The sequence below is a fragment of the Gimibacter soli genome, from assembly GCF_028463845.1.
GTDB classification, from domain to species: Bacteria; Pseudomonadota; Alphaproteobacteria; order Sphingomonadales; family Kordiimonadaceae; genus Gimibacter; species Gimibacter soli.
In genome coordinates, this window is sequence record NZ_CP116805.1 from 2,844,615 (window position 1) to 2,902,285 (window position 57,671).

The window sequence follows — 57,671 nt, forward strand, 5'->3', positions numbered from 1 at the left end:
CACTTCCAAGCTGGCACTCCCTCACGAAAGCCTGGCAGTCTCCAAAATACTTTCTTCGGATAAAGACAAGTTCGGCCTGATCTTTTGCAGGCCCAAAAACAAAACGTGCATCAAACTTCTCTCCTGGATTCAATGTGACATCATACTGAAATGCCGCAAACGGCAGTTCATAGTCAGCCACTTCATTTCCAAGCGCTTCAGCCATAACCCCATCCGGGCGGTGCATACCTCCTTCGCCCTCGAAGGCAGAAAGGCGAGCACACCAAGCGTCAGGCTTGATTTCTGCCATAAGAAAGCTCTTGTCCCGAAAATGTTGGTGCTTGAAGTAATCTGCAACGCGCTGGTAGGGGGTTACGAAATTAGCAATCAGCGCCTGAAGTTCACAATCATATGTGCTTCCCTGGTTCATCCATGAAAGAAACCCAAAAGTGAAAGCTGGATATATAGACAGGCATCTTGGACGATCATCGACATTCTTCACACGCAACGACCAGAGCTCCGCAATTCCCGCTTTGGGCAGCCGCAACTCGATATAGATTTCAATACCCTGGCGGACTATCGACCACTTCAGCGCATCAGTGGCTGCCACAAATTCGAATGTATCAACCGCTGCCCGAACGGGTTCATACGGTGCAGAAAAAAGCTCGCCATTCTGGCGATCCTTCACATAGAAAAAACGACCGCTATGATGTGAATAGTATGGGTGCTCCGGCTGCATAAATGTGGTCGCTTCAAGCACAGGCCCCTTAGAATATTTTGTCGGCTCTGGCTGCATGTACTGCGCGGTTGCATATCCTCGGCAAGTCATTTGGACCATCATTTCAGGATTCCAAAGAAAGCTACCTGCTTGTGGCATTGCCAAAGGGTCTGTCAGCACGACGTCAGATCCTTGCCGGTGCACAACCGCATCAGAGCCTGCCCGCATTTTCTTACTCCTTACCGATTACCGCTCGCTGGGAGGCGAGGTCTAGATTGATAGTTTCAACAGATTGCTCATCAAGCGGGTAGATGCGGACCAGCAGCACGGAAAGGCCCGCAAAGACGGCGGGAATGATTGTCATTAGCATGACAATCCCTGCCTCAGATGTACTGGTCTGAACCTGATTTGCGGCATAGCCGAGTGCCCCTAAAAGCCAGCCTATAAGTGCTGCAGCTAGTGCACCACCAAGCTTCTGGGAGAAAGCAGCGGCCGCAAACACCATAGCCGTCGCACGCCTACCAGTATGCCATTCGGAATAATCTGCTGTGTCCGCATACATGGAGAACACAAGCGGAGACTTCGGCCCGAGACAAATACCGATCAGTGCCTGCATCACAAACATCAGCAATACTTGGTCGCGGGGAATGAAATAAAATGCGGCGGACAAAATCGTTACAGCACACATGAGGATAAGCATCAATTGCTTCTTACCCATAAACTTCGTAAGAAGTGGCGTTATTGCCGCGCCCATCATCAACGCCAGCATATAGGTCATGCTGAACGCGCCAATCAGATCTGGCCGATCAACATAATATTTAAGATAAAAGGTACCTGTACTGGCACGCAGCGTGATTGTAATCATTATCACCAACGCCAAAGAGAACAGCACTAGCCACGGCTTGTTCCTGCCAAGGTCCTTTATGTCTACCCACAGAGAAGCCTGCTCTCGCGAGATAGGCGAAACTCTCTCTCGGACTGACAGAAAAGTAATCAGAAAAAGCAGCGCAGCCACCAGACCATACAATGCCATGGTCATTTGCCATCCCCTGACTTCGTCGCCCTGCCCTAACAATGCAACTAACTCTGGCGTAAGGTAGGCCACGATACTTCCGCCTGTGAAAGCACCGATGAACCGAAAGCTGGTTAGAACCGTCCGATCATGACTGTCACTCGTCATGACGCCTATCAGCGCACCATACGGAACATTGATAAAGGTATAGGAAAGCATCATGAAAACGTAAGTTGCGTAAGCCCACAGCAGCTTACCATCAACGTCCAAGTCAGGTGTCGTGAACGTCAAAACACCAGCAAAGACGAGTGGAACTATGCCCCATAAGAGATATGGGCGGAACTTACCGAAACGACTTCTTGTGCGATCAGCCAATCCCCCCATCAAAGGATCGGTTAGCGCGTCGATAATTCGGGCGACAAGCATCATCGTGCCAACCGCTGCCGCCGGCAATCCAAAAACATCCGTATAGAATATCAGCAAGAACAAGTCGAAGATGCGCCAATAGAAGTTTGAAGCAACATCTCCGAGCGCATACCCCACCTTTTCCCGAAGGCTCAGCTTTGTCATTCTCCACTCCCCCGGATTTGTGACCGGTCACATTTATCGAAGAACACCGCCCAAGTCAAAATCAAATTGGATTTTTGGCGTAAGTTAGATGCTTGAATATGTTAGACAGCGTGGCAGTTAACCAAAAAAACTGATATTGACAAATCCTCACGACCGACTACCGGTCTACTCATTGCATCGCAGTGAGTAGACTTTGCGCCGATCGATCCTAACGCACAAATCACATAACCGGAAACGTTTCCAGAAATAATCTGTAGAAGCTATGGCAACAAAGAAAAAATCCAACGTGACGATCGCTGATGTCGCGCGCTTTGCCGGCGTATCTGTCACGACGGTTTCCAGAATTCTGAACGGCGAAAAATATGTTCGAGAGGACAAAAAAAAAGCCGTAACGGCTGCCGTCGAAAAGCTGGGCTATCGCCCAAGCCTTTACGCGAGAAGTCTGGCCGGACACCGATCATATGTTATCGGTTTGCTATTGGATGATCCTCAGGGGGATTATCTCTCCGGTATTCAGCGCGGCCTTTTACGCGCTTCGAAAATCGGCGGGCTTCATGTTCTGGTAGAATTATTTGACAACGATACCACCTTCGAACAGGTCGATTCCTTCCTATCGAGTCTCAGTCTATCTGGTGCAATCCTTACCCCGCCAATTTGCGACAATCAGGTAGTTTTGGCGGCACTCGCAAAGAGAAAAATACCAACCGTCAGAATCGCCCCAGGACGCCCTTTCGGGGAAATGACAGATATTAAAATCGATAATTTTAAAGCGGCATACCGCATGACTGAGCACCTTATCGAGTTGGGACATAAGGATATTGCCTTCATTACAGGCGATGCCCAGCATGCCGATGCCAGAGAACGCGTTCAAGGCTTCAAAAGCGCCATGAACGACCACGGCTTACGTATAAATCCTGAATATATATGCGAAGGCACATATGTGTTCAGCTCTGGCGTTGCCGCAGCGAAACGCTTGCTTAACCACGAGAAAAGACCATCGGCGATCTTTGCCTCCAATGATGAAATGGCCGCCGCTGTTCTCATGGTTGCCCACGAAGCCGATTTGAATGTTCCTCAAGATCTATCGGTCGCAGGGTTTGACGATTTGGCCCTCGCTTCATTTGTCACCCCTCCCCTTACGACCATCAGACAACCCATCGAAGAGATGGCTACAGCTGCAGCCGCACGGCTTCTTGATATCCACCTGAATCGAAATGGCGCGCCTGAGCCTGCCCCGATCATTCTGGACTTCTCCTTTGTGAAACGTGAGTCCACGACAAAATTCCGCCCCTAAAATTGCGCCCCCTTGCTAGGATAAATGTCCCCCAACATTTTATGGAAGCGATTCCATAAAATGTTGGACTCATCCGACAGAGACCGCTAAGGAGGTTCCCGAAGACTTGGCACGCTACTGCCTGGTCGATGCATATATCGTTACCTAATGTGCGAGTTGACTGTTCCTGAGACCGCAAACACTCAGGAGCTTCTGAGGGGAAGGGAAACTTGGGCCATGCGCAATTCAATGCGAAAAAAACTGGCTTATTTACTTACATTGTCTTTGGCAATTCTCAGCGGCTGTAATGAGAACACTAATCGCAGCGAGGACAAGGGCAAGGCGTCCGGAGCAGAACAACCGAACATTTGGCCGCGAGCACAGAAAATTCGCGGATTGACCCCCGATCAGGAATCTAGAATCGAAGAGATTCTGGCAAGAATGACGCTAGCAGAGAAGGTGGGGCAAGTCATCCAGGCTGACTCGGACTCGGTTAGTCCCGAAGACGTGAGGCGATACAATCTCGGCTCAGTACTCAGTGGCGGCAACTCCGCACCCGGCAGTTTACCATATGCAACAGCAGAGGCCTGGATTGAGGCCGCGGATGCCTACTATGAGGCCTCTGTTGATACAACTGATGGTGGAGTTGGTATACCTATTATCTGGGGTATTGACGCCGTCCATGGTCATAACAATGTCATTGGCGGAACCATCTTTCCTCATAACATTGCGCTTGGAGCGGTGAACGACCCTGCCCTTGTCGCTGAGATTGCCGCAATTACAGCGCAAGAGTTGCGCGTAACGGGCCATGATTGGACATTTGCCCCCACCCTTGCTGTGCCACAGGATGACCGGTGGGGTCGAACCTATGAAGGCTTCAGCGAACTCCCCGCAATCACACAAAAATATGCCAGTGCAATTGTCCTCGGCCTGCAGGGTGATCCAGACTCAAATACTTTCATGCAAGGCGAAAAAATTATCGCATCTGCCAAGCATTTCGTCGCTGATGGCGGAACCATAGGCGGCCAGGATCAAGGCAACTCGGAAGCGTCGGAGCGTGAACTCTATGACACACATGGAGCCGCCTACATTGAGGCAATAGAAGCTGGCGCCCAGGTCATAATGGCTTCTTTCTCGAGCTGGCACGGTCGAAAAATTCACGGCGACAAATATCTTTTGACTGATGTCCTTAAAGCCCAAATCGGCTTCGAAGGCTTTGTTGTCGGCGACTGGAACGCTCACGGTCAAGTAGACGGCTGCTCCAATGAAAACTGTCCTACGGCGATCAATGCCGGCCTTGATATGTATATGGCCCCGGACAGCTGGAAAGGGCTCTATGAGAACCTTCTTTCACAGACCTCCGATGGCACAATTTCACCAGCCAGATTGGATGATGCGGTAAGACGTATTCTAAGAGTAAAAATGCGCGCTGGACTGTTTGATCTTGTGAAGCCCTCGGCTCGCCCTCTAGCAGGTGACTCAACAATTCTCGGATCACCTCGCCATAGATCTGTTGCCCGCGAGGCAGTGCGACGGTCTCTCGTCCTGTTGAAGAACAATGACAATGTATTGCCAGTAAAGCCTGGCCTCAAGGTTCTTGTTATCGGATCTAGCGCAAACAGCATTTCCGACGCATCAGGGGGCTGGACTCTGACGTGGCAAGGTGGCGGCCTTCCTAACAGTGCGTTCCCGAACGGGCAAAGTATCCTGTCCGGTCTTCAGGATGCCATAACAGATGCAGGGGGCAGCATCGAATATAGCGAAGACGGTAGTTACTCCCAAAAGCCTGATATCGTAATTGCTGTATATGGCGAGAAGCCATATGCGGAATTCCAGGGTGACGTCCCAACTCTGCTCTACGCGAATCCGGATATACTCGAAAAATTGAGGGAGCTAAAAGCCGCAGAGGTCAAGACTGTCAGCCTTTTCCTGTCAGGCCGCCCAATGTGGGTCAATCCGTTGCTCAACGCCTCAGACGCCTTTGTTGCAGTTTGGTGGCCAGGAACCGAGGGGGGCGGAATTTCTGACGTCCTCGTAGCCAACCCCGATGGGACGACTAAACATGATTTCGAAGGCACGCTTTCTTTCTCATGGCCAAAGCATGCCGATCAAAGCCAATTGAACCCCGGCGATCATAATTACGACCCACTGTTCAAATATGGTTTTGGGCTGAAGTACGCCACACGGAGCACGCTTGGCGTATTGTCTGAAGATGTAGGCTCAGCAACGACCGGTCTCAATAAATATATATACTTCACACAAGGCAGGCCCCAAGCCCCGTGGCGGATCAAGGCTCAGAATTCCCAAGCATCTGGTACTGACTTTGATGCACAGGAAGATGCCCTTTCCATAATTTTCGACGCAACAACTGGCGGGTCCGTCTCAATCTACGGCGAAGTTCCTATCGACCTCTTTAGAGAAATGAATGGCGCAATGGAGCTGGCTTTCACATATCGACTCGACGAACAAAACAGCGAGCCAATCCTCTTGACGCTTGGCTGTACTAGCGAGCCGTCTTGCCAGGGTCAGATTGATATCTCAAAGGCAATTTCGCAATCCACCAAAGGTGAATGGAGCGATATGCGCGTTAGCCTTTCATGCTTTGCAGCCGTGGGAGCTGACGTGAATGCCGTCGACCTCCCCTTTGAATTGAGAGGAAGCCGAAATGCGGCGCTGAGTATTGCCAACGTGAGACTGATAGAAGACGCTGACGGCAAGGAAAGTTGCCCAAGGTGACTGCAGCAGCGTCGTCAACCAGTGTCCTCCCGTTTTTGGAAGGACAATCCTCACCAGATCTAATTTGCATTTCAAAGTACGCGCACTGCTGCTGCCATTCCCGCGCGCGGATCTCAATACCTCCCAATGTCCTTCACCCAACTCTGGCCATGTGAAGGACAATGGCGCCTTGGCTTAAATAGATGCTTTGCATTGCCTCCCAGCCAACGCGCAACTCAGGACACGTCCTGCCCCCTCCAACTCAGGACGTGTCCATTTTTTTGTGTTCGGGGGCGTACGTCTGCTTAGCAATTTGTGAGAGATACAAGTCCTAAACTTCAGCCCGACTCTCCCAAGCGCACCCACCAGTTGCGGATTTCAGCCAGTGCAATATTGCATTAGCTCAACGGGTGCACCGTCAACTTCAATGAAAGCAACCATCAATCCCGGAGAAGGGCTGTTCGGTTCAATAAGGACCTTTTGGGTGGCTATGGCTTTCATGAGATCATCAACCTCAAACGCCACATGCGGAACGGTTTTCACCAGATCTGGATATGGCGCGTCGTCGTCAAAACGCATCCATTGGATGCCAAATTGATTCGCTTCATGGTCGCTGACCGTCATCTTCAGGTGCGGCAAATAAATCTCGCCTTGGAACCGATCGGTGGTCGGAATTCCTAAATGACTGAACTTCATAAATTTCCCCCTGTGCGTCGTCACAAGACCACAACTTACCTCATTTCTGACCTGCAATGCGGTCTACAACCCATATGCGCCGGGCCTTAATGTTGGTACTATGTCTCTCGATAATTCTTAGATTTCGGGACCATTGAGATCAGCGTTGCAACGCGATCTATCATAGGCAAGCTTCGCGAGGATATCCCTAACCTGATCATCGGGCCCTAAATGTCCATCAACAAAAATTACACTCTCATCTTCGGTTGGCCGTTCAAAAATTTCGAGCTGACTATCGAGCATTTTCTCAGACATAAAATGCCCTTTGCGGCGCATGAGGCGTTCTCTCAGGACACTTTCCTCGAGTTCTGCCAAAACAAACACCACTGATTCATCATGTAGCCTCAAAAGGTTCCTGTATTTTTTCTTCAATGCTGAGCAAGAAACAACAACACCGGCCTTCTTATGTTCAGACAAAACAAAACCGACATTGCTCAGGAATCCGAACCTGTCTTCATCATTAAGTGGTTGTCCGGACGACATTTTCTCGAGATTTGACTGGGGATGCAGGTCATCACCCTCCACGAAATTCAACCGCAGAGCCCGAGCCAATCCCTTGCCGAGAGTCGATTTGCCGGAACCGCAAACTCCTATCACCACCACAGAAACCGCCATTACGCATACCTTTTGCCCGTCCCCAAAAAATGAAGACCGAAATTTGCCAAGTCAGAGAGAGAGGTCAAGGAAACAGGGCCACGTAAATGGCCATCAAGAATGATTGATGCTCAAAAAGAACCGCCCCTTACTCTCACACCGAAATGAATATCATAAATCAAAACAAGAGACTAACATCTGGTTGCTATAGGCCGATCTATTGTAATTTGATCACTCCGCGTGCCTGACGCCGTGAAGCTTCGCGCCACAAGCAACCCCTTTGACACCGAGCTTCCAGCGCCGCTGCCCCGGCACCGAAGGCGGGCTCATCAGAACCGCTTACACCCTCGATGGCGTAAATCTGGCGCAGTCAGAAAAAGTGGGGTTTTGGGGCAGGAAAGAACAGTGAAAAGGGGCCGGCAATCCGCAGCCGGCCCCTTTCCTTCTGACGTCAGTGCGGCGCCAGATCGCGCCGGACGTCCGCAGCATAAAGGTCTTCCACCATCCTTCGAATGACCCTCAAATCCCGGCCCTTCCCGTAGGTTCCTGCGAGCGCATCCATCACGCTATCCGGGAGCGGCTCGAAGAAGCGCGGATCGACGCCGATGTCTGCCGCGACGCCCGCGGCGATCGCCGGGATCAGGCGATAGAGATCATCGGGCTCCGGGCCGTTCCACTCAATCACCCGCAAGCGCGACCGCAAGGGCGCTTCAATGCTGTCTTCGCTGTTGGCAATCAGCACCCAGTTCAAGTTTGTCAGGTCGATTACGCCTTGCAGGCACTCATCATAATAGTTTCGGGCGCTCTCGGGCTCGAGGAAGGAGAGGAGCGTATTTTGCACCGATCCGTTGCGACTTGACCGCGAGGCCTTTTCGACTTCATCGATGACCAGCAGGCCATTGGCGACTTTCTCAGCTGCCATGAATTTGGCGGGGAGCGAGGGCACAGCGCTCGACCAGCCCGCCGCGGTCCCGGCGAGCGTCCGGTTATCGCTATTGCCGCCCACCCCATGAAGCACGGACGGCACACCGGCGAGCTCTGCCAACCGCCGGGCGAAGCGGGTCTTGCCGACCCCGGGCGGACCGACCAGCAACAGGGGTGGCAAGCGAAAGGCGGCCTGCCCATGTGCGGCCCTCAGAAGCAAGGCATCAACCACAGTTTTGATGGCCGACCTAGCGTAGAAGAACTCGGTTTCAAGGGCCGCCTGCAAGCCCGCGAGATCAGGGGTTTGTTTCAGTTCGAGCGGCTGCACCAATGACTGGCACCAAGTATAATCAGCGTCCCGACTTTTGGGCGGGTTGATGGTTTGGGCGACCTGGACAGCTTGGATGCCGGAGGCGATTGGGGCTTTGGGGGCGGTTTCGAACCGAGCCCAGAAAGACAGGTCCTCGTAGGTGTCGAGCGGTTGATCGAGCAGATATCCCGCCGGCTGCACCGCTTCCCAGGCGGTCAGCGCCTGATCAACACGGCCGAAAGCAAGCTTAGCTTTCGGACTTACCTCAGCCCATTCTTCCAGCCGGTCCCGGACTGCCATTCGGCGCGTGAGGCTTGCTCCCTCCGCTGCGAACGCCCCTTCGAGAGCATCGATCAACCGGTTCGTGGCCGCTTCACAGCCCAAGCTAGCCGCGAGCGCGATCAGCAGCATCTGATGATCAGAACTGACGTCGCAAGCCCGGTCAAAAGACGTTGCCAATCTGAAGAGAGCATCAGGTGAGGTCTTGAAAAAGCGCGCGGACCAGGCACTCACCGCATCAGTACACATGGTCAAATAATAATAGATAGCCTGCTCGCGGGCCGCCAATTGCCGGGCGCTCAGGCGCCACCACCATTCAGGCGTTGATGAAATTCTATCGTTCATAAAGATCACTCCCTGCCCCGGCGGCCAGAGGCACCATGGGCATCCAAAAAAATTGAGGGGGGGGGTGGGAGAGATGCGGCATCGCTGCCGGGAACTTCTGAGGCCTATGCGGCCGCACCCTCCGCCGGTTTGGGGCGGTGGGTCATATAAGGTTGGGGAGTTGGGGAACGGTCGCGCGTGCCGCGCCGACCGTTTGGGTCGGACGTTGGTTTTTTTGGGACTGGTGCTTCGCTAGGGTCATGTGGGGACTTTGAGGGATGTTTGGGGCAAAATCGGGATGAGGTGTTGGGGCCTTTGGCCCGTCAGGCTATTCGGTGACATGTCTGATCATAAAAACGCTTCATCACCGCACCCAATCAGGCAAAGGGCAGCGTGAAGGGAAGCGACATGTTCGGCGACATGCTGAGGAGCCAAGCGAGGATCATCAACATGGAATTCGAGAGCAGGTGGTCGCGCATCGACATTCGATATCTCCGTAAGTCATTGATCGATATACATAATATACATTTAAACGAGTATTTGATCAACTTAATAATGTAAATTAACCGCCTGAATATAAAGAAATTTGGGGCTGCGCCCGCGCTCCGTTCCACCCCGTTGGTGCCCGCCCCTCGGTCGGTGGGATGGAGATGTTGGTTGCCCGCTGGCGCGGGCGGCGGTTGGGTTTTGGCGCAGGGCCACCCTCGTGGCGCCCCGATCCCCATGGGATCGGGGGACAAGGGCCTTTGGCCCGCAGCCCGAAGACAAAAGTCAAGGCGCCCGGGACCCAAGCCGCGTGCCCGCACGCGACTTGGGAGGCGCCGAACCGCCAACACGGGCGGGCCGAACAAAAATCAGCCTTCCCGTGCTGGTCACCGATCAATCCGTCAGGTCGGACATGATGCTCCGCCTTATCCCGAAACGACGCCGCAGTGCAGAAAGATCGGTGCTCAGCGCATTCACCCGCTGCTCGCTCTCATCCAGTCTGCGGAGAATGGCCTGGTTCGTATTGTTCATCTCCCTGACCGCGTCGATCAGCTCGCGCTCCAAGGGTGTCATGATGGGCCCGGGCCGGGTCTTGCCGGTGTCCGGGATTTCTCTTTTCTCTTTCATGTCTCAGCCTTTCGTTTTCTTTGGTCCAGGTTTGGCGATAAAGGGCAGCCACGCCTTCATCGTCGGTGATCAGTTCAATGTGCATTTGGGCAAGGGCGACAGCCGCATGCCGTTGAAACTCGGCGCCGCCTCTCAGGCGAACGGCCGACCAACCTTTTGCCCTCGCGAGCGCCGCCATCAGCAGGGCGGCGTCTTCCGTCACCTGAGACGTCGTCAGGCGCTCCCCTTCATCCCTGATGTGAACGACCCCCTTGGGGGCGGCGGGGTCAATCAAGGTAATCCTCGATGGCACGGCCCAGAGGACACGATCGTAGAGCCTTTTTGGGATGAGCGGTCGGACGCTTGTCGACAACCGGATACAACGCAACATCTCGTCGCTGCCGGTCATCGGATCGTTAAGGTCATTCCCGACATTCCGGACGACACATTCCATTGACGCGGCATGATCGCGCGGGACTGTCGGCAGGGATCGGCCGGCATTCCAGGCTGCAACCTCTTCGACGCTCGGGGCGACCAATGGCTCAAACTCGACCGGTCGTCCCCTGCCCTCCTTCAGCCGAGCAGCTCGATACTTTTTGACGATGCCGTCCCGCCAATCCGCATAGGCCGCGTCATATTCCGCCGCGGCTTGCTCTGCCGTTTTGCGCGACTTGCTCTTCTTCAGCGACAGCAACGCTTCCCGGGAGGTAAAGGCTGCCGAAAACAACAGACCTTTCAAGCGGTGCTTTTCACCCGCCTCATCAACCAGGGTGAAATAGTCCTCTCCGATCCGGTTGACCCGCCAACCCGCCTGCAGGAACCAGTCGATCACGTCCGCCCGGCAAGTAAACCGCCCTTCCAGAAACTCACGCTCTGCCGACAACATGAGATCAAGTTTGACATTGCGGTATTCCTTTCCAAACCGCTTCGCCTCAGCCGATTGCTTGAGGATATGATCCGGCGCCTTCACATTGCGACGCCGCGCGGGATCTCGCGGGTCGGCCCATCCCATCTCAAAGTTCCACTTGTCCTCGAACGTATTCCAGAGCTTGCGTGATTTGGGCCCTGGGGGATGGGGATTGAAGGACCGCACTTCGCCATTCGCAAATACGATCATATTTGGGCAAAGAAAGTTGAGTTCCAATCGCCCGGTATGCCAGTGGGCAACCCACAAAAAGGGCGGCCATTCCTCTCTTGGAACTCCGGCAAATGCGGTCTCTGGAAACTCGCCCATGAAACGGTTGATCACCGCCCAAGAGGCCCTGTCTCGCGCCAGAACTTCATCCACCGGAATATCATCCCGGTGGAACGAAGCTACAGCACTGAAATAGCTTTGCGCATAAGGGGTGGCCGCGATCGCAGCCGCGACCACTCGTGGATCCCCCCACAACACCTCGGGCGGCGGGTCTCGCTCGATCCATTCACCATCTTTCAGGACCTCCAGCGCCTTAAGATAGGCGAGCGCCGCCGTACCATTCGGGTCAGTTACCGACCGATCCTTTTTATCCGGCAGCACCATCATGGCAGCAACAACCCCAGCTTGCGGTGCACGAGGAGGAGGAGAAGTGCAACGTCAGCCCGGCTGACATCCGCATCCCCCAACACTGCTTGCGACTTGGTGATCGATTGCAGAGCCTCAGTGAGGGCACCAATTTTGTAGACAACGTCACGTTGTGCAGCGCTCTCTGTGACCGAGGCGCCGGCCAGAAGCCTCCGCGCATATTCCGACACGATGAGGCCAGCGGCGGCGGCACAGGCCTCGAGCCTGGCATATTCCTCCTCTGCCATCTTCACCGTGAACGGCCGGGTCAGTCTCGACTTCCGGCGCGTCCATTTTCCATCTTCTCTGACGTCTGACATTCTTTGCTCCTTTCGTAATGACCGAGCCAAGGGGGTTTCAGAAGGGGGACTCCCCCCCTCGCCTGCTCAGGGGCTGACACGCATGCGTGTCTGACACTGAGGACTCTTGCTCAAACCGAAAGGTAGCAGCCCAAACTGAAAATCACGTCACGCCGGACAGAAAAACTTATTTTTCCTCAATATGTTGTGCGGAACATATCCACCACACGACACCTGTTAAAAATGCCCCGGATTATTAACCAATCGCTGATTTGTTAACTGTTCACACGTCGGCGCCACACGACCCGCGCGTTTCCTCATCTTTTGTCGTGCGCTCACTCTAAAAGGGCCGATATGGCGGTTGTTAACTGCTCACTTCCAGACGCGCTGATTGGACGACCGATGAGGCGCACCCGATCGGCATGCGCCGAGGTAGCCAAGCATGCTCAAAAGCTCCCACGCAGGACGCATTTCGTATGGTGTTTACGCTGGCCTTATCCTTACGGACCGATTGGGCGAGCAAGCCTCAGGCTGCCTCAACAAAGTTATTCCTGCACTTTCAGGGACCCCTGGGGTGTTGGAAAAATGGCAGAAAAGCTCGATTTGCCGATGAACCCTCATAAGATGTGTCGTGTATAATATATATTACACACAATGGTTGCTTGACATTCCTTAAAATCTATCTTAAATAGCGCTTGACTGCCAAATTTTTGCCTGACAGGCTATGCCCACGAAACACCGTGAGGCATCAATTTGGCACGACCATACCCCAAAAACCAAAACCATCGATCTTGCAGCTATGTGAATCGCGAGGCGTCGAACGCACCTGGCGATCCAATCAGCCACAATACCTCCACTGGTAGATTAACGGCACGTGCGCAATCGCACTTTTTCCACCCCCTCAAGGCAGCCCCGAGCTCCCTCGCACCCTCCCCCAGGAGGTCAACATGCCGTCCCTGACAAACGAAAATATCGAGCGAGCCGCAGCCACTGACCTGACAAAGACGCTAAGGTTACTCGGCGCGAAGCGACATCCTGATGAGCCCAAACGGTACGACCTGACCACCCTGCAAGGCAAAGAGGTCAGCGAGTATCGGTTTAGGCTCGAGGCAAACCAGTACTGGAACGAGGAGCTACGTGACCTCCGTGGCTTTGGCGCCATCACGGCTGCACAGCTCATACTCGGCACCTCCTTACAGGAAGTGGTCGATTTCCTAACGCTGGCAGCGACCTGGAGGGACGAGCTCAATGACGCCCATATCGAGGAAAAAAGGAGCACCGAACAGTCCTTTTTCTCCTTGATCTCAAGACGAGATGATGGCCTCCGGAACGAAGGGATGTCTTGGCTTCAAGAAGTATGGGGTATCGACCCATTCATCCTGCACGACCTTCGCAAAAGTGGCAAACTTCTCACCCACAAACACGCCCTAGGTTCGGCCGTCTGCTTCATGCAGTCGGACCCCACACCGCGTCTGCTTAACCCAGGTGAGAATTTCGTTTTCAGGCCCAGAGATCCAAGAGTGACGCAATTCCTCAGCGGCACTTTGGGCAAGGAAAAAGCCTTCTTCATTAATGAAACAAGCAAAGGCCCGCTGGTCCTCACACTCGATGCCATTGAAGCGATATCTTTCTATCAAAAGCATCGAAAGCTTGAAAATTTCACGGTGGTCTCCCTGGCAAACCACAAGGTGGACTGGAATTGGCTACCTAAAGACAGGCCAATCTTCGTTGCCTACCCCGCCACACCTGAAGGCGACCTAGCCACCCAATTAATACTCGAGAAGTACCCTAAAGCCATGCGCGTCCGTCCCAGCAACGGCGCTTGCTGGAATGTCGACCTTTAAACGCAGGATCAATTCTGCCCTCAGATAACACACTGGAGACACCTCGATGACAAAAACAATCTCGATCGATGACCTCGAAGAACTCGCCTCAGAAGCCCTCTTGGTCAAGACCTGGGCCAACCCGCCAGAAGAATTCATTGAGTACCAAAGATCCTGCTTCGACGAGGAGAAGCCGCAGCATCCTAAAGTCATATTAATCAACAAACTAATCGGTGATGGATTTATTATGATTGCCCAGAAGGAGGTCGACCTTCTGCCAGAGGGCCCCCAGTTCACCCCTTGGGAAAAGGCAATCATCGCGGCAGATCCCGACAACGCCATGATCCAAGATCTTCAGTTCGATGTGTTTGACGAAGACCGCGGAAGAAACCTGAGAGGCCAGGAGATTGAAGAAATCATCGCCACATACAGCAAGGTGTGGGATTTCCAACTCTCGATGCTAAAAAACGAACCTGATGAAAACGGCCCCTATTACATTGACTTCGGCGCCAGATGGTATCGAGATTGATTTCCAATGCCGACCCATCGATATTCAGGACTATTATCTTCGGACCTCCAACCGATGCAGAGCTGATCTTCCCCCAATAGGCGGTCGAGGCTCAGTGTTTGTGCGTTGATGTTTCTACTACCAGTTCGACGCGCGGGGGGGGGCTTCGGGCTAGTGCCGAAAAAAGCCGAGCCGGTGCCGACGGGGCGCCGAAGTGGTGCCGAAGTGCTTGTCAAACATCGCGTTTTCCGATGGGCAAACGTAGGTAGGGCACGATAAAAGACGGAAAAAATAGGAAAAAATATAAAAACACTTATTGACAGAACAGGCTGAAAGAACATAAATGGCGATGTGGACACGATGTAGCTACAAGAAGGTGGCGCACGTGAATCACGACAAAAATAGGAGAGAGCCATGAACGCAGACGCAGTGGTGCGGGCGCGTATTCCTTCGGAGATGAAGGACCGAGCGACCGCCGCGCTGAATGCTATGGGACTGTCTGTTTCCGATGCAATCCGCCTAATGTTGCGCCGGGTTGCCGATGAACAAAAAATTCCGTTCTCGATTGAAGTGCCGAATGCCGAGACTCGGGCAGCAATTGATGAGCTTGATGCTGGAAAGGGCACTTTTGTTTCGTCTGTTGACGAACTTTGGGCGGAAGTCGATAAGGACTAGACCCCTGAAATAAAAGGAAAAAGCGCCACCTAAACAAGGTCGGCGCTTTTTTTATGCCCGACACTTTACAAAAATCGGAATATGTGGTACCATTGTAGCTACAATGCCACGAAAATGCGTGGCTGCGATAAAACTCGGGCAAGTATTTTTTTGAGGGATTTTTTGATGCTTAGGATACAGCTGGCCACTGCTTGCAAGCGCGATTTGAGGCGCTTGGATAAGCAGGGTAAGGACAAGTCGAAATTCAGTGAGGTGGTAGCACTTCTGCAGGCGGGGGAGACTCTGCCAAAGCGTTATCAAGACCATGTCCTGCAAGGGGAATGGCGCGGATATAGGGACCTGCATATCGAACCGAATTGGGTGCTGATCTACAAGATCAGTGGTGGGGATCTGCACTTGGCACGAACAGGCAGTCACCCAGAGGTATTCGGTTAAATCTTGATCGCTTAAGCGGCCATTTTCCTTGAATGGCGCGACACTATCGTCACCTTATTGAGGGGGGGGGCAGGTAAGCGTTTTTTTATCTATTTTCGGCCCATCAACCCATGCGGGATTGATCATCTACCAATCGGTGGCCCGTGTTCAATGTTGTTACATTGATGCTTCTCCCGCAAGATCGGAGTAGCGGTGGTGCAGAGTGGAACCGGGGGATCGAACTGGCATTGGCCTTTTCGTTTCCAGTGTCGGCGGCCTCTAGCCAAGACTACCATGAGGGCGTTTGGAATTGAAGTACCGCCGCCACGCTTCAGACTTATCTGAGAAAATTCAACGTAACCTTCCGCGTGTCAATGTCTCTTGATAAGCGGGCAGATTTTCCATGAAGTCACTGATATCAAATATGTGCTTAATCATAGCGCCAGAAGTTCTCTTGATCTTTCGCACAGGGTGATCATAGATCAGCTCGACAATATCTGGGTAATTCAGCCTGAACAAGATTGCGCCTAATGCATGCGGCTTTGTGCCAAACAGACCAACCTTGATCTTTCTTTGGGGAAATTCCTTAAGAAGTTCCACCAAACACCTGTAAGCAGAAAAGGGACAACTGGCTGACGCATATCTTATATTCTTCCATGCTTGATATTTTGAATGCATCAAGGGAATCACGTTGCCTTCAAAGCTATAGAATGGATACTCTGGCTTATAGCCTGGGACCCCAATTATCGGAAAAACGGTATCTCGTTCCGGCTCAAGTTGTTCCAATGCGTGAAAAAGCCTAGGCCCTTCAAAGCCGACAAATGCTGCAAAAATATATCGCTCATCATCATCACCGGAAAAGCTTGCAAATCCAGGTATCGGCGCGATCCCGCGTGTTTTTTCACTTAGATCGTACAGTAGACCGGCCGCTGGGTTGTCGCTCTTTTTATAGTCTTTGGGCTCTACGTAGATAATTGATATTTTCTTCCGCAATGATAGAGAGACCTTCAGAAGCGGGGCCCAAACTGAATGACACAGGCCGGTAACATCCAGAAAAATTCTGTCTTTCTCAATGCCAAGTATGAAATTCCGCATTGCCCCAATATTGGATTTTGGGAATGAGGTGACTCCGGAAATATTTAATGTTTCATTAACCTCTTCGATAACTTCAAAGAAACTAACCTTAGAGAATGCCCTATCTTGGGTGCTGAAGTGGTTACTGCGCTCTTCGAAGTTTCCATAAATAAAGGCGCACGAGCCCAATGGATATGATGCCAATGGACCTTCGCAAATCTCAGAAACAAAAAAGTCAAAATCTTCAATCATTGAAGAATTCTTCAAAAAGCTTTAACTGCCCCGGCAGCTCCTCCACGAAACCTCTGTTCTGGCGCTCCACGATTGACCGAATGGTTTTTGCCGGAGCTTCGATAAGGTCAACGATTTCTGCTTCGTTAAGCATCAAATTTCGACGTCTGCGGTGACTGTAATTGAAGAATGGCGCGAAGATCGGATGCAACTGATAAGTCTCATCCTTAAGATCCCCCTCTCCTTTCGGCTTATTTCCAGGGAAAGTAAGCAATGCCAAATGCATCACACTTGCCCTTAATATCTGCGAGGCTTTTGAGTCTGCGTTCAATAGCCAGTCATCGATTGATGAAAAACGGCCGGCACTTCTGGTACTTAGTCGAAATTGATTGACCTCAATAGAATGCCCAGCTGTATCGCTCGCCAACAAACCAAAGATTCGGCCAAGAGCCAGTACAAGCTTCGTTAATTGCGCACCAAAGCTAGTTAATCCGCTTAGCTCCCCGAGATTTTTCTTTCCGACACTGATTGCTGCGTCTGTCTGCCTATCCGCGGGAATGGGATTAGCTAAATTACAGCCTGCTTCAGCGTGTAGCCGAATGGCCTTTTCAACCAACTCCATTAAATACCGGATATTATCTCCGCAAAGTTTCAGATAGACGTTCCAGCCCGAGTAGTATTTTTTTATCCCACTCTTTCCTCGCTTGATATTGAAGAGCGCTGAGTATCTGTATTCTCGTAGTCGATTATCCCAGGTAGTGCGATCTTCACTAATTTCACTGTAAACCTCGATAAAGTCGCGACGCTCGCCTTCTGCCCACAATGAAACCACGTAGAGATCAAGATCGGAAAGGCTATCCTCAATCAGGCATAAATCCTTATTTTTTAATGAGCGAACTTCAGCTCGAAGCTCAGCCGCCAGTGGCCCGAGGCCAAGGAGACTCGCCTCCTCATCTGAGGACAGCCCCGGGAATAAGTCCCTCACCAATAGAACTTCTTCAGATTCACCAGCGGCTTCGAGTCTTGCATTGCAAACTTTCTCAGCAAACTCCGCAAACTTGTCTCCAGCCATTGCTTCAGCAATATTAATCAATACATAGTCTGAAGGATGATGAAGAAATTGGTCTCGGCTTTCGGTTCCTTTATTAGACCAGCCAAGATGCCTTGCCCCGATCTTAAAAGTATACGATGTAGTTGCATGCTTAATATATGTATTAACTATTTCTTGCTGAAATTCCAAGAAATTCTCATATTCGTCTATTATTAGGAAAAACGTCTTACCGACAAAAAATTTATTATTAACTAATTCTGTAAATATAAAATCCAAAGCACCAGTCGCGCTGAGTCTTGGACAATCATCTATTCCTATATTATTGACATACATTTCAATTTTCAGAAGGGCACTTTCGACACCCAACAAAACATCGTCAACTCCATTACAAGATTCAATGCATAAAACCCTAGAAATTTTTCCCAAAGATTCATTGCTTATAAGACGTTGCGCCAAATTATTTTCTGCTGCTTGCAAAAAGGCAAAGGCCTTCTGCGCAAAAGTAAGAGCGAAGTAATGCTTAAAGAGGCGCGACCACGTTTCCTGATCCACCCCACCCCCTCTAAATGCTGTCACTCGCGGGATATTTACACGGTAGTAGAGTCCAATATGCCGCTGCTCAAGCATCTGCCGCCAAAGGCTAGCATCAGGCAATTCCCGTTCTTTCCTCCTTATCAGTTCCAATTGCCCTTGGTAGGAAAGCGTTCTCAGCACCGTGGTTTTGCCCGTTCCTCGCCCCCCTATTAGGGCACAAGGACGGAAAGTCGTAAGCTCAGGATAATAGGCAGGTTCCTTGTAAAGCTCGAAGATAGAGTCATTGAGCCATTCAGCCTTATAGCTCCCAAACAGGTCGCTGATTTTTTGGAGGTTTGCCGTCATCATTTTCGCTCCATCAGCGGGCACCAACTGCGTGAGCGGTGAAGAAATAAAGGCAGGGTCACATCTGGAATACTTCTATGGACTGCGACTGCAAACCCCAAACCATGATGCCCTCGATGCTCCTTGAGACCGGCGCGTTGACTACAATCATAAATGACCTGTTCTGCATTGGCCCGTTGGCCGTCGTTCCAAATTAACGAATCTTTTGCAAAGGCACAGTAGTTGTTCGATAATACTTGCCCAGGGAAAGTTACACAATTTCCGCTGCACATAGTCCGAATTTGATCCAATCCATATTGGGTAGCTATGTACGGCACATAAAAAGCAGTTACGTTGCCAACGCAGAGCTGTTTGAAGGATATTTTAGACCGAAGGCGTGTTTTTTCTTCATTCCAAGTTGTGGAGAACTGGTCTCCCGAACCAACAAAATCGTCGACGAAAACAACATACCGACTCTTTCCATCAGCTATGGCACCCAAAGCCTCGTCAGGCGTGTACATTCTATGCTCCTCAAATCCCAACTCCTGACGGGTCAATCGAATGATAGTAGGGCCACTTTTTGATGGGTTATCATCAGCAGGATAAGTGAATATTGCTGTCCGTAAAAATTCGCTCCACGCTTTTCGCCGCTCGGTACCCTCGTACTGATAAAAGTGCCGAGCAATTCCTGAGAATGCACTCCTAAGAAGCTGTCCACACATGCATTCGTTGAAATACATAAACGACAAAAGCAGCGATTCTGCGTAAGGGCGCTCCGATACGGTAAAATTATCCAACCAAGCTGCAGCCTTCAGGCGAGGTTGTGTAGGCCATACCCTCAAATCCTCGAAACTGTTACAGCGGTCCAATACAGCTGTCATATCAAGTCCATATCTGCGTTTCCGAATTCTTGAGAACCAGAAAACCTATATCAATTCGTCAGCGATGCTCACATGACATTTTCAGTAAAAGCAGCCTTTTTCAATCCAAGATAGATTTGGTGGCCACATAAGGCAGTGATCTACTGGAAAATAGGTGCCTATTCGGGAGCCCGATAACCATCACTTATCGGCCCCAAACGCTCGGCTTCATCAGGAATCAGTGGCTTCAACGCCTTATCCGGATACGCGCAGAGTTCGTTTGGATACGCACCCCCTTGTAGCGAACAGCTATAACGCCACTAATTTACCCTCATCGAACTGGCACTCTTGCATTCATTGAGACCCTTTTGAGGGAGACCCTTGGTGAATATGGATTAGCAATGGGCGGAAGAATAGCAGACTTGAGATGCCAGATCGACGTCACCAATCAGACTTGGAAGTGCTGAAGCAATGTACGGGGCGGCCTGAGAAGTGATGAGGTGAGATGCGTCTAAGAGCTTGAGAAAGGGAATGAGCGGCTACGGTGAGCAGTCCATGATTAGATGATTATCAAATAATCTCTTCATGCAGCAGCTTAGGGATATTCCAAACCAGGCAAGGCGTCGACGCTGTATTGATCATGCCCAAAAGCCCTACCGATAGAAAAAGCGCGGAGCTGTTGGATTCCATGTCGATAACAGTCGACATGCTCAATCCAGCTTATGAGAGAAAGGTCCCAAAAAATATTTCCATGGGGGGCTTGGGATTTTCAGTCACTTTGAGGATACTACCCGAAGGGTAATGACGCTCAAGGCGCCTGAATTTTAGCCAGGAGTCCGCCATGAACCGGTCAACAGCCCCTAACTACACCCGCCGCAAGCGCATCACATTCCTCCCCGTCGCAAATGACAATTTCGACGAAAGCGAAATGCCCCATGAGCAAAATGAGCTCAGACTTAAAGAGCTCGTCGCTGAAGCCATGGTCGAATTTGAGCTGAGAATGCAATCCATGCTGATGGCCTCTCAGGAAGCCAAAAGCAGTCCCTCAAACGAAAATTTGTGGGATCTGGATGATGTCGCCACCTACCTCAATGTCGCCAAGAAAACAGTCCAAAATCACCTTGCACCAAGACCCGATTTTCCGGCGCCTCTTAGATTTCTTGGCCGCTCTCCGCGCTGGAACCCTAACGATATCAAGCGTTGGGCGGAGAGGTCTCGTGGGCGGTGAGAATTTAATCGAGCCTCGCCGCGATCTCATCCGGCGTCGCGTCGTAGTAGGTCATGAGTTCCCGGATATCCTTGTGGCCCGTGATCCGCGCGAGGTCGAGAACTCCCACCTTCCGGGCCAGACGGGTGATAGCTTCATGACGGCTGTCATGGAATGTGAGATCAATAATGCCTGATCTTTTGATGCCATTTTCGAAACATTTTGAGAGATTATGCGGCGTCGATCGGACCGAAGATCTCAGAAAAAGATCAATCAATTCAGCCGCCCGCGCCGAAACCCCGATACGCCGACGAGTGCCATTTTTAGTCAATGGAAGCTGGACAACATTTGATGCGGCGTTGAAGCTGCCTTTCCCCACCGAATGAATTTCGGAGAGCCGCATCGCCGTTTCAATGGCGATCAGAAACATCAAGCAAACATGCTGCTGCTGTGTCCGAGGTACAGTATCAGTTTCATAGTCAAAGACATGCCGGATGAGCTCAAGTTCCGATGCGCTTACGCGCCTTTCACGAGGCGGAGGGTCTTTGGGCCGCTGCAGATCGCTGCAGGGATTTGTCCTGAGCCAATGCCATTCTTTGACGCAGATCGTGAAAACATGGCTGATCAGATTCAGGTCCCTGTTGACCGTAGAAGTGGCCACTTCCTTAAGGCGCATGTCACGCCATGCGGCAACATCAGGGGTCGCGAGATCGACAAGCCGGACCTTTGCCAGGTCACAATTTGATAGATACGCGAGCCGGCGGAGCTCGGCCAAATGGGATCTTTTCTTGCAGGAAACCTCTTTTCCATAACGGCTAAAAGCATCACCCACCGTTTTCGTCCCAGCCCGTGACGCGCGGTATGCTCCCCCATCAATTTCAGCCTCGAGAGCAAGCGCCCAAGCCTGCGCGTCCATTTTTTTAGTAAAGCTGCGCGACTCTGTAACGCCTTTTCGGCGCACTTCGACGCGCCAGGTCTCTCCCCTCTTACGAATAGTCGCCATATTTCAACACCCTTCTGCACATAGCTTGGCGCACTCTTGGCGCAAATTTGGCGCACTCAGGCGCACTTTCCGGGGAATTCCCGGGAAAATGATATGAGCAAGAAATCGAAAAAATCAAGCGTTTCCAGCGCTTTGGGAAGGTTGGGGAACTGTGGGGAAGTGGGAAAATGGGGTAGTTGGTGCCCGCTGCCGGAATCGAACCGGCACGATGTTGCCATCGAGAGATTTTAAGTCTCTTGCGTCTACCAGTTTCGCCAAGCGGGCCCATGAGCGGCAGATCGGTATCTCGCGTTATAGGGGCGCTGTGCGCCGGTCGCAAACGTCAATTTATCTAAACCGCTGCCTGCACTTCTTTTGGGTTGCCTTGGGCGCGGCGCAAGGCCAAACTCGGCGCGATTTTCGAAGCCTTTTCAAGAAAGAAGCCCTCCCCGTGACCCGCGCCTATATCCTTACCCTCTCCTGCCCCGACCAACCCGGCCTTGTGGCCGAGATTTCCGGCGTGCTGGCAGAGTGCGGTTGCACCATCACCTCGAGCCACCAGTATGGCGACGAGATTTCGGGCCGCTTCTTCATGCGCATCGCCTTCGCGCCGCTCAAGGACGAGGTGACGGAAGAGAACCTGCGCGCCACCATCGCGCCGCACGCTGAAAAGTTCGGCATGGACTGGGCCCTGCATGACGCCAAGAAACCGGCCCGCGTGCTGATCCTTGTCTCACGGTTCGATCACTGCCTGATGGATCTTCTGTATCGCCGCAAGCGGGGCGACCTTTTCATGGACGTGCCGGCCGTGGTGTCGAACCATATGGACGCTTACCAGCTGACCGCCAGCTATAATGTGCCGTTTGTCCATATGCCGGTGACGAAGGATACGAAGGCCGCGCAGGAAGAAAAGCTGCTGGCCCTGATCGAGGACGAGAAGATCGACCTTGTCGTCCTTGCGCGCTACATGCAGGTGCTGTCGGATGACACCTGCCGCAAGCTTGCCGGCAAGGTGATCAATATCCACCACAGCTTCCTGCCGAGCTTCAAGGGTGCCAAGCCCTATCATCAGGCCTATGAGAAGGGCGTGAAGATCATCGGCGCCACCGCGCATTATGTGACCGCCGACCTCGATGAAGGCCCGATCATCGAGCAGAATGTAGCGCGCGTCAGCCACGCGCTGACGCCTGATGATCTGGTGTCGGTTGGCCGCGATGTGGAGCGTGTCACGCTGGCCGAAGCTGTGAAGCTGCACCTGCAGCACCGCGTACTTCTGAATGGCAACCGGACGGTGATTTTCCGCGATCAGTAAGGCGACCGGCGAGGCCGTGGCCTCGCCTGCCAACCGGCATCAGGATCTGAACTTGCGGCGCGTCTGCCGGGTGATATCCCGGATTTCACTGAGCATGAAACGTGGTTCACCACCCGCATCCAGGAAGGGCAGGAACAGCGCTTCCACATAGACCTCAGCCCCGTCGCGAATGAACAGCGGCCCCGCCACGCGCATCGGCTTTGCCTTCTCCACCACATAATTGTGGATCACGGTCGATTCCCGGATACGGTTCGGGTACGGCCCGTCGGCCATCGTGCCGCCGCTTGCTTCCCAGCCATAAAGTTCGGCCAATGCCGAACCGAAGACGCGAAAATAATAGTTTTCCGCCGTCAGGCTGCGCGGGTCGGTGATGTCGCCACCCTGGATTTCCATCCACATCAGGTGCAACAGGTGATCCTTCAGGAGCGCCGGGCTCATGGCGGTGCGTGGCGGCAGGCCACCGGCCTTCTCGCAAGCCTCTTCATAGTGCGCGAGCAGCTTCAGGAGGCTCGGATGTTCGAGCTCCGTCTGCATTGCATCCACATCCGTGCGGATCTGGTCATCGTCGGCGATTTCCGGCTTGTCGTTGATACGCGCCCGTTCGTCGCCATAAGCTCTTTCAGTCATGCAGTCCTTGTTTCCCCATTGGCCACAGCGCGGCCCGTTCCCCTACGGGCAGCGATAACCAACGGTTTCTCTCTCGTCAATGTGTTACGTCGTGGGCTTCGCCCAGAAGGAAGCGCGGCCGGCCCTGATCATCGGCAAAGGGCATCAACAGGGCTTCCAGATACATGGGCATGGCGTCCCGCACCAGGAACGGCCCTTTCACCCGGATCACATCGCGCATTTCCGCCGCAACCTTGATGCCGAGCACCGCAAGCTCCCTCGATTTTTCGAACGGCGCGTCAGCAAGCGACCGGCCGGTCATTTCCATGCCGACCATTTCCGCAAGCTGCGAACCGAAAACCCGGAAACGCAGGTCGACAGGCCGGATGCATTCCGGCTTCGACAGGTCTTCCGTCTGGATTTCCATCCAGAAGATATAAGGCAGATGTGCCTTCAGCGCCGCTGGCCGCATGGCGGACCGGGGCGGCATGCCGCCCTTTTCCCCCTGAAGCGCCCGATAATGGGCCAGAATGGCCTGCAGCGAGGAATGACGCGGCGTCACCGCCCGTGTTTCCAGCACATTGCGGAACCACAGCAGCGCATTCTGCTCGTCAATGTCGGATAACCGCGCGCGTTCAGCTTCGTAAGCCATCAAATCCATACCATGCCTCAAAACAATTAGGACCGGTTGCCCGCCCTGTCCTTCACTGCCTGATGCTGGCGCCTTGTGGCTGTCTCAGCTGTCGAGAATGCTATGGGCCGAAATCGGCCTCAGCAAGCCGGATTTATCGTTAACGTGTGACAATTTGACATTCGCTTTGGCTTAAATGACTTACCAGATCAAAAAGTCAGCCAAGATGACACAATGCCATCGCCAATCCGGACCGCCACTGTCAGGATTCGAACATGAAAGAGATTCGCAACATTCTATAACCGCAGTTTAGCGGCAGCCCTCAGGCCGCAACTTCCTCGAACCGCAGACCCTGCCCCTCGCAGTAGGATTTGAGGGCGGCAATCACCGCTTCAATCTGGGCCAAGTCCGGCCCGCGTGCCACGATCTGAGCGCCGCCGCCGGTGTTCGAGAAGAAGGGGTAGCTGCCGATCGACACCGCCGGGTGGGCGTCCTGAATGCGGGAAAGCGGCTCGGCAAGCGCGCTTTCGGCTGTGAAGATCGTCACCGCGCGGCTGATCACCTTGTGACCGCCCTTCAGGCGCGGGCGGATGCCTTCGAGCATTGCCTGCATGATCATCGGCACGCCGGCCATCACGAACACATTGCCGATCTGGAAGCCCGGCGCGATGGAAACCGGATTGTCGATCAGCGTGGCGCCCTCAGGCACTCTTGTCATGCGCTGGCGGGCCTCTGTGAATTTCTCGGCGCCGTAATGGGCGAGAAGCCGGGCATAGGCTTCGGGGTGCTTGATCACCGGCAAGCCGAAGGCCGCTGCCACGCTTTCTGCCGTGATGTCATCGTGCGTCGGCCCGATACCACCTGTGGTGAAAACATAATCAAACCGGGCACGAAGCGCATTCACCGCCGCCACGATATCGGCTGTCACATCAGGCACAACCCGCACTTCGCCAAGCTGGATGCCGATCTCGTTCAGCCATTTGGCAAGATAAGCCAGATTGCTGTCCTGCGTGCGGCCAGACAGGATTTCATCCCCGATGATGACAAGGGCGGCAAGGACCGGCTGGCTCATATATTCATTCCGTTACAACCAATTCAATCTGATGCTTGCCGGGCCCCATGTGGCGGGCATCGGCCGCCAGTTCGTGCGCGTGGGCAAGCCTGTCTTCAACACTGCCCTCCCGCGACACGCTGACCCCGGCGTTCAGCACGGCGCGCACCACGCCGTTCGGTGTGCTCACCTCCGCTGCTTCAAGCCGCGTCATCAGGTGGGCAAAATAGGTATTCACAAAGCTCGGGTCCATGTCGGTCATCAGAAGCGCAAAGGCGCCGTCCGATACCCGCGCCAGCACATCGCTCGCCCGCGAATGAAGGGCGAGGATCGAGGCAACGGCGCGCACCAGCGTATCGGCTGCCTCATCGCCTTCGGTTGCCCGCACCGCTTTCAGGTTGGCAATCTCGACCCGCGCGAACACCGCCTGCCGCGCGCGGCGCTGCAGGTTCGCGAACATCACTTCTGCCAGATCCTCGAACGACAACATATTCCTCAAGCCCGTCAGGCTGTCCCTGACCGCTGTATCCCTGCCTACCGACATAAAAACCCCTGCCCCTTCCGGCTTTCCTGCCCCGGGTCTAGGATTCCCGTAAGGCCGGAGCCGCGCAAGAGATTTCCTGCGACATTTCGTCAATTGCGAACAATCGTGCGCCGTGATGAGATAGCAGCAGGATCAGACAGGAGATGAATGATGACCAAGGTCTACAAGGAAATCACCGGCGACATCCTCACCTATATGAAAGAAATCCGGAAGGAGACCCCGGCTCTTTCCGAAGCTTTCATGGCCATGAACACCGCCGCCTTCGGCGACGGAGAGGTCGAAAAGAAAACCAAGGAAATGATTGCGCTGGCGATCGGCGTGGCCACCCACTGCGATGGCTGCATCGGCTTCCATGCCAAGGCGCTTGTCAAGCTCGGCGCCAGCCGCAAGGAAGTGGCCGAGGTACTGGGCGTGGCCGTCCAGATGGGCGGCGGGCCAGCCATGATGTATGCGGCAGATGCGCTGAGGGCCTATGACGAATTTGCGGCGGGCTGATCACCGGCCCACCGCAATCCGGAATAGCTAGCGGGTCACGCGCCGAAGACGCGGCGGAAGATCGTGTCCACATGCTTGGTGTGATAGTCCATGTTGAACAGCTCCTCGAGCTCGGCAACCGGGACTTTCGCGGTGACGGTTTCGTCTTCTTTCAGAAGATCGAGAAGGTGGACGGCACCTTTTGATTCCCACACTTTCATGGCGTTGCGCTGCACGAGGCGGTAGCTGTCCTCGCGGCTCACACCGGCCTGCGTCAGCGCCAGCAGCACACGCTGGCTGTTCGGCAGGCCGCCAAGCTTGTTCATATTATCCAGCATGTTTTCCGGATAGACGACGAGATTGTCCATCACGTTCGTCAGGCGCGCCAGCGAGAAGTCGAGGGCGACAGTGGCATCGGGGCCGATGTTGCGCTCGACGGACGAGTGGCTGATATCGCGCTCGTGCCAGAGGGCCACGTTTTCCATTGCCGGGATCGCGAAAGCACGGATGAGGCGGGCTTGGCCGGTCAGGTTCTCGGTGAGGATCGGGTTACGCTTGTGCGGCATGGCCGACGAGCCCTTCTGACCGGCCGAGAAATATTCCTCGGCTTCCAGAACCTCGGTGCGCTGCAGGTGGCGCACTTCAACCGATAGGCGCTCGATGCACGAGGCCACAACGGCGAGCGTGGCGAAATACATGGCGTGACGGTCACGCGGGATCACCTGCGTCGACACCGGCTCGGGCTTCAGGCCAAGGGCTTCGGCCACATGCTCTTCCACGCGCGGGTCGATGTTGGCGAAGGTGCCGACGGCGCCCGAAATCGCACAGGTCGCGACTTCCTCGCGGGCATTGATCATGCGGGTGCGGCAGCGGTCGAACTCGGCATAGGCCTGCGCGAGCTTGAGGCCGAAGGTCACGGGCTCGGCATGGATGCCGTGGCTGCGACCGATGCAGATCGTATCCTTGTGTTCGTAAGCGCGGCGCTTCAGCACAACAAGCAGCTTGTCGAGGTCTTCGATGATGAGGTCAGCGGCGCGCACGAGCTGGATATTGAAGCAGGTATCAAGAACGTCCGACGAGGTCATACCCTGGTGCACGAAGCGGGCTTCGTCGCCCACATGCTCGGCGAGGTTCGTCAGGAAGGCGATCACATCGTGCTTCACTTCGCGCTCGATCTCGTCAATACGGTCGATTTCCCATGCACCGCGCTCCCAGACCGCCTTGGCGGCAGAAGCGGGGATCACGCCGAGCTTCGCCTGCGCATCGCATGCATGGGCCTCGATCTCGAACCAGATACGGAAGCGAGCCTCCGGTTCCCAGATTGCAGCCATTTGCGGGCGGGTATAGCGCGGGATCATCGGCGGGCTCCTTCACAGATTTCAGGCGGGGTAAGCGTTTCGCCGCGTGCGATACCAGAAACGGGGCCGTTCGGCAAGGCTGCCGCTTGACAGGGGAGCCCTGCAGTCCGAGCATGCCGCCAGCAGAAACAAGGAGACATCGATGCGCCGTTCATTGCTTGCCGCCCTTTTCGCCTTCTCAAGTGCCGTTCAGGCCGACGATTATCTGATCGAAAAGGCAAATGTGCTGATCTCCCCCATTGAGGCGGCGCCTGCCGGTACCAAGGTGCTGGTCAAGGGCGACCGGATCGTGGCCATGGGCAAGGATATTGCGGCGCCTGCCGGTGTCCGGCGGATCGATGGCAGCGGCAAATGGCTGATGCCGGGGCTGACCGAAATGCACGCCCACCTGCCGCGCGGCGGGGAAGAAGAGGTGGAAACGCAGGAAACGCTGTTCCTCTATCTCGCGGGCGGCATCACCACCGTGCGCGGCATGCTGGGCGCACCTGTCCAGTTCAGCGTACGCGATGCCATCAAGCGCGGTGATATCCCGGGCCCGACCTTCTATCTCGCCGCGCCCAGCCTGAACGGCGACAGCGTGCGGACGGTGGAAGAAGGCCGCGAGAAGGTAACAGCCTACGCTGCCGAAGGCTGGGATCTCCTGAAAATTCATCCCGGCCTCAGCCTCGCCGAATATCAGGCGATTGCCGAGACCGCGAAAGAGAAAGGCATCCGCCTTGGCGGCCATGTGCCGCAGGACGTGGGCATCCTGAACGCCCTTGCCGCCGGGCAATCCTCCATCGACCATATGGACGGCTATATCTTCTGGCTTGGCGGGCAGGACCATGTGCTGACTGACGAAGAACTGGCCGAGGCGGTGAAGGTGACACTGCAATCCGGGACCGTGATTGTACCGACGCAGGCGCTGTTCAACCTGCTGCGGTCAGGCGGCGACAAGGAAGCCCTGCTGGCTCGCCCCGAAAACCGCTACATGCGGCCCGATCTTGTGAAGGCATGGGCAGCGACCGTTGACCAGATCGCCCTTGGCGCCAATGCCCAGATCGCACCGAACCGCGACCGGCTCCTGAAGGCCTTTGCCGACGGCGGGGTGAAGATCGCGCTCGGCTCCGACGCGCCGCAAATCTTCTCAGTCCCCGGCTTTTCGATCATGCGCGAAATCGAGGCCATGCGGCATGCCGGCATGACCGACGCGCAAATCCTTGAAGCCGCCCTCACTGTACCCGCCGACTATTTCAAGGATCAGGATTGCTTTGGCGTGGTGAAAGCCACCTGCCGGGCCGACCTCATCCTTGTAGACGGCGACCCGCGCGCCGATGCGTTGGCAATGACCCGGCTTTCAGGTGTGATGGCCGCAGGGCGCTGGTACAGCCGCGAACGGATCGACAGCGAGCTCGCCATCATCGCCAGGCGCCACGCTAGCGAGTAAGCGCCTCCAGCACCGCACGGCACTGGCCCAGGCTGAACTGCAGGTTCATGGCTTCATGGATATGCACGAAGCCGCCCCATTCATGTTCGCTCGACAGGTGAATTTTCGCCTTCGCAGATCTGTTCTCAAAATCGCTGCGGAAAACGATGAAAAGCCGGTTGCCGTTCACATGATGCGTCTTCACCCATGAGGTGACCATGTCGATGGGGCCGAGCTTGAGGCCGGTTTCCTCGAACACCTCCCGGGTCAGGGCTTCCTCGATTGTCTCGCCGGCATCGACCTTACCGCCCGGCAGATCATAGGCGCCGCCGGTTTTCTTCAAAACCAGCACCCGGCGGTCGGATGACACGATCACCGCCTTCACGGTAACCGGCAGGCGCGCCGCCATCAGGTGAGGGAAGCGCCGGCCCAGTTGGCGAACCACAAGCGACTTCAGCACCATCAGATCAGCCCCTCGGACTTGAAGCTGGTGTGCCCCTTGATACCGATGATCAGGTGGTCATGCACTGCGATGCCAAGCTTGCTGCAGGCGTCAGCCACTTCCTTCGTCATGGCAATATCGGCGCGCGACGGCGTGGTGTCGCCTGAGGGATGATTATGAACAAGGATCAGCGCGGAAGCGCCAAGCTCCAGCGCCCGCCGCACCACCTCGCGCGGGTAAACCGGGGTCTGGTCAACCGTGCCTTCGCCCTGCACTTCGTCGGCGACCAGCACATTCTTGCGGTCGAGGAACAGCACGCGGAAACGTTCCCGCGTGTCATCGGCCATATCAAGCCGCAGATAATCAAGAAGCGCCTGCCAGTTCGATAGCACTGGCCGGGCCGTCACCTGCTCTTTCGCCATATGAAGGGCGGCGGCCTTCACGGTCAGGAGCGTGGCGGCAACAGCATCCGAAAGGCCGGCGGCGCGCAAGGCACCGGCATCGGCTGCAAGCAGGCGGCCGAGCGAGCCGAAACGGGCGATCAGGTCTTTCGCCACGGGCTTCACATCGCGGCGCGGGATCGCCAGAAACAGCAGAAGTTCGAGAAGTTCATAGTCAGCCACCCCATCCGGGCCTGCCTTCAGGAACCGCTCGCGCAGGCGCTGGCGGTGCCCGGCGGTGTGATCCTTTGCAGGCGTTTCGGGGAAAAGCTGATCCGTCATGAAGCCTCAGAGCGCATAGGGCGGCTGAAACAGCCCTTTCGGAGAAAGCGTGAAAATCTCGTAGCCGTCCTCGGTGACGGCCAGCGTGTGCTCGAACTGCGCCGACAGGCTCTTGTCGCGGGTCACCGCCGTCCAGCCATCATTCAGCACCTTGCAGTCCGGCCGGCCCACATTCACCATCGGCTCGATCGTGAAGAACATGCCGGGTTTCAGTTCAGGCCCCTGCCCCGGCTTACCATAATGGACAATGCTCGGTTCATCATGGAAGACCCGCCCGATGCCATGGCCACAGAAATCGCGGACGACCGAGAAACGGTTGGCCTCCACGTGCGACTGGATGGCATGGCCGATGTCACCGAGCGTGGCGCCGGGCTTCACCGCCTCGATACCTTTCCACATGGCTTCGAAGGTTACTTTCACCAGCCGTTCGGCCAGCACCTTGGGCTTGCCGACAAAGAACATGCGGCTGGTGTCGCCGTACCAGCCATCAAGGATCACCGTGACGTCGATATTCACGATATCGCCGTCCTTCAGAATCTTCTCGCCCGGAATACCGTGGCAGATCACATGGTTGACCGATGTGCAGATGGATTTCGGGAAGCCCTTGTAATTCAGCGGCGCCGGGATGGCATTATGTTCGATGATGAAATCATGGCAAAGCTGGTTAAGCGCCTCGGTCGTCACGCCCGGCACCACGTGCGGCGTGATGAAATCCAGCACCTCGGCGGCCAGCTTGCCAGCCGCGCGCATGCTGGGAAAGGCATCGGGGCCATGCAGCTTGATGGCGCCTGTGCGGGATTCCGGGCTTTCGATGGCGTCGATATAGGTCATGGCGTGTCTTTACTTTCAACCGGCGGCAGGGGCGTCGGCACCCTCTGCCTGCAAATATAGGGGAAGTGCGCCACCAAGCGCAATCGCATCGGGCGTTAGATGGCAGGCCCGGACGAGGATTTCAACGCCGGCGTCATGCGCCTCGCTAAGGGCGCCCGCATATTTGGGATCAATCTCCCACGCCGGGCGGAAGGCTGCGCAGTCACCGCGCTGCACCAGAAACAGCATCACGGCGCGCCCGCCTGTGGCTGCCACGGCCATCAGTTCGTGCAGATGCTTGGTGCCGCGTGCGGTGACCGAATCCGGGAAACGGGCCTCGTCGCCCACGCGCAGCGATACATTCTTGATCTCGACATAGGCTGGCGACCGGCCATCACCTTCGAGCAGCAGGTCAATCCGGCTTGCCTCACCGTAAGGCACCTCGCGCCGGATACTGGCGTAACCCGCAAGTTCCGGTATCAGCCCTGCGCCGATGGCCATTTCGGCAAGCCTGTTCGGATGCGCGGTATTGATGCCGACCAGATGGCCGTCCACCTCGATCATTTCCCACCGCCAGGCGAGCTTCGCCTTCGGGTTGGTGTTCGGCGAAAGGTAAACCTTTGACCCCGGCATGTTGCAGCCCAGCATCGAGCCCGGATTGGCGCAGTGGGCAACCACAATCTCGCCGCCCGGCATCTCGATATCGGCCAGAAAGCGCTTGTAACGCCGCACAAGGCGGGCTTCCAGAAGGGGAGGCGTGAAGCGGATCATGCGCCGGAGCCTAGAAAGGCCGATGGCGCGGCGCAAGGGGATAGTTGCCAAACAGCAACATAGCCCGAAAACCGTATGGGTTACGGGGCTCTCTCACTCATTTTTTTATCGCGGATAACGCAGGACTGTGACATTTCGGTTACGGATTTCGAGAAACCAGAGTCCGCATCGTCCGCCCATACCCATCCGAGGCAGGATGATGACCTTAACCCTTCAGTGGAGGAAACCCATGCAATCCAACTGGCTGAAACGCGCCGGCATCCTGTCGCTTGGCACGTCGCTCACCGCCATTGCCTCGACCACGGCAATCGCACAGGACGACTTTGTCGGCTTCGAAGAGATCGTCGTGACCGCGCAAAAACGCGAACAATCGATCCAGGATGTTCCGATCTCGATTTCGACCCTCAGCGGCGAAAAGGTCAGCCAATTCTCGGAAGGCGGCGCCGACATCAAGTTCCTGGCCGCACGCATTCCGGGCGTGAACGCCGAATCGTCCAACGGCCGTGTGGCTCCGCGCTTCTATATCCGCGGCCTCGGCAACTCCGACTTCGACCTTGCTGCCTCGCAGCCGGTTTCGATCGTCATGGACGATGTCGTGATGGAAAACGTGGTTCTGAAAAGCTTCCCGCTCTTCGATATCGAGCGCGTTGAGGTTCTTCGTGGCCCGCAGGGCACCCTCTTCGGCCGCAACACCCCGGCCGGCATCATCAAGTTCGACACCGTGAAGCCGAGCCAGGAAACTGAAGGCTATGTGAAAGCAAGCTTCGGGACGCTTGGCACCGGCGTCTTCGAAGGCGCCGTTGGCGGCGCGCTTTCGGACGTTCTGTCGGCTCGCGTCTCGGCTCTCTGGACCCGTCAGGACGACTGGATCGACAACGGCTTCACCGGTGAAGACAGCGCAATGGGCGGCATGGACGATATGGCCGGCCGTATCCAGCTGCTTTACACCCCGAACGAAAATATCCGCGCGCTCTTCAACCTGCACGGCCGCACCTACGATGGCACCGCAGCGCTGTTCCGCGATCATATTTTCACGCCGGGCACCAACGACCTGAATGACAATTTCGATTGGAATACGGTCTATTACAACGACACCCACAACAACCCGCAAGAGTATGACTCGTGGGGCAGCTCGTTCAACCTGGCGATCGACCTGAACGACACCTATACGATCACCTCGATCACCGCCTACGAAACCGCTGATGGCCGCAGCCTCGGCGACATCGACGGCGGCAACGGCCCGGCTGCTTCGACCACGCAGGATGCCATCGATGACCTCGAGCAGGTCACCGAAGAACTCCGCATCTCCGGTCAGGCTACCGAGAAACTGTACGTGCAGGCTGGTCTCTACTATTTCGACAGCGACTTCACGATCATCACCTCGCCCTTCTTCATCCCCTCGTCTTCGGTTCGTCACACGAACGAAACCTGGGCTCTGTTCGGCCAGGCTGCCTATGACGTGAGCGAAGCCACGACGGTTACCGTCGGCGCCCGCTACACCGAAGATGACAAGACCCTGCACGGCGTCTTCGCCTTCGGCACCGTGTTCGACACCGACCTTTCGGGTGAGAAATTCACTTGGGACGTTGCTGTGAACCACGCCGTGAACGACGACCTCAGCGTCTTCGCCAAGGTTGCGACCGGCTTCCGCGCCCCGACCATTCAGGGCCGTGACATCGCCTTCTTCGGCGTGCCGACCGTTGCCAAGGAAGAGACCGTGATCTCGTACGAAGCCGGCTTCAAAGCCACGCTTCTTGATGGTCTGATGCGCTGGAACGGTGCCGCTTACTACTGGGACGTTGATGGCCTGCAAGTGACCGCCGTTGGCGGCGCTGGCAACAACATCTCGCTCCTCAATGCCGAGAAAGTTATCGGCTACGGCGTCGAGACCGATCTTGAAGTGATCCTCAGCGACAACCTGACGCTGACCGGCGGTTTCGCCTGGACCCCGACGAAGATTAAAGACGACAATCTTCTCATCGGCGTTTGCACGGGCTGCCTGACGATCACCGATCCGATCGTGACCACCGCTGCCGGTGCTGCTGCCCGCGTTGACGGCAACCCGCTCCCGAATGCGTCGAAATACACGCTGAACGTGGCGCTGGACTATGCCCAGCCGCTGGACAATGGCCGTGAAGTCTTCTTCTCGACCGATTGGGCCTTCCAGGGGAAAACCAACTTCTTCCTCTTCGAAGCTGCTGAAGCCTACACCAAGAACACCTTCGAAGGTGGCTTCCGTGCCGGCCTGCGCTGGAACGACGGCCAGTATGAAGTGGCCCTCTTCGGCCGCAACATCACCAACGAAGCTAACGTGAAAGGCATCGTGGCCTTCAACGCTGGCGCTGACGTTCAGTCGGCCTTCGTTGGCGAGCCCCGCGTTGTCGGCGTATCGTTCAGCTCGCAGTTCTAAGCGACTGAATAGCGAACAAACGAAAAGCCCGGGCGGAAACGCCCGGGCTTTTTGCTTTTATCGAAGAGAGAAGAAAGCTCAGACGAGCCGGATCGAATGGCCGCCATCTACAGGCAGGGCCACCCCCGTCACATAGCTCGCCCCGTCGCCCGCCAGCATCAGGAAGGGCCCGCGCAGCTCGGAAAGCTCGCCGTGACGCTTCGGCGGCGACTTCTGCACCATCGCCTTGCCGATATCGCTTTCAAGATAGGTGTCGTTGATTTCCGTCTTGAAGTAACCGGGGCAGATGGCGTTGACGCGGATACCGAAGCGGAACAACTCGGTCGCCAGCGCCTTGGTCATCTGCACCACAGCCGCCTTCGAGGTCGCATAGGCGAACTGCTGCGGCGCCACGCCAAGGCCAAGGATCGAAGCGGTGTTGATGATCGAGCCGCCGGTTTTGGCTTCCACCATCCGGCGAGCCCCTTCCCGCGCCACGCGCCACGCACCCTTCAGGTTCGTGTTCATCACGAAGTCCCAGTCTTCCTCGTCATGCTCCAGCGCCCACTTGGGGCACGCCACGCCAGCGTTGTTGGCAATAACGGTGACGGTGCCGAAAGCTTCCTCAGCCGCATCGAAGGCCGCCGCCACGCTTTTGCCGTCCGTCACATCCATCGCGACAGCGAGGGTCTTGTGGCCGGTTTCAGCGGCGATCTTGTCGGCCAGCGCCTGAATGCGCTCGGTACGGCGCGCGGCCAGTACCACATGGGCACCGGCAAGCGCCGCCGTATGGGCGATCTCGGCGCCGATCCCCGACGACGCGCCCGAAACCAGCACCGTCTTGCCTTGCAGGCTGAAGAGTCCGTCCAAAAGCGTCGTCATAGGGACCAGTCCTTTCTTGTCAATTGCTGAAGGCGGGGATGCCGGTGATGGCACGGCCAAGGATCAACGCATGCACATCATGGGTGCCTTCATAGGTATTCACGGCTTCAAGGTTCATGGCATGACGAATGACATGGAATTCATCCGAAACGCCGTTGCCGCCGTGCATATCGCGGGAAATGCGCGCGATCTCGAGCGCCTTACCGCAGTTGTTGCGCTTGATCAGCGAAATCATTTCGGGAGAGAAACGATCCTCGTCGATCAGGCGACCCACCCGCAGCGCGGCCTGCAGGCCAAGCGCGATGTCGGTTTCCATCTGGGCGAGTTTCAGCTGCGGGATCTGGTTTGCCGCGAGCGGACGGCCGAACTGCTTGCGGTCCAGCTGATACTGGCGCGCCGCAGCGAAGCAATATTCAGCAGCCCCCATCGCGCCCCAGGCAATGCCGAAACGGGCACGGTTGAGGCAACCGAACGGCCCGCCAAGGCCATCGGCGTTCGGCAGCAGGTTCTCTTCCGGCACGAACACATTGTCCATGACGATTTCACCGGTGACGGACGCGCGGAGCGAGAATTTGCCTTCGATCTTCGGGGTCGACAGGCCTTCCATGCCGCGCTCCAGGATGAAGCCCTTGATGCGGCCATCAAGTTTGGCCCACACGACCATCACGTCGGCGATCGGGCTGTTGGTGATCCACATCTTGTTGCCGGTCAGCTTGTAGCCGCCGTCAACCGCCACCGCACGGCTGGCCATGCCGCCAGCGTCGGAGCCATGGTCGGGTTCGGTGAGGCCGAAGCAGCCGACGAGCTCGCCCGCTGCCATTTTCGGCAGATATTTCATGCGCTGCTCTTCCGAGCCGTAAGCATAGATCGGGAACATGGCGAGCGAGCTTTGCACCGACATGGCGCTGCGGTAGCCGCTATCCACGCGCTCGATCTCGCGCGCGACAAGGCCGTAAGCCACATAATTGGTGCCGGCACAGCCGTATTTCTCGGGGATCGTCATGCCAAGGAGGCCGAGCTCGCCCAGTTCGCGGATGATTTCGCGGTCGAACTTTTCATGGCGGTTGGCTTCAAGGATACCCGGCATCAGGCGGTCCTGCGCATAGCCACGGGCCGTGTCGCGGATCATCCGCTCTTCTTCGGTCAACTGGCCATCAAGATCAAAGGGGTCTTCCCAATTGAAGGGCACGATCCCCTTCTTGTAATTCATCGACATGGTTTCATTCTCTTTGGGGCGCTGGGCCGGGGATGGCCATGCGTGCGCCAAGGTAAGTCATTCTGGAAGCGCGACGATAGCCTGCCCGAAATGGTCCGACAACACCCAATCGGAAACTGCCCGGATAGCGAACAGCCACCGATAAAGGCTAGAACCAGCCAGCTTTCCTGAGCCAAACGACAAGTGCCACACCGCATGCCATCAGGCCGCCGGTGACCCACCAGAAGGCGAGGCCATCCTCAGCCCCCGGCATGCCGCCAACATTGATGCCCAGAAGCCCGGTCACGAAGCTGAGCGGCAGGAAAATGGCCGCGACGACCGACAGGCGGTACATGTTGCGGTTCAGTTCATCCTGCGCCGCGCCCATCAGGGCCTCGCGCTGGATCTGCAGCCGTTCACCAAGGGCTTCAAGCTCGTCCAGCATGCGGGCGATGCGCTCACCCGCTTCGCTGAAACCCAGCCGGTTGGTGTGATTGAGCCACGGAAATCCTTCGGCCACCAGTTCATCAATCGCCAGCCGCATGGCGCCAAGATGCCGGCGATAATGCAGGCCAAGGCGGCGCAGGCGGGCGATCAGCTCACGGATCTCCTCGCCTTCGGCTTCCTCGTCGATCAGGTCTTCCAGATCGTTGGCGTCGCTTTGCAGGCCCGCGATCATCAGGGAGATGCTTTCGGTCGCCGACAGGCAAAGGGCAGATAGCAGGTCCCCCGCCTTCTTGGGGCCACGGCCAAGTTCCAGCCGCTCCTGCACACGGCGCACCGCCTTGATCGGGACGCGCTCGTAGGTCAGCACGCTTTTGCCGTCGGTCCATACGCGCAGCGAGACAACCTCGCCGGGTTCGGCACCGGCATTCAGGTTAGGCACCTTGAGGATGAGAAGCGCTTCATCGCCCAGCGCCTCGAAACGGGCGCGGGTTTCCTTGGACCGCATGGGCTCGAGAAGGGCGGACTCGACCGTATGTGCGGCGCGCGGCTGGGCGTCGCCGTGCGGTTCCCAGTTCAGGGCGCCATGTTCCCAAAGCGTCCCGTCCCCCAATTCGCATGGCTGCGCGGTGGCGCCGCCCTTGCCATCCAGAGCCAGACGGAAAAGCAGCGTCGCTTCACCCGAGACCATATCCATGCGGCACCTCCCTTTCCGGACCGACAGGCCTCAAGCCTGCCCCAAGCAGGCGAAAGGTGCAATGGCAATGGGCGGTTATCTCAGGCGCGTTCGATGAGAAGCGCGATCCCCTGCCCGACCCCGATACACATGGTGGCGATGCCGTAACGCCCGCCACGCCGCTCCAGTTCGCGGGTCAGCGTCAGCGCCAGCCGGGCGCCGCTCATGCCCAGCGGATGGCCAAGTGCAATGGCGCCGCCGTTGGGGTTCACATGGTCGGCGTCGTCAGCGAGCCCGAGGCCACGTGTGACGGCAAGGCCTTGCGCCGCAAAGGCCTCGTTCAGTTCGATCACATCGATATCGCCGATCTTCAGCCCCGTCCGCGCCAGCAGCCGTTCAGTGGCCGGCAGCGGCCCGATCCCCATCAGACGCGGCGCCACGCCGATGGTGGTGCCCGCCACGATACGGGCGCGCGGGGTAAGGCCGTGGTGTTTGGCTGCTTCCTCAGACGCAATCACAAGGGCGGCGGCCCCATCGTTGACGCCCGAGGCATTGCCCGCAGTCACACTGCCGCCCTCGCGGAAAGGCGTGGGCAACTTTGCGAGGCTTTCGAGGCTCGTATCCGCGCGGGGATGCTCGTCCGCTTCCAGCGTGCGCACTTCCTTGCGGGAAACGCGGACTTCCACGGGCATGATCTCGCCCATGAAGAAGCCGTCCGCTGCCGCCTTCGCCGCCCGCTGCTGTGACCGCAGGGCGAAGGCATCCTGATCGGCGCGCGAAATGCCATGAGCTTCGGCCACATTCTCGGCGGTTTCCGGCATGGAATCGGTGCCGAAGCGTTTGTCCATCAACGGGTTGACGAAGCGCCACCCGATAGTGGTGTCGTAAATCCGGGCGTCGCGGGAATAGGCGCTTTCAGCTTTCGGCATCACGAAGGGCGCGCGTGACATGCTTTCCACCCCGCCCGCGAGGATGAGGTCAGCGTCACCCGCCTTGATGGCACGACCGGCCATCGCCACTGCATCAAGGCCCGATCCACAGAGGCGGTTGACGGTGACCCCCCCCACGCCTTCCGGCAGGCCCGCAAGAAGAGCCGCCATCCGCGCCACGTTCCGGTTGTCCTCGCCTGCCTGATTGGCGCAGCCGAGGATCACATCATCAATCAGTGACGGATCAAGAGACGGATGGCGCTTCAAAAGCTCGGCGAGCGGCAAGGCCGCAAGGTCATCGGCCCTCACCGGCGCCAGCGCGCCGCCAAAGCGACCAATCGGGGTGCGGATGCCGTCGCAGATCCAGGCATTTGCCATCGGAAGTCTCCTCTCCTGTTGCCCTGATTTATCGGCCCTTCGGCGCCTCGGCGCAACGCTTTCGCACAAAGCTTCGCATTGCGCACAGTAATTTCAGGGACACGCGTTTCCCTGCATGACAAGCACGAAAAGGTCGTTATAAGCTATTGAAATGACCGATGTTGACCGCCGCCTGCGCATTGCTGTCCGCTCCTTTGTGGACATTTACCGCGAAATCGAACGGGCCGCCCGTGTAGGGCGGATGACGATCCCGCAGTACAAGCTTTTGCTGTACTTACGTGCCGGGCCGCAGCGTGCCGGTGAACTGGCCGCCCTTGCCGCCGTCAAGAAGCCGACAATCACCCCGATTGTGGCCACCCTTGAAGACCGTGGCTGGGTCGCGCGCGAGGCTGATCCCGATGACCGCCGTTCGAGCCGCCTGATGATGACGGACGAAGGCCGCTTCGCCATGAATGCTTTTGAAAGCGAACTGGCCGAAGTGCTGGATACGCTCCTGCCTGAAGGCAGCAAGGAGCATTTCTACGAGATGTTCGATATCCTCAACACCGCGCTTTATTCGAGCGTCGAGGAGCGGCTGCGCTATTTCGAGTTCGAATAGCCAACAAAAAAGGCGGCCCCGAAGGACCGCCTTTCGCCCGAGATCAAACCCGATCAGAAGCTGAGTTTTTCATACCGCGCCAGATGATGGTCGATGGAGCCGAAAAGCCCTTCAAGGATCGTCGCGCGCTTGAAATAATGGCCAACCGCCAGTTCATCCGTCATGCCCATGCCGCCATGGATCTGGATGGCATTCTCGCCAACGAACTTGCAGGCATGCCCGACCTTCGCCTTGGCAAGCGACACGGCAGCCGCGCGGGCCTTGGCATCTTCGCCGAGTTTAAGGGTCGCCATCAGGGTCATCGAAACGGCTTGTTCGACTTCCATGAACATATCCACCATGCGGTGTTGCAGCACCTGGAAATCGGCAATCGCACGACCGAACTGCTTGCGTTCCTTGGCATATTCCATCGTCTGGGCATGCAGTTGATGGAGGCACCCAACCGCTTCGGCACAAGCCGCAACGGTGGCTTCGTCCACCACAAGCTCGATCTCAGCGATGCCATCTTCGGCGGTGAGAAGCGCGTCGGCGCCCACCGACACATTGTCGAACTGCACTTCGGCAGCCGTGCCGCCATCAACGGTCGGGTAGGACCGCATGCTGATACCCTTGGCACCCGCTTCCACGAGGAAAGCGGCAACGCCTTTTGCGGTTTTGGCGGTGACCACAAAATGCGTGGCCCACGGCGCACCGGCGACAACCGATTTCTGGCCGCTGATCGTGTAACCGCCACCCGAGGCCTTGGCTTCGGTTTTCACAGCGGCGAGGTCATAACGACCCGTCGGCTCGGCATAGGCAAAGGCAACAATCGCCTCGCCCGAGATCAGCTGTTCGATCATGCCTTCGGCGGCCGCACTTTTCGACCGCTTCAGGAAGCCGCCCGCCACCACGACAGTGGAAAGATAGGGCTCCACCGCCAGCGCCTTGCCGAACTCTTCCATGATCAGCATGTTTTCAAGCGCACCGCCGCCAAGGCCGCCCTGCTCTTCCGAGAAGGCTGCACCAAGGATGCCAAGCTCTTCCGCCATCGCGGTCCAGACACCGGCATCGCGGCCAGCGTCCGAGCCCGTCATCTTGCGGCGGGCCTCGAAATCATAGGCATCGGCGAAATAGCGCGACAGGGTGTTCCTGAGAAGGGTCTGTTCTTCGGTATATTCGAAATTCATGGTTCTTCTTCCGTCCCTTAGAGCCCGAGGACCATCTTGGCGATGATGTTGCGCTGGATCTCGTTCGACCCGCCATAAATGCTGGTTTTGCGCATGTTGAAATAGCGGGGCGCCGCCTGATGCGCGTAATCCGGCCCGATCGGATAGATATTGTCGCCGTCCTGCGGGAATCCGCGGAAGTAAGGCGCGCCGTAATGACCGACAGCCTCCAGCACCAGTTCGGTGATGCGCTGCTGCACTTCGGTGCCCTTGATTTTCAACAGGCTCGATTCCGGCCCCGGCCCCTTGCCGGCCTGTTCGTTCGCCAGAACGCGCAGCTCGGTATATTCAAGGGCGGTCAGGTCCATCTCCAGCTCGGCAATCTTACGGCGGAAGAAGGGGTCCTCGATGAGCGGGCGGTCGTTTGCCTGCTCGGTCTTGGCGATCTGCTTCAGCTTCTCGATCCCGCGTTTGGAGCGCGCCACACCGGCAATCCCGGTGCGCTCGTGCGCCAGCAGGAACTTGGCGCAGGTCCAACCCTTGTTTTCGTGGAAGATGCGGTTTTCGACCGGCACTTTCACATTATCGAGGAAGACCTCGTTCACTTCATGCTCGCCGCCCAAAGTGATGATCGGCCGCACGGTGATGCCCGGCGATTTCATGTCAATGAGCAGGAAGGAGATGCCTTCCTGCATCTTGGCGTCCGGGTCCGTGCGCACAAGGAAGAAGCCCCAGTCGGCGTGCTGGGCGAGCGTCGTCCAGGTTTTCTGGCCATTGACGATATAATGGTCGCCCTGGCGCTCGGCTTTGGTGCGAAGCGATGCGAGGTCCGACCCTGCACCCGGCTCCGAATAGCCCTGACACCACCAATCGTCACCCGACAGGATGCGCGGCAGGAAGCGCGCCTTCTGCTCCGGCGTACCGAAGGTATAGATGACGGGGCCAACCATGTTGATGCCAAAGGGCAGGATCATCATCGTATCGGCCTTGGCGCATTCGTCAGCGAAGATGAAACGCTCCACCGTCGACCAGCCGGGGCCGCCATATTCCTTCGGCCAGCCCGGCGCAACCCAGCCCTTTTTGGCAAGGATGCGATGCCAGGCCAGATAATCCTCTTTGCCGAGCTCTTCGCTGTCGGCCAGTTTGGACTTCAGGCTGTCGGGATAATTTTCCGCGATGAAGGCACGGACCTCTTCCCGGAACGCGATCTGTTCCGGCGTGAAATCGAGATTCATGATCGTCCTCTCCCCATGGTGCGCCTCGGGCCAGCCGCCACACACCACCTCATTTAGTTAGTGATCCTAACCAGATTGCCACACTCGGTCCGTGCGGGCAATCCCGCATCAAACCGAACGGTCTTAAAATTGGCCTTGGCCCCATATCCCCATCCGTGCCAGTGTGATAGCCGGGCCGGGCGGCGTCAAGACCGACCGAACGGCCAGACAGATGCTCAGGGAGGCGGCATCCGGTGCCAGAAAAAAGCCCGACATTCCGGCGCGACTTCGCGCTTCTTTTCACCGTTCTTCTGGTTGTGGCAGCAGGAAACACGGCGCTGCAATCGGTGCTGCCCTCCATCGGGCGGCTTCTGCATATCTCCGATGTGCTGATTGCCATCATCTTTTCCTTCTCCGCGCTTCTCTGGACCATCGCTGCCCCCTTCTGGGCACGCCAGTCGGACTTGCGTGGCCGCAAGCGGCTGGTGCTGATTGGCCTCGGCGGCTATGTGGTTTCGATGACAGCCTGCGGCCTCGCGATTTTCGCGGGCATCGAAGGCTGGCTGCCGGCCCTTGCGGTTTTCCTGTTCTTCACCGTGGCGCGTGGTCTTTTCGGCCTATTCGGCTCCGCTTCCAACCCGGCGGCGCAAGCCTATGTCGCGGCGCGCACATCGAAGGCCGAACGCACACAGGCGCTGGCGACCCTCGGCTCCGCCTTCGGGCTCGGCACCGTGCTTGGCCCCGCCATGGCGCCCTTCCTGATCCTGCCGGTTGTCGGGCTTTCCGGCCCCATCTTTTCCTTCGCCGTGATAGCGCTTGTCACCGCCATCACCATCCTGAAGCTGCTGCCGAACGACACGGTCGTCCTCAAAGCCGGGGACGGCGGCGCGGCAGCGAGCCTGCCGAGCATCGGGGGCGGGCCGACCGGTGCTTCCGCCGTCGCCGCAGACAAGGGCGCGAAACACCGCCTTTCGTGGAAAGACGAACGTGTCATGCCGCTGATGGTTTTCGGTTTCATGATGGGCAGCATGCAGGCATTGACCGGCCAGACGCTCGGCTTCCTGATCATCGACCGCACAGGCCTTGGCCCCACCGAAGCCGCCCACCAGATCGGTATCGCGCTGATGGCCGGCGCTGTGGCCACGCTTTTCGCCCAGTGGGGCCTGATCCGCATGTTCCATATGACGCCAAAGCAGCTGATGCGCTGGGGCGCGGCCATGGCCTTTCTCGGCACGCTGATCACCGCCCTGACGCCTGATTTTTACGGGATTGTTGTCGCCTTCGCGCTCACCTGCATGGGCTACGGCTTCGCGCGGCCGGGCTTCACGGCTGGCGCCTCGCTTGCGGTCGGAGAAGCCGACCAGGGGGCAGTTGCCGGCGCGGTGACGGCGGTGAACGGCTCCACCTTCATCCTCGCCCCGGCGGTTGGCATCGGGCTTTACCAGATTGCACAGCCCCTGCCGTTCCTCGCCGCCGCGGCCTGCCTTGCGGCCCTGTATGTCTATGCCTACAGGAACCGCGTATTGGCGCAGGATTATGACGACGGCAAGGAGGAAGCTGCCTGATCAGGCAGCGCTGAAGCCCTTGCCTTCCCTGACGAGCCTTTCAAGAAGCGCAGACGGCTTGAAGTCCGCCCCCATCGTGGTCTCGAACTCCTGCATGCGCTTCAGCACCTTGTCGAGACCCACGAGCTCGCCCCAGAACATGGGGCCGCCCCGATAGACCGGCCAGCCATAGCCGTTGATCCAGACGATATCGATGTCGGATGCGCGGTAGGCCTTGCCTTCCTCGAGGATTTTCGCGCCTTCATTGACCATGGGATAGAGGCAGCGCTCTAATATTTCTTCATCGCTGATGCTGCGACGCTTGATGCCGGCTTTGGCGGAAAGATCGAGGATGATCTTTTCCGTCACCGGGCTCGGGCTGCCGACACGCTTCTCGTCATAATCGTAGAAGCCTGCACCGGTTTTCTGGCCGCGGCGGTCCATCTCGCACAGTAGATCGCGGACGGTTTCACCCTTCGAGGTTTCCTTGGACCAGCCGATATCAAGGCCGGCCAGATCACCCATCTGGAACGGCCCCATCGGCATGCCGAAATCATAAAGCACGCGGTCCACATCCCACGGCATCGCGCCCTCAAGGATCAGCTTCTGTGCCTCGCGCTGGCGGGCGGCCAGCATGCGGTTGCCGATGAAGCCATGGCATACGCCAGCCACCACACCGACCTTGCCGATCTTGCGGGCGAGATCGAGCGCTGTGACAAGCACGTCCGATGCCGTTTTCTCAGCCCGCACGATCTCCAACAAGCGCATCACGTTGGCGGGTGAGAAGAAGTGCAGCCCCAGCACATCGCCCGGCCGTTTGGTGACCGAGGCGATCTCGTCCACATCCAGATAGGATGTGTTGGTGGCGAGGATCGCGCCGGGCTTGGCGAGCGCATCAAGCTTGGTGAAGACCTCTTTCTTGATGTCCATATTTTCAAACACCGCCTCGATGACGAGGTCGGCCTCGGCGACGGATGCGAGATCAAGGCTGCCGGTGAGGCACCCCATGCGCTTCTCCACATCGTCCGCGCTGATACGGCCCTTGGCGGCAGTGTTTTCGTAATTCTTGCGAATGACACCGAGCCCGCGTTGCAGGGCTTCGTCTTTCATCTCGATGATGGTGACGGGGATGCCGACATTCGCGAAATTCATCGCGATGCCGCCGCCCATCGTGCCAGCGCCGATGATGGCAACCTTGCCGATGGCGCGCGGCTTCACATCGCCGTCGAGGTTCGGGATCTTGGCGGCTTCGCGTTCCGAGAAAAAGACATAGCGCTGGGCGGCCGATTGGCTGCCGGTCATCAGCTTCATGAAGGCATCGCGCTCAAACTTCATGCCTTCGTCGAACGGCAGGTTCACAGCCGCCTCGATACATTTGATATTGGCCTCGGGCGCTTCAAAGCCCCGGAACTTGCGGGCATTCGCCTTGCGGAATTCGTCAAATAGGCCGGGATTGGCGCGGGCCTCGGCAAGTTTTTCGTCCATATCGCGGATGCGGCGGAGCGGCTTGCCCTCGGCCACAGCCTTGCGTGCAAAAGCGATAGCGGCGGCTTCAAGCCCGCCTTCATCGGCCAGCTCGTCCACAAGGCCCATCGCATGCGCCTTTTTCGCCGGCACATGATCGCCGCCCGTCACCATCTTGAGCGCGGCTTCTGCGCCAACAAGACGCGGCAGGCGCTGCGTACCGCCGGCGCCCGGCAGCAGGCCGAGCTTCACTTCCGGCAGGCCGCATTTGGCCGAAGGCACAGCAACCCGCCAATGACAGGCAAGTGCAACCTCGAGCCCGCCGCCAAGCGCGGTGCCGTGGATCGCTGCTACAACAGGCTTGCCAACATTCTCGATGGCTTCTTCCACATCGTGCAGGCTCGGGCCCTGCATCGGCTTGCCGAACTCGCGGATATCGGCGCCCGCGATGAAGGTACGGCCATCGCAGGCCAGCACGATGGCGGTGATATCAGCATTGGCGCCGACTGCATCGAATGCGGCCTTGAGCCCGGCGCGCACGTCTGCCGACAGTGCATTCACCGGCGGATTATCGACCCGCACAACGGCCAGATCGCCCTCGGTCTCAAGCCGTACGGTATCGCTGAATTTGGTCACAAGCATACTCACCCTCCCTTGATCAGATAATTTCGCGGGGGATTGTAAGGGAGGCTAACCAAATTGACGATTCAATTTTCCGAAACGCTGGCTGCTACCATTTCCGGCTGGCGCACGGGCAGGCCGACGGTCACAGTTGTGCCCTCCCCTTCGGCGGAATCAAGCCATACGGTCCCGTTATGGCGGCGAGTGATCTCGCGCACGATGGCAAGGCCAACCCCGTGCCCCCCAGCGGTATCGGACCTATCCCCACGCTGGAACATTTCGAACACCTTGGGCAACTTGTCCGCTGCGATACCGCGCCCGGTATCCACCACCTGGATACTGATCCAGTCCCGGTCGCCTTTTGCCTGGATTTCGATCCGGCCCTGATCGGTGTATTTTACCGCGTTCGACAGGATATTTTCAAAGAGCCGCCAGACAAGCAGTCTGTCGCCTGCCATCGTCAACTTGCCCTCAACATTCAGGTTAATATTCAACCCCTTGCGACGTGCGTCCAGCTCAAGCTCGTTGATAATACTGCGGAAAATATCCGCCAGATCAAACTCGCTGAGTTCCAGTTCGATGGCGCCGGACTTCAGCCGTTGCACCTCGACAATCTGCCGGACAAGGCCGCTGAGCCGCTGGCCCGCATCGCGGATATCGCGCACATAGCTGAGGTTGCGGCCTTCAAGCTCGTTGCCATGCACCTTCATTTCCAGCATTTCGGAAAAGCCGATGATGGCATTGAGGGGTGTTTTGAAATCATGGCTGACATTGGCAAGCATCGCATCACGCGCCTCGATCTCGGCCTGAAGCTCTTCGTTGAGCGCCGCGTGATCCAACATCAGCTGTTCAAGCCGGGCTGTGCGCGCCTTCACGCGTTCTTCCAGCTCATTGATCAACCGATCCCGATCCGATTCAGCCTTTTCCTTCTCCCTGATGCCGGCACGCAATTCCTCATTCAGTTTCGCCATAACCACGACCGACGGCATATTGGCCACATGCCGCATATTCATCAGGAGAAATGCCGCCGTCACGAGGGATACCGCCGCCGTCGCAGCCTTCAATATCCCCTCAAGGGCATAAATCGGCTGCCACATGGTGACGATACCGAACACATGGGTGATACCGCAAAGAAGGATGAAGGCCGCAAACAACCCGGCCACGGGCGCGGGCAGCAGGTCGGGCCGGTCCCGGCGGACTTTCAGAAGCGCAAAAGGGATGATGAAGTAGGCGATGGCGATAGCCGCATCGGAGCCAACATGCAGATGGATGATCCTGTCATCCCAGATCAGGCAATACCCATGGGGCGCAAAACCCGCATCCCCCACGAGCCACTCGTAGAGACTAGACATGACAAGACCCCCAGTCGCCCGATACTGTTTCTACAGGGCGGCATTCAACCGCCAGACGCCTCAAGCGGTTGATAATATAGCAATAGGCGAGAAAAACAACCAAAGGGCCGCGACCACCATCCTCTTGTATGATGGACGAATGCCGCGCACCGCCTTATAGTTCGTGCACCTAACCAATTATGGACCGATAGCGAGAAACGGCGAAGTACCATGAGTGACCTTATTCCGATGAGTGATGTGATCAACGGCCTTGCCCCCGCGGGCGAAGGCTTCAGCCTGACGGTGCCCCCCGGCTGGGGACAGGGCCGTTCGGCCTTCGGCGGGCTGACGGCTGCCCTTGCCGTCAATGCCATGCGGCAAAAGCTCGGGGCAGATGAACGCCCGCTGCGCTCGCTTCTCGTTTCCTTCGTCGCCCCTGTCCTCCTCGGTGAAAAGGCCGATATCGAGGCAAACCTGCTGCGCGCCGGCAAATCGGTCATTCAGGCCGAAGCCCGGCTCGTCTCAGGCGGCGGTGTGGCGGCTGTCGCACAGGCCGCCTTTGGCGACGCGCGCCCGACCAAAGGCTCGTCACCCCTTGCGGCCTTCACGCCCGAAGAACGCGATAGCGTACCCGCAGCCCCGTTTGTGAAAGGACTGTTCCCCGATTTCCTCGAGAATTTCGAGATTCGCTGGACCGGCGGCGGCATCCCTTCAAGCGGCAGCAATTCCACCCGCATCGGCATGTGGGTGCGCTTCCGCAATCCGGTGGATGAAGCCCTTGCGACCGAACGGCTGATCGCCATCGCCGACATGCCCCCGCCCGCAATGCTATCGCATTACCGCGAACGCAAAACGGCAAGTTCGCTTACCTGGTCGCTCGATTTCCTCGTCGATCCGCGCGAGGTGACAGGCGAATGGTTCTATCTGGACTTTTCCCTGGATGCTGCTGACGGCGGCTATTGCCAGCAAACCGGCCGCATCTTCACGGAAGACGGTCGGCTTGTGATGATCGGCCACCAAGTGATGGTCTATTTCGAATAATCAGGCGATGCGGTGACGCAGGGTGCCGACGCCATCGATGCCCCCTTCGATGAGTGCACCCTTCGTGACCGCCCCTACCCCCGCTGGCGTACCGGTGAAGATCAGGTCACCGGGCGCGAGTGTCACAAAACGCGACAGCTCGGCAATGATTGCAGGAACCGACCAGATCATGTCGCCAAGGTCCGCGTCCTGTCGGACTGCGCCATCGACCGAAAGCCATATCCGCCCGGTAGCGGGATGCCCGGCCTTGGCCGCCGGTACCAGCGAGCCAATGGGCGCCGACTGGTCAAACCCTTTGGCCATATCCCATGGAGAGCCGCCCTTCTTGGCCAGTCCCTGCAGGTCCCGCCGGGTCAGGTCGTTTCCTACCGCATAACCGAAGACATGCGACAGCGCATCGGCCTCGGCAATATTGGCGCCGCCGGACTTCAGCGCGACGACAAGCTCGATTTCAAAATGCAGGTCTGCTGTCATCGGCGGGTAGGCCGCGTCAGCACCATCGGTGACAAGCGCGTCCGCCGGCTTCGAGAAAAAGGTCGGCGGTACCGATTTGGGATCTCCGCCCATTTCGCGCACATGGTCGGCATAATTGCGGCCAACGCAATAGATGCGGTGCACGGGGAAACGGGCATCCGTGCCGTCAACAGGCACACTCGTAGTTACTGGTGCAGGGATCACAAAATCGGTCATCGCATATCTTCCAGGACAGTCAGCGGGACAGGGATACAGGGGTCAGTGCCCCAGCCTCACCCCGGCTTACCCTGACGCCATAGACCTTGGCAAGCAGCGCATCGGTCAGCACGTCGCCAGGCGTGCCTTCTGCCACCTTGCGGCCGCCATCCAGCACGACCAGGCGATCGCAGTAACGTGCGGCGAGCGACAGGTCGTGCATCACGACAACAACCGCCTTGCCGCCAGTTGCCACCTCTTTCAGCACATTCATCACGCTCAACTGGTGGGCGGGGTCAAGCGCTGCCACCGGCTCGTCGGCGAGCAACAGCGGCGCATCTGCGGCGAGTGCCCGGGCAAGCAGCACGCGGGCGCGCTCGCCGCCTGAAAGATCAGTCGCGGGCCGGTCCCGCAAGGCTGCGATATCGGCCAGCTCCATTGCCCGCTCGACAGCATCCCGGTCGGCCTCGCTTTGCTGCGTAAACAAGGGACGCGTGCCACGCCCGAGCGCGACGAGCGCTTCAACCGTAAGTGGCCAGTGAACGGTCGGGCTTTGCGGCAGATAGGCGATCCGACCGGCCAGCCGGTGTGCGGGCAGCAGGGAGAAATCTTCGCCCATCAGGGTGAGCGTGCCGGTCGTCAGCGGCAGGAAACGCAGCAGCGCACGCAAAAGGCTCGTTTTGCCCGCCCCGTTGGGGCCAATGAGGCCGACGACTTCCCCCGCCGAGACGGCCATATCCACGCCGTCCACCACCCAGCGACCACCAAGGCTGACGGTCAGTCCCTTCGCTTCGAGGATACTGCTCATCGCATCTGCCGCCGTGTCTTGAGGATAAGGGCAAGGAAGAAAGGCACACCCAGAAGGGCGGTCAGAACACCAAGCTTCAATTCCTGTTCGGTGGGGATCACCCGGAGGAGCCCATCGGCAAGCGTTACCAGCAGTGCGCCACCAAGGGCCGACGGCAGCAGCAGCCGGGCCGGATCGTGCCCCACGAAGGGCCGGATCATATGCGGCACCATCAGCCCCACGAAACCAATCGTGCCAGCGATGGCAACCGACGCCCCGACCGCCAACGCACTGCCGGCGACCACCAGAAACCGCACGCGGCGGAGGTTGACCCCGGCGCTTTCCGCCACGTCATCGTCCAAGGTGAGGTGCGCGAGCGAGGGGCCTGCCATCATCAACAGTATCCAGCCCGGCAGCATGAACGGCAGCGCCAGCAGGATATCGGCTTCCGACCGGTTGGCGAGCGAACCTAGGAGCCACAGCACGATATTGCCGAGCGAGAAGGGATTGGGCGACAGGTTCATGGCAAGCGAGGTCAGCGCGCCAGCAAGGTGCGAGAGCGCGATCCCGACAAGGATCAGCGTCAGCGCGCTCGGATCCCGCCGGGCAAACACATAGAGAAGCGACGTTGATATGAGCGCCCCAAGGAGGGCAAACCCCGGTACCGCATAGGCGCTGACGGCACTGAGCCCATAGTAAAGCGCGATAACTGCCCCGAGGCTGGCGCTGGCACTGACGCCGATCACGCCGGGGTCCGCGAGCGGATTTTTGAGCAGCCCCTGCAGGGCCGCGCCAGCAAGGCCGAGCGACGCCCCGACCATCAGCCCCGCCACAAGGCGCGGCAGCCGGATTTCCCGCACGATTAGGGCGGCCTTGTCGCTTTCAGGATTGCCGACAAGGCCCTTCACCACGTCACCGGGTCCAAGGCTGGTGCTGCCAACCGCAAGCGCCAGAAGGCAGGCGAAAAGCAGAAGTACCAGAAGCATCAGATTGACCCGCGCGCCGATCATCGGGCGGCTCCTTCCGCGCGTTGCAGCGGATAGGCTGTCTCGGCGATCCGCTCAGCGGCCTCAACCGCGAACCATGCCCCGCAGGAAAGATAGCGCGACGGGATCATGACCACAGGCCGCGAGGCCAGAAGGTCGCGAAACAGGCTGTGCCGGGCGATGGACCAGTGATCGATATAATTGCGGTCGAGATCGAAGAAGCCGCCGACGATCAGGTCCGGCGGGTCGGTCACCAGCGCTTCAAGGTCGATCGGAAACCAGCCGGCACGGCCGCCTTCCGCCGCCATGTTGATCACACCTCCCGCCCGCATCAGTTCATCGACAAAGGTGCCGGCACCGGTCGTCACGCCGCCGGGCGTTACATACAGCGCGCGGAGGGTTGGCCTGCCTTCGGCGCGCGTCTTCAGCTCATTGCGCGCGGCATCGAAGGCGACTTTCAGCGCCGCGGCCTTGTCCGGCTGGCCGAGCGCTTCGCCTACAGCAATCAGGGCATCGCCTGCGGCATCAAGGCTGTCTGCATAGGGAATATCCACGCCGCGCATGCCAAACTTGCCAAGATACCGGGTGGCCTCGAACCCGCCGCCCCAGGCGCGAACAACGATGCTGGCGTCGGTCGTCAGCACATCCTCGCTAACCGGACGCACGGTCGGCAGCCCGGCTGCGGCGTCGGCATAATAACTGTAGGCGGTGGTGGCCGCTGGCGAAAGCGCAGTGATCTGGTGCCGGGGCGTCAGTGCCAGCACATACTGGTCCGCACAATAATCAAGGGATAGCACCCCCTCTGCGGCCGCAGCGGTGCTGAACAAAAGAGACAATAAGGGCACGAAGCGCCGCATGAAACCGATCCGTCGTTATCCGGATGTCGTCGCGGCTGCTGGCCACGTCCTTCAGCTGATCCCGGCCGAAGACCCATGACGACGCGGTGGCAGGTTCCTGACTTTGCCGCCGGCGCGGCTCACAGTTGCGGGCACAGTGCCGGATTTGGGGGCATCCCCCACACCGGCTTCCCTTTTAACCCCGCACGCGGGGCACCACCGCCAAAGGTTTTACGGCACGAACAGGCAAAATGGCAAGGCCCGTGAAAGCCTTGCCATTTTCTCGGTTGCTGATGGCAGCGCCGGTTTATGCGACGGTCAGCTGGACGTCGATGTTGCCGCGCGTGGCGTTCGAATAGGGGCAAACCTGGTGCGCCTTGGCGACCAGATCTTCGGCCACCGCGCGCTCGAGCCCCGGCAGCGCTACTTCAAGCGCCACGGTGAGGCCGAAACCGCCTTCCGAGCGTGGGCCGATGCCGACGGTTGCCGTCACAGTTGCCTCAGCCGGTACCTTGATCTTGGCCGGGCCCGCCACAGCTTTCATCGCGCCAATAAAGCAGGCCGCATAGCCCGAAGCGAAAAGCTGCTCGGGGTTGGCGCCTTCGCCGCCCGCACCGCCAAGCTCCTTCGGCGTGGAGAGCTTCACACTGAACGATCCGTCAAGCGTACCCGACTGGCCGTCGCGGCCGCCCGTTGCACGGGCCGTAGTTTCATAAAGCACTTTTACAGACATGGTTGCTTCCTTTCGGGTTTGGGGTCACTGCCCTTTAAATTATCGAACGATTTGATCGTGTGCGATATATATGCCTCACCAGCTCCATTGTCAATCGCTTGAAAATATATCGCGTGCGATTTATATTGAGATCAGTATTTTCAAGGAGAGATGCGATGCAAGGCACCGAGACCGATATCCCGGACGATATTGCGCTCAATGACATGGTCTGTTTCGCCGTCTATTCAGCGGGGCACGCCTTCAACCGCGTCTACAAGCCACTTCTTGACCGGCTCGGCCTCACCTACCCGCAGTTCCTGACCATGATAGCGCTCTGGAATGAAGACGACCAGACAGTGGGGAGCCTCGGCACCAAGCTATCGCTTGAAAGCTCCACCCTCACCCCGCTTCTGAAGCGACTGGAAGGCATGGGCCATATCGAACGCCACCGCGACAAGGCGGACGAGCGCGTTGTGCGGATCAGGCTGACCAGCCAGGGCCGCTCCCTAAAAGACGGAGCAAAGGATATCCCCGGCTGCATTGTCGCGGCGACCGGCATGCCAGTAGGTGACCTGATCCGCCTGCAGCGCGAAATCATGACGCTTCGGAAATCGCTTGAAGCTTCCCTTGCCTGAGGTGCTCGATTATGAATAGCGGGTCGAAAGGGCAATTGGTGCCCTGATACGTCGTGAAAGTTCGGCGCAAATGGCGGTGTTCAAAAATCTGCAAGTCGGGGACCCAGCCCCGTGGTTTCATCAACGAAGCTACGATCAGGAAAAGTACCATTTCGACAGCGTTGCCGGGCGCTACATGGTGCTTTGCTTCTTCGCTACTGCCGCGGATTCTCGTAGTAAGGCTGCACTTGAGCATGTCTATGCGATGGGCGACATTTTCAATGATCGCCACGCAGCCTTTTTCGGTGTCAGTAATGACCCGACCGATGAAACGAACGGTCGCGTCGCAAATCGCATGCCGGGCTATCGCTTCTTCTGGGATTTCGATTTCAAGATCAGCAAGCTATATGCCGCCTGCGCCGCCGACGAATCTGACCCCAGAGCGTCATTTGCACGCCGCTGGGTCATTCTCGACCCCACCTTGCGGGTTATTTCGATTATTCAGTTCGAGAAAGACGGCAGTGATCTTGTTACACTGACAAACCTGCTAAGGGCCTTGCCACCTGTCGATATGTTTGCGGGAATGGAGCTGCAGGCGCCGGTAATCCTGCTTCCAAACGTCTTCAGCCACGAACTGTGTGACAGGCTTGTCAGCCTTTATGACATGCATGGCGGGCGCGAATCCGGGGTGATGCGGGAAATCAACGGCCGTACAGTCGGTGTGCGAGAGGACGACTTCAAACGCCGCTCTGACTATCATATCGAAGATAAAGAGTTGCAGAAAGAACTCCGCACGCGCATCCGTCGCACCGTGGTACCTGAAATCGCCAAGGTTCACCAGTTCACGGTCACGCGGATGGAGCGGTTTATTGTTGCCTGCTACAAGGCCGAAGACGGCGGCCATTTCAGTGCCCACCGCGACAATACAACGGCCGGCACCGCACACAGGCGCTTCGCAACATCGATCAATCTGAATGACGACTTCGAAGGCGGCGAGCTCCGTTTCCCGGAATATGGTTCGCGCTCGTTCCGCATCCCGAAAGGTGCCGCCGTTGTCTTCTCCTGCTCGCTCCTCCACAAGGTCAATCCGGTGACGAAAGGCAGGCGGTATGCCTTCCTGCCCTTCCTCTATGACGATGCTGCAGCAGCCATCCGCGAGAAGAATGCCGGCACGATCGACTACTTACCGGTAAAACTCGCCTGAACCTTGGTTAAAGAAACGGGACGAAGCGTTTTGCCGTTGCGACAGGCCGCCGCGACCGCTTCGCCCGATCGCGTTACACTGTTCCCGCTTACACACATGCATGAGGGGAATGGGGATGACGCGGGTTTCTCTTACAATCAATGGCCAGCCACGCCAGTTTGACGGCGACGGCGAGATGCCGCTTCTGTGGCATCTGCGCGAAGGCGCCGGGCTAAAGGGTACCAAATTCGGCTGCGGGATCGGCGCATGCGGTGCCTGCACCGTGCATATCGATGGCACCGCCGCCCGCAGCTGCAGCGTGCCGATGAGCACTTTGGAAGGCGCCAATATCACCACCATCGAGGGACTGGCCGAAGGCGCACGGCTCCATGCCGTGCAGGAGGCCTGGATCGCCGAAGATGTGGCCCAGTGCGGTTATTGCCAGGCCGGCCAGATCATGGCCGTTGCCGCGTTCCTGAAGGATTATCCCGAACCGACCGATCAGGATATCGCCGAGAACATCACGAACCTTTGCCGCTGCGGCACCTATGTCCGTGTCCGCAAGGCGATCAAGCGCGCCGCCAAGTCGCTGCAACCGGCCTGAGGGGAGAAAAGCCATGAATGCAATTTCCCGCCGCGGCTTCCTCAAGGGCACTGCCGCCCTTGTCATTTCCGTTTCCGCCAATCCGATGGTGCTGGCCGCCGACGCTGCGAACAACGCCGGCAATGTAACGCCCTGCCTGCGCTTTACCGAAGCCGGCGAGATTTTCATCTGCGTGCCGGTGCCCGACATGGGCCAGGGCATCATCACAACAGCCGCACAGATCATCGCGGAAGAGCTGGAGCTGGATCCGGCAAGCGCGAAGATCGAGATGATGGCCTTCACCGGCCACAGCAGCAGCGATGGTCGCGCCGTTGAAGGCAAGCTGCCCCACGGTGCCGGCGGCAGCCTTTCGACCATGACCATGTGGGGCGAGCTTCGCCGCACCGCCGCCTTTGCGCGTAACCTGTTCATTCATGCGGCAGCCGCGCGCTGGCAGGTCCCCGAACGCGGGCTGAAGGTCAGCGGCGGCGAAGTCGTGGATGCAAAAGGCAAGCGGACCCTCCCGTTCAAGGATCTGGTCGCAGACACCCGCGATCTTGAATATTCGGTCATCCCGGTCAATGCGGAGCCGAAGGCACAAAAGGCCTTCACCCGCATCGGCAAGGACCAGATCAATGTTCACGCCCGCGCCATTGCCACGGGCGAGCCGATCTTCGGGATCGACGCCGAAATCCCCGGCATGCTGCATGCCGTGATCCGGCGTTGCCCGCACCTGAATGGCACCCTCGTCTCCTATGACCGTGAGGCGCTCCTGAAAGCCCCAGGCGTGCGCCACGTGGTGGAACTGAAGCGCATCCCGGAAGACGTGACCAAAACGCGCAGGGTGACACCCGGCATTGCCATCGTTGCCGATAGCTACTGGCAAGCCCGGAAAGCCGCTGATGCCGCCCAGATAACGTGGGACGGCCGCATTTCCGAAGCCGACAGCACCGACAGCATGAAAGCCCGGATGCTCGCGCATCTGGATACCGGCACTCCGGTCGACAGTGTCTCAGGCGGAGACCTTCAGGCAGCGTTCGAGGATGCAGACCAGATCGTGGAGGCAACTTACTGGCATCCGCACTGGGCCCACACCTGCATGGAGCCGCACAATTGCATTGCCGATGTGAAGGAAGACAGTGCCGAAATCTGGCTCAGTCACCAGTCACTGACGGAATCGATGAATTATGCGGCCGAGGCCACCGGCCTGCCGGTCCACAAGATCAAAAGCAATATCTATCGCTGCGGCACCGGGCTTGGCCGCAAATATGCCGATGACTTCGTGATGGAAGCCTGCCTTGTCTCCAAGGAAATCAAGGCGCCGGTGAAGGTCACATGGTCGCGCGAGGACGAGATCGAGCAGGATCTGGTGAACCCTTCGGGCGCGTACCGGATGCGGGCATCGCTCGACAAGAAGGGCCAGATCACCGGCTGGCATTTGCGCTCGGCGGCATGCGGCTGGCTCTCGAATGCTGCGAAGGAGCCGCCTTCGGGGCTTGTCGACAATTATCTCGGCGAATGGGGCTTCATCGAAAACAATGTGCGCCGCGGCGCATGGCGCGGGCCGCAGCATAATACAGCGGGGTTTGTCACGCAGAGCTTCCTCAACGAGCTTGCCCATGCAGCCGGGCGCGATCCGCTCGATTTCCTGATCGATCTTTATTCCCAGAAAGCCGCGCTCAAACTGCCGACATGGCCCTACCCCGTTCTGGATTTCAGCCGCTTCGTAGCAATGCTGAAACGCGTGGCGAAGGAGGCTAACTATGGTCGCAAGCTGCCGGCTGGCTGGGGTCAGGGTATTGCCATCTACCACACCTTCTCGGGCACCTGCGCGCATGTGGTCGAGGTGGAAATGATAAATGACGCCAAGGACTTCCGCGTCCACAGGGTGACAAGCGCCATCGACTGCGGTCTTGCCGTCAATCCGCTCGGCGTGCGGGCGCAGGTCGAAGGTGGTGTCGTGGACGGCCTATGTGCCGCCCGCTACGGCAAGCTCGTCTTCGAGAAAGGCGTACCGGTGAGCAACAATTTCGACACCTACAGGAAGCTCCGGCTCGCTGAAGCCCCGATGGAGATCAACACGACCATCATGGATTTCGGCGATACCGAGCCCCGCGGGACGGGCGAGGTGGCGCTGCCGCCCTTCATCCCGGCCCTCACCAACGCCATCTTCGCAGCGTCGGGCAAGCGTATCCGCGAACTGCCGATCATGGAGAACTTGTAAGATATCCGCGGATTGCCTAACCTGAAGGCCAGGCCCTAACCAACCGCGAAGGAGACATTTTGTGACGAAGGCTGTTTACGACAAGGTCGGCAAGGCCCGGTGATGCATCCCGCCCCCCATGTGGGGCGGGGAGGCTCATTGGCCTTAGAGGCCGACCCGGCGATCGGAAACCTTATGGATTCCGCGCCTTTTGTCGTACTTCTCGATTCCGTTGAGGAATCATACAGCCGGAGATATCCGAAATGACTTCACGGTTCCTTAGTCTGGCCGACCTTGGCTGGACGCCGTATTTTGCTTCTCAGTTCACCCCCAGCGCCTCGTCTGACGAGCGCGCGGTCAGGGTAATGGCGGTCCACCGCGGCCATGTCACCATTGCCGGGGAAGACATCGATACGACCATTCAGTCACATCTGCCCGGCGCCCCCGGCGAGGAAGACCGGCCCACGGTTGGCGACTGGCTTGTCATCGAGCGCACCAGTCTTCGCCCCGTGCGGCTTCTCAAGCGCAGCAGCCTTTTCAAGCGCCGCGCTGCGGGCACAGGCCGCGAGCTTCAGCTGATTGCTGCCAATGTCGACACCCTGTTCGTGGTGACGTCCTGCAACCGCGACTTCAATCCCGCACGGCTGGAACGGTATCTCGTTCTGGCCAGCGAAGCCGGCGTCATGCCGGTGGTTGTACTGACGAAAGCTGACCTCGCCGACGATGTGGCGGACTATGCCAAGGCGGCCCGGCGGCTGCTTTCCGGCCTCGTCGTCGAAACCCTTGACGCGCGCGACCCCGACGCGGCTGCGGTTCTTGCCGCATGGTGCGGCAAGGGGCAGACTGTCGCCCTCCTCGGCTCGTCCGGGGTCGGCAAATCCACGCTCGTCAATTCGCTGTCCGGCGGCGATGCCCTGACGGGCGCCGTGCGCAGGGGCGACACCAAGGGGCGGCACACCACCACGGGGCGGTCCCTGCACCGGCTGGAACAGGGCGGATGGCTCCTCGACACTCCCGGCATGCGTGAGCTGCAACTTGCCGACGTCCAGGAAGGGCTGGATGAAGTTTTCAACG

The 57,671-nt window shown here is 57.7% G+C and carries 52 protein-coding genes, 1 tRNA gene and 1 riboswitch (2 of these 54 cut by a window edge); of the genes, 19 read left to right on the top strand and 34 right to left on the bottom strand.

The window, feature by feature from the left end; all coding sequences use genetic code 11:
• Together PH603_RS13120 and PH603_RS13125 are read right to left on the bottom strand one after the other, a co-directional pair.
• Nucleotides 1-925 carry the 5' portion of a GH36-type glycosyl hydrolase domain-containing protein gene (locus PH603_RS13120; protein ID WP_289502992.1) on the bottom strand. The gene continues 1,463 nt to the left of window position 1, outside the view, so the window shows 925 of its 2,388 coding nt (coding positions 1-925); it begins with the start codon at nt 923-925; its stop codon lies off the left edge, out of view.
• 4 nt (nt 926-929) lie between these two features.
• A complete protein-coding gene (locus PH603_RS13125; protein WP_289502993.1) occupies nt 930-2,279 on the bottom strand; it encodes an MFS transporter in 1,350 nt (449 codons plus the stop codon).
• 262 nt (nt 2,280-2,541) lie between these two features.
• Here PH603_RS13125 and PH603_RS13130 point away from each other — a divergent pair, with 262 nt between their 5' ends.
• A complete protein-coding gene (locus tag PH603_RS13130; RefSeq protein ID WP_289502994.1) occupies nt 2,542-3,573 on the top strand; it encodes a LacI family DNA-binding transcriptional regulator in 1,032 nt (343 codons plus the stop codon).
• A gap of 216 nt (nt 3,574-3,789) precedes the next feature.
• The gene (locus PH603_RS13135; RefSeq protein ID WP_289502995.1) at nt 3,790-6,288 is read left to right on the top strand and encodes a glycoside hydrolase family 3 protein; all 2,499 of its coding nucleotides are present in this window, start codon (nt 3,790-3,792) and stop codon (nt 6,286-6,288) included.
• A 357-nt stretch (nt 6,289-6,645) separates the two neighbouring features.
• On the opposite strand, the gene PH603_RS13140 is transcribed toward PH603_RS13135, so the two are convergent.
• The 5 genes from PH603_RS13140 to PH603_RS13160 form a co-directional block, all read right to left on the bottom strand.
• A complete protein-coding gene (locus PH603_RS13140; protein WP_289502996.1) occupies nt 6,646-6,963 on the bottom strand; it encodes a VOC family protein in 318 nt (105 codons plus the stop codon).
• Between the two features lie 117 nt (nt 6,964-7,080).
• On the bottom strand, nt 7,081-7,617 hold the full coding sequence (locus PH603_RS13145; RefSeq protein WP_289502997.1) for a gluconokinase: 537 nt from the start codon (nt 7,615-7,617) through the stop codon (nt 7,081-7,083).
• A gap of 430 nt (nt 7,618-8,047) precedes the next feature.
• Complete coding sequence (locus tag PH603_RS13150; protein ID WP_289502998.1) at nt 8,048-9,454, bottom strand: AAA family ATPase; 1,407 nt, start codon at nt 9,452-9,454, stop codon at nt 8,048-8,050.
• Between the two features lie 955 nt (nt 9,455-10,409).
• Nucleotides 10,410-12,047, bottom strand: a complete 1,638-nt coding sequence (locus PH603_RS13155; RefSeq protein ID WP_289502999.1) for an LPD7 domain-containing protein — start codon at nt 12,045-12,047, stop codon at nt 10,410-10,412.
• Entirely contained in the window at nt 12,044-12,385 is a 342-nt protein-coding gene (locus PH603_RS13160; RefSeq protein WP_289503000.1) for a plasmid mobilization protein, read from the bottom strand. Before PH603_RS13160 ends, PH603_RS13155 begins: the two co-directional genes overlap by 4 nt.
• A gap of 926 nt (nt 12,386-13,311) precedes the next feature.
• Between PH603_RS13160 and PH603_RS13165 the strand changes: the two genes are divergently transcribed.
• The 4 genes from PH603_RS13165 to PH603_RS13180 all read left to right on the top strand — a co-directional run bounded on the left by PH603_RS13165 (nt 13,312) and on the right by PH603_RS13180 (nt 15,805).
• On the top strand, nt 13,312-14,208 hold the full coding sequence (locus PH603_RS13165; protein WP_289503001.1) for a hypothetical protein: 897 nt from the start codon (nt 13,312-13,314) through the stop codon (nt 14,206-14,208).
• 46 nt (nt 14,209-14,254) lie between these two features.
• Nucleotides 14,255-14,716, top strand: coding sequence for a hypothetical protein (locus tag PH603_RS13170; protein WP_289503002.1), 462 nt, complete (start codon nt 14,255-14,257; stop codon nt 14,714-14,716).
• A 393-nt stretch (nt 14,717-15,109) separates the two neighbouring features.
• Nucleotides 15,110-15,370 (top strand): type II toxin-antitoxin system RelB/DinJ family antitoxin, encoded by a 261-nt coding sequence (locus PH603_RS13175; protein ID WP_289503003.1) that lies wholly within the window; start codon nt 15,110-15,112, stop codon nt 15,368-15,370.
• A 165-nt stretch (nt 15,371-15,535) separates the two neighbouring features.
• On the top strand, nt 15,536-15,805 hold the full coding sequence (locus tag PH603_RS13180; protein ID WP_289503004.1) for a type II toxin-antitoxin system YafQ family toxin: 270 nt from the start codon (nt 15,536-15,538) through the stop codon (nt 15,803-15,805).
• Between the two features lie 330 nt (nt 15,806-16,135).
• Here PH603_RS13180 and PH603_RS13185 read toward each other — a convergent pair whose 3' ends face one another.
• The 3 genes from PH603_RS13185 to PH603_RS13195 are packed head-to-tail and all read right to left on the bottom strand — an operon-like array spanning nt 16,136 to nt 19,879.
• Nucleotides 16,136-17,110, bottom strand: a complete 975-nt coding sequence (locus PH603_RS13185) for a hypothetical protein (RefSeq protein ID WP_289503005.1) — start codon at nt 17,108-17,110, stop codon at nt 16,136-16,138.
• The gene (locus PH603_RS13190) at nt 17,103-19,022 is read right to left on the bottom strand and encodes an ORC-CDC6 family AAA ATPase (RefSeq protein WP_289503006.1); all 1,920 of its coding nucleotides are present in this window, start codon (nt 19,020-19,022) and stop codon (nt 17,103-17,105) included. Before PH603_RS13190 ends, PH603_RS13185 begins: the two co-directional genes overlap by 8 nt.
• The gene (locus tag PH603_RS13195; RefSeq protein WP_289503007.1) at nt 19,019-19,879 is read right to left on the bottom strand and encodes a phosphoribosyltransferase-like protein; all 861 of its coding nucleotides are present in this window, start codon (nt 19,877-19,879) and stop codon (nt 19,019-19,021) included. Before PH603_RS13195 ends, PH603_RS13190 begins: the two co-directional genes overlap by 4 nt.
• 820 nt (nt 19,880-20,699) lie before the next feature.
• Between PH603_RS13195 and PH603_RS13200 the strand changes: the two genes are divergently transcribed.
• On the top strand, nt 20,700-21,086 hold the full coding sequence (locus tag PH603_RS13200; protein WP_289503008.1) for a helix-turn-helix transcriptional regulator: 387 nt from the start codon (nt 20,700-20,702) through the stop codon (nt 21,084-21,086).
• 4 nt (nt 21,087-21,090) lie between these two features.
• Here the strand turns inward: PH603_RS13200 and PH603_RS13205 are convergent, their stop codons facing one another.
• Together PH603_RS13205 and PH603_RS13210 are read right to left on the bottom strand one after the other, a co-directional pair.
• The gene (locus tag PH603_RS13205; protein ID WP_289503009.1) at nt 21,091-22,068 is read right to left on the bottom strand and encodes a tyrosine-type recombinase/integrase; all 978 of its coding nucleotides are present in this window, start codon (nt 22,066-22,068) and stop codon (nt 21,091-21,093) included.
• Between the two features lie 177 nt (nt 22,069-22,245).
• Nucleotides 22,246-22,332: transfer RNA gene (locus tag PH603_RS13210), tRNA-Leu, on the bottom strand.
• A gap of 166 nt (nt 22,333-22,498) precedes the next feature.
• Here PH603_RS13210 and purU point away from each other — a divergent pair.
• Nucleotides 22,499-23,359: a formyltetrahydrofolate deformylase gene (gene purU, locus PH603_RS13215; protein ID WP_289503010.1), complete on the top strand. Its 861-nt coding sequence runs from the start codon at nt 22,499-22,501 to the stop codon at nt 23,357-23,359.
• 39 nt (nt 23,360-23,398) lie between these two features.
• Here purU and PH603_RS13220 read toward each other — a convergent pair whose 3' ends face one another.
• From PH603_RS13220 to PH603_RS13235, 4 genes are all read right to left on the bottom strand, one after another.
• Nucleotides 23,399-23,986 (bottom strand): PAS domain-containing protein, encoded by a 588-nt coding sequence (locus PH603_RS13220; RefSeq protein WP_289503011.1) that lies wholly within the window; start codon nt 23,984-23,986, stop codon nt 23,399-23,401.
• A gap of 76 nt (nt 23,987-24,062) precedes the next feature.
• Nucleotides 24,063-24,626: a PAS domain-containing protein gene (locus tag PH603_RS13225; protein ID WP_289503012.1), complete on the bottom strand. Its 564-nt coding sequence runs from the start codon at nt 24,624-24,626 to the stop codon at nt 24,063-24,065.
• A gap of 292 nt (nt 24,627-24,918) precedes the next feature.
• Nucleotides 24,919-25,668: a competence/damage-inducible protein A gene (locus PH603_RS13230; protein ID WP_289503013.1), complete on the bottom strand. Its 750-nt coding sequence runs from the start codon at nt 25,666-25,668 to the stop codon at nt 24,919-24,921.
• A gap of 4 nt (nt 25,669-25,672) precedes the next feature.
• Entirely contained in the window at nt 25,673-26,191 is a 519-nt protein-coding gene (locus PH603_RS13235; protein ID WP_289503014.1) for a GGDEF domain-containing protein, read from the bottom strand.
• Nucleotides 26,192-26,341: 150 nt separating this feature from the next.
• On the opposite strand from PH603_RS13235, the gene PH603_RS13240 reads away from it, so the two are divergent.
• Nucleotides 26,342-26,686: a carboxymuconolactone decarboxylase family protein gene (locus tag PH603_RS13240; protein WP_353507417.1), complete on the top strand. Its 345-nt coding sequence runs from the start codon at nt 26,342-26,344 to the stop codon at nt 26,684-26,686.
• Between the two features lie 35 nt (nt 26,687-26,721).
• On the opposite strand, the gene purB is transcribed toward PH603_RS13240, so the two are convergent.
• Nucleotides 26,722-28,023, bottom strand: a complete 1,302-nt coding sequence (purB, locus tag PH603_RS13245; RefSeq protein WP_289503016.1) for an adenylosuccinate lyase — start codon at nt 28,021-28,023, stop codon at nt 26,722-26,724.
• Between the two features lie 142 nt (nt 28,024-28,165).
• Between purB and PH603_RS13250 the strand changes: the two genes are divergently transcribed.
• Complete coding sequence (locus PH603_RS13250; protein WP_289503017.1) at nt 28,166-29,449, top strand: amidohydrolase family protein; 1,284 nt, start codon at nt 28,166-28,168, stop codon at nt 29,447-29,449.
• Here the strand turns inward: PH603_RS13250 and PH603_RS13255 are convergent.
• From PH603_RS13255 to sfsA, 4 genes are read right to left on the bottom strand one after another with little or no spacing between them, the layout of a single operon-like run.
• Nucleotides 29,439-29,891, bottom strand: a complete 453-nt coding sequence (locus PH603_RS13255) for an NUDIX domain-containing protein (RefSeq protein WP_289503018.1) — start codon at nt 29,889-29,891, stop codon at nt 29,439-29,441. The genes PH603_RS13250 and PH603_RS13255 overlap by 11 nt on opposite strands.
• Nucleotides 29,891-30,592 carry a RadC family protein gene (radC, locus tag PH603_RS13260; RefSeq protein ID WP_289503019.1) on the bottom strand — a complete coding sequence of 234 codons (702 nt, stop codon included), beginning with the start codon at nt 30,590-30,592 and terminating at the stop codon, nt 29,891-29,893. Before radC ends, PH603_RS13255 begins: the two co-directional genes overlap by 1 nt.
• A gap of 6 nt (nt 30,593-30,598) precedes the next feature.
• Complete coding sequence (map, locus tag PH603_RS13265) at nt 30,599-31,423, bottom strand: type I methionyl aminopeptidase (protein ID WP_289503020.1); 825 nt, start codon at nt 31,421-31,423, stop codon at nt 30,599-30,601.
• A 15-nt stretch (nt 31,424-31,438) separates the two neighbouring features.
• Nucleotides 31,439-32,170: a DNA/RNA nuclease SfsA gene (sfsA, locus tag PH603_RS13270; protein WP_434783326.1), complete on the bottom strand. Its 732-nt coding sequence runs from the start codon at nt 32,168-32,170 to the stop codon at nt 31,439-31,441.
• Nucleotides 32,171-32,402: 232 nt separating this feature from the next.
• Here sfsA and PH603_RS13275 point away from each other — a divergent pair, with 232 nt between their 5' ends.
• Nucleotides 32,403-34,583 carry a TonB-dependent receptor gene (locus tag PH603_RS13275; protein ID WP_289503022.1) on the top strand — a complete coding sequence of 727 codons (2,181 nt, stop codon included), beginning with the start codon at nt 32,403-32,405 and terminating at the stop codon, nt 34,581-34,583.
• A gap of 78 nt (nt 34,584-34,661) precedes the next feature.
• Here the strand turns inward: PH603_RS13275 and PH603_RS13280 are convergent, their stop codons facing one another.
• The 4 genes from PH603_RS13280 to pcaF form a co-directional block, all read right to left on the bottom strand.
• Entirely contained in the window at nt 34,662-35,444 is a 783-nt protein-coding gene (locus tag PH603_RS13280) for an SDR family NAD(P)-dependent oxidoreductase (protein ID WP_289503023.1), read from the bottom strand.
• Nucleotides 35,445-35,463: 19 nt separating this feature from the next.
• Entirely contained in the window at nt 35,464-36,660 is a 1,197-nt protein-coding gene (locus tag PH603_RS13285) for an acyl-CoA dehydrogenase (RefSeq protein ID WP_289503024.1), read from the bottom strand.
• Between the two features lie 148 nt (nt 36,661-36,808).
• A complete protein-coding gene (locus PH603_RS13290) occupies nt 36,809-37,780 on the bottom strand; it encodes a CorA family divalent cation transporter (protein WP_289503025.1) in 972 nt (323 codons plus the stop codon).
• An 80-nt stretch (nt 37,781-37,860) separates the two neighbouring features.
• Complete coding sequence (pcaF, locus tag PH603_RS13295; protein ID WP_289503026.1) at nt 37,861-39,066, bottom strand: 3-oxoadipyl-CoA thiolase; 1,206 nt, start codon at nt 39,064-39,066, stop codon at nt 37,861-37,863.
• A 151-nt stretch (nt 39,067-39,217) separates the two neighbouring features.
• Here pcaF and PH603_RS13300 point away from each other — a divergent pair, with 151 nt between their 5' ends.
• The gene (locus PH603_RS13300) at nt 39,218-39,664 is read left to right on the top strand and encodes a MarR family winged helix-turn-helix transcriptional regulator (protein ID WP_289503027.1); all 447 of its coding nucleotides are present in this window, start codon (nt 39,218-39,220) and stop codon (nt 39,662-39,664) included.
• Nucleotides 39,665-39,717: 53 nt separating this feature from the next.
• Here PH603_RS13300 and PH603_RS13305 read toward each other — a convergent pair whose 3' ends face one another.
• Both PH603_RS13305 and PH603_RS13310 read right to left on the bottom strand, forming a co-directional pair.
• Nucleotides 39,718-40,830, bottom strand: a complete 1,113-nt coding sequence (locus tag PH603_RS13305; RefSeq protein ID WP_289503028.1) for an acyl-CoA dehydrogenase family protein — start codon at nt 40,828-40,830, stop codon at nt 39,718-39,720.
• Nucleotides 40,831-40,847: 17 nt separating this feature from the next.
• Nucleotides 40,848-42,044, bottom strand: coding sequence for an acyl-CoA dehydrogenase family protein (locus PH603_RS13310; protein ID WP_289503029.1), 1,197 nt, complete (start codon nt 42,042-42,044; stop codon nt 40,848-40,850).
• A 233-nt stretch (nt 42,045-42,277) separates the two neighbouring features.
• Between PH603_RS13310 and PH603_RS13315 the strand changes: the two genes are divergently transcribed.
• On the top strand, nt 42,278-43,588 hold the full coding sequence (locus PH603_RS13315) for an MFS transporter (RefSeq protein ID WP_289503030.1): 1,311 nt from the start codon (nt 42,278-42,280) through the stop codon (nt 43,586-43,588).
• Here PH603_RS13315 and PH603_RS13320 read toward each other — a convergent pair whose 3' ends face one another.
• Together PH603_RS13320 and PH603_RS13325 are read right to left on the bottom strand one after the other, a co-directional pair.
• Nucleotides 43,589-45,667 carry a 3-hydroxyacyl-CoA dehydrogenase NAD-binding domain-containing protein gene (locus tag PH603_RS13320; protein WP_434783327.1) on the bottom strand — a complete coding sequence of 693 codons (2,079 nt, stop codon included), beginning with the start codon at nt 45,665-45,667 and terminating at the stop codon, nt 43,589-43,591.
• Nucleotides 45,668-45,738: 71 nt separating this feature from the next.
• Nucleotides 45,739-47,004, bottom strand: coding sequence for a sensor histidine kinase (locus tag PH603_RS13325; protein ID WP_289503032.1), 1,266 nt, complete (start codon nt 47,002-47,004; stop codon nt 45,739-45,741).
• A gap of 210 nt (nt 47,005-47,214) precedes the next feature.
• On the opposite strand from PH603_RS13325, the gene PH603_RS13330 reads away from it, so the two are divergent.
• Complete coding sequence (locus PH603_RS13330) at nt 47,215-48,024, top strand: thioesterase family protein (protein ID WP_289503033.1); 810 nt, start codon at nt 47,215-47,217, stop codon at nt 48,022-48,024.
• On the opposite strand, the gene PH603_RS13335 is transcribed toward PH603_RS13330, so the two are convergent.
• The 5 genes from PH603_RS13335 to PH603_RS13355 all read right to left on the bottom strand — a co-directional run bounded on the left by PH603_RS13335 (nt 48,025) and on the right by PH603_RS13355 (nt 52,035).
• The gene (locus tag PH603_RS13335) at nt 48,025-48,714 is read right to left on the bottom strand and encodes a fumarylacetoacetate hydrolase family protein (protein ID WP_289503034.1); all 690 of its coding nucleotides are present in this window, start codon (nt 48,712-48,714) and stop codon (nt 48,025-48,027) included. It lies immediately after the preceding gene.
• 19 nt (nt 48,715-48,733) lie between these two features.
• The gene (locus PH603_RS13340; protein WP_289503035.1) at nt 48,734-49,501 is read right to left on the bottom strand and encodes an ABC transporter ATP-binding protein; all 768 of its coding nucleotides are present in this window, start codon (nt 49,499-49,501) and stop codon (nt 48,734-48,736) included.
• On the bottom strand, nt 49,498-50,490 hold the full coding sequence (locus PH603_RS13345; protein WP_289503036.1) for a FecCD family ABC transporter permease: 993 nt from the start codon (nt 50,488-50,490) through the stop codon (nt 49,498-49,500). The genes PH603_RS13340 and PH603_RS13345 overlap by 4 nt, the downstream gene beginning before the upstream one ends.
• Nucleotides 50,487-51,263, bottom strand: a complete 777-nt coding sequence (locus tag PH603_RS13350) for an ABC transporter substrate-binding protein (protein ID WP_289503037.1) — start codon at nt 51,261-51,263, stop codon at nt 50,487-50,489. The genes PH603_RS13345 and PH603_RS13350 overlap by 4 nt, the downstream gene beginning before the upstream one ends.
• 131 nt (nt 51,264-51,394) lie before the next feature.
• A riboswitch (cobalamin riboswitch) is annotated at nt 51,395-51,538 on the bottom strand.
• Nucleotides 51,539-51,609: 71 nt separating this feature from the next.
• Nucleotides 51,610-52,035, bottom strand: coding sequence for an organic hydroperoxide resistance protein (locus PH603_RS13355; protein ID WP_289503038.1), 426 nt, complete (start codon nt 52,033-52,035; stop codon nt 51,610-51,612).
• A gap of 155 nt (nt 52,036-52,190) precedes the next feature.
• Here PH603_RS13355 and PH603_RS13360 point away from each other — a divergent pair, with 155 nt between their 5' ends.
• The 5 genes from PH603_RS13360 to rsgA form a co-directional block, all read left to right on the top strand.
• A complete protein-coding gene (locus PH603_RS13360; protein ID WP_289503039.1) occupies nt 52,191-52,649 on the top strand; it encodes a MarR family winged helix-turn-helix transcriptional regulator in 459 nt (152 codons plus the stop codon).
• Between the two features lie 70 nt (nt 52,650-52,719).
• Entirely contained in the window at nt 52,720-53,832 is a 1,113-nt protein-coding gene (locus tag PH603_RS13365; protein ID WP_289503040.1) for a 2OG-Fe(II) oxygenase family protein, read from the top strand.
• A gap of 115 nt (nt 53,833-53,947) precedes the next feature.
• Nucleotides 53,948-54,415, top strand: a complete 468-nt coding sequence (locus PH603_RS13370; RefSeq protein WP_289503041.1) for a (2Fe-2S)-binding protein — start codon at nt 53,948-53,950, stop codon at nt 54,413-54,415.
• Between the two features lie 13 nt (nt 54,416-54,428).
• Nucleotides 54,429-56,618: a xanthine dehydrogenase family protein molybdopterin-binding subunit gene (locus PH603_RS13375; RefSeq protein WP_289503042.1), complete on the top strand. Its 2,190-nt coding sequence runs from the start codon at nt 54,429-54,431 to the stop codon at nt 56,616-56,618.
• Nucleotides 56,619-56,860: 242 nt separating this feature from the next.
• Nucleotides 56,861-57,671 carry the 5' portion of a ribosome small subunit-dependent GTPase A gene (gene rsgA, locus PH603_RS13380; protein WP_289503043.1) on the top strand. Its footprint extends 248 nt past the window's final position, so 811 of the gene's 1,059 nt are visible here — the first part of the coding sequence; its start codon is at nt 56,861-56,863; its stop codon lies beyond the right edge, outside the window.

Coding starts and splice junctions, on each gene's coding strand:
- PH603_RS13125 (WP_289502993.1), bottom strand. CDS start 2,279: ATGACAAAGCTGAGCCTTCGGGAAAAGGTGGGGTATGCGCTCGGAGAT.
- PH603_RS13130 (WP_289502994.1), top strand. CDS start 2,542: ATGGCAACAAAGAAAAAATCCAACGTGACGATCGCTGATGTCGCGCGC.
- PH603_RS13135 (WP_289502995.1), top strand. CDS start 3,790: ATGCGCAATTCAATGCGAAAAAAACTGGCTTATTTACTTACATTGTCT.
- PH603_RS13140 (WP_289502996.1), bottom strand. CDS start 6,963: ATGAAGTTCAGTCATTTAGGAATTCCGACCACCGATCGGTTCCAAGGC.
- PH603_RS13145 (WP_289502997.1), bottom strand. CDS start 7,617: ATGGCGGTTTCTGTGGTGGTGATAGGAGTTTGCGGTTCCGGCAAATCG.
- PH603_RS13150 (WP_289502998.1), bottom strand. CDS start 9,454: ATGAACGATAGAATTTCATCAACGCCTGAATGGTGGTGGCGCCTGAGC.
- PH603_RS13155 (WP_289502999.1), bottom strand. CDS start 12,047: ATGATGGTGCTGCCGGATAAAAAGGATCGGTCGGTAACTGACCCGAAT.
- PH603_RS13160 (WP_289503000.1), bottom strand. CDS start 12,385: ATGTCAGACGTCAGAGAAGATGGAAAATGGACGCGCCGGAAGTCGAGA.
- PH603_RS13165 (WP_289503001.1), top strand. CDS start 13,312: ATGCCGTCCCTGACAAACGAAAATATCGAGCGAGCCGCAGCCACTGAC.
- PH603_RS13170 (WP_289503002.1), top strand. CDS start 14,255: ATGACAAAAACAATCTCGATCGATGACCTCGAAGAACTCGCCTCAGAA.
- PH603_RS13175 (WP_289503003.1), top strand. CDS start 15,110: ATGAACGCAGACGCAGTGGTGCGGGCGCGTATTCCTTCGGAGATGAAG.
- PH603_RS13180 (WP_289503004.1), top strand. CDS start 15,536: ATGCTTAGGATACAGCTGGCCACTGCTTGCAAGCGCGATTTGAGGCGC.
- PH603_RS13185 (WP_289503005.1), bottom strand. CDS start 17,110: ATGATTGAAGATTTTGACTTTTTTGTTTCTGAGATTTGCGAAGGTCCA.
- PH603_RS13190 (WP_289503006.1), bottom strand. CDS start 19,022: ATGATGACGGCAAACCTCCAAAAAATCAGCGACCTGTTTGGGAGCTAT.
- PH603_RS13195 (WP_289503007.1), bottom strand. CDS start 19,879: ATGACAGCTGTATTGGACCGCTGTAACAGTTTCGAGGATTTGAGGGTA.
- PH603_RS13200 (WP_289503008.1), top strand. CDS start 20,700: ATGAACCGGTCAACAGCCCCTAACTACACCCGCCGCAAGCGCATCACA.
- PH603_RS13205 (WP_289503009.1), bottom strand. CDS start 22,068: ATGGCGACTATTCGTAAGAGGGGAGAGACCTGGCGCGTCGAAGTGCGC.
- PH603_RS13220 (WP_289503011.1), bottom strand. CDS start 23,986: ATGACTGAAAGAGCTTATGGCGACGAACGGGCGCGTATCAACGACAAG.
- PH603_RS13225 (WP_289503012.1), bottom strand. CDS start 24,626: ATGGATTTGATGGCTTACGAAGCTGAACGCGCGCGGTTATCCGACATT.
- PH603_RS13230 (WP_289503013.1), bottom strand. CDS start 25,668: ATGAGCCAGCCGGTCCTTGCCGCCCTTGTCATCATCGGGGATGAAATC.
- PH603_RS13235 (WP_289503014.1), bottom strand. CDS start 26,191: ATGTCGGTAGGCAGGGATACAGCGGTCAGGGACAGCCTGACGGGCTTG.
- PH603_RS13240 (WP_353507417.1), top strand. CDS start 26,342: ATGACCAAGGTCTACAAGGAAATCACCGGCGACATCCTCACCTATATG.
- purB (WP_289503016.1), bottom strand. CDS start 28,023: ATGATCCCGCGCTATACCCGCCCGCAAATGGCTGCAATCTGGGAACCG.
- PH603_RS13250 (WP_289503017.1), top strand. CDS start 28,166: ATGCGCCGTTCATTGCTTGCCGCCCTTTTCGCCTTCTCAAGTGCCGTT.
- PH603_RS13255 (WP_289503018.1), bottom strand. CDS start 29,891: ATGGTGCTGAAGTCGCTTGTGGTTCGCCAACTGGGCCGGCGCTTCCCT.
- radC (WP_289503019.1), bottom strand. CDS start 30,592: ATGACGGATCAGCTTTTCCCCGAAACGCCTGCAAAGGATCACACCGCC.
- map (WP_289503020.1), bottom strand. CDS start 31,423: ATGACCTATATCGACGCCATCGAAAGCCCGGAATCCCGCACAGGCGCC.
- PH603_RS13275 (WP_289503022.1), top strand. CDS start 32,403: ATGCAATCCAACTGGCTGAAACGCGCCGGCATCCTGTCGCTTGGCACG.
- PH603_RS13280 (WP_289503023.1), bottom strand. CDS start 35,444: ATGACGACGCTTTTGGACGGACTCTTCAGCCTGCAAGGCAAGACGGTG.
- PH603_RS13285 (WP_289503024.1), bottom strand. CDS start 36,660: ATGTCGATGAATTACAAGAAGGGGATCGTGCCCTTCAATTGGGAAGAC.
- PH603_RS13290 (WP_289503025.1), bottom strand. CDS start 37,780: ATGGATATGGTCTCGGGTGAAGCGACGCTGCTTTTCCGTCTGGCTCTG.
- pcaF (WP_289503026.1), bottom strand. CDS start 39,066: ATGGCAAATGCCTGGATCTGCGACGGCATCCGCACCCCGATTGGTCGC.
- PH603_RS13300 (WP_289503027.1), top strand. CDS start 39,218: ATGACCGATGTTGACCGCCGCCTGCGCATTGCTGTCCGCTCCTTTGTG.
- PH603_RS13305 (WP_289503028.1), bottom strand. CDS start 40,830: ATGAATTTCGAATATACCGAAGAACAGACCCTTCTCAGGAACACCCTG.
- PH603_RS13310 (WP_289503029.1), bottom strand. CDS start 42,044: ATGAATCTCGATTTCACGCCGGAACAGATCGCGTTCCGGGAAGAGGTC.
- PH603_RS13325 (WP_289503032.1), bottom strand. CDS start 47,004: ATGTCTAGTCTCTACGAGTGGCTCGTGGGGGATGCGGGTTTTGCGCCC.
- PH603_RS13330 (WP_289503033.1), top strand. CDS start 47,215: ATGAGTGACCTTATTCCGATGAGTGATGTGATCAACGGCCTTGCCCCC.
- PH603_RS13335 (WP_289503034.1), bottom strand. CDS start 48,714: ATGACCGATTTTGTGATCCCTGCACCAGTAACTACGAGTGTGCCTGTT.
- PH603_RS13340 (WP_289503035.1), bottom strand. CDS start 49,501: ATGAGCAGTATCCTCGAAGCGAAGGGACTGACCGTCAGCCTTGGTGGT.
- PH603_RS13345 (WP_289503036.1), bottom strand. CDS start 50,490: ATGATCGGCGCGCGGGTCAATCTGATGCTTCTGGTACTTCTGCTTTTC.
- PH603_RS13355 (WP_289503038.1), bottom strand. CDS start 52,035: ATGTCTGTAAAAGTGCTTTATGAAACTACGGCCCGTGCAACGGGCGGC.
- PH603_RS13360 (WP_289503039.1), top strand. CDS start 52,191: ATGCAAGGCACCGAGACCGATATCCCGGACGATATTGCGCTCAATGAC.
- PH603_RS13365 (WP_289503040.1), top strand. CDS start 52,720: ATGGCGGTGTTCAAAAATCTGCAAGTCGGGGACCCAGCCCCGTGGTTT.
- PH603_RS13370 (WP_289503041.1), top strand. CDS start 53,948: ATGACGCGGGTTTCTCTTACAATCAATGGCCAGCCACGCCAGTTTGAC.
- PH603_RS13375 (WP_289503042.1), top strand. CDS start 54,429: ATGAATGCAATTTCCCGCCGCGGCTTCCTCAAGGGCACTGCCGCCCTT.